This is a genomic window from Micromonospora sp. CPCC 205561, assembly GCF_036906775.1.
Lineage (GTDB): Bacteria > Actinomycetota > Actinomycetes > Mycobacteriales > Micromonosporaceae > Micromonospora.
The window spans coordinates 57,672-115,342 of the sequence record NZ_JBAKHV010000003.1; the positions used below are offsets into that span (position 1 = coordinate 57,672).

The following is a 57,671-nucleotide window of genomic DNA, read 5'->3' on the forward strand; positions in this document are numbered from 1 at the left end:
TCGCCACCGTCGCGATCAGCAGTTCGACCGACCGGTCCAGGACCACGCCCACGACGGTCTCCGGCTGCACCCCGCGCGTGCGCAGGTCCCGGGCGAGGGCGTTGGCCCGCTCGTCCACGTCCCGGTAGGTGTGCGGCACCCCCCGGTCCAGCACCGCCACGGCGTCGGGATCGAGGGTCGCCCGGTACGCGAACACCTCGTGCCAGTGCCGCAGGGGCCCCAGGGGGGCGGCGGTGTCGTTCCAGGCGACGACCTGCTCGTGCCACGGGTCGGCGGCCCCGGGCCCGACCGCGGCTCCGGTGAAGGGGCACCCCGGCGGTGGGGCCGGCTCCGGGTCCGCGGCGACGCGGGCCGGTTCCGGCACCGGATCGGCGCCGCGGCCCGCGGCTGCGACCCCGCCCGCCTCGCCGGTGTGCTCCAGTACCGTCCACGCGTGCGCCGGGCAGCGCGTGTTCACGTGTGGACCCCAGCGCAGCGCGTCCGGCCGGTCGGCCAGCCGGTAGTCGGGGAACCGGTCCAGGAAGGCGAGGATCGCCCAGCCGGCCATCCGCTGGGCGTAGGGCGCGCCGATGCAGTGGTGCCGGCCCATCCCGAACCCGAGGTGCCGGCCCTGCTGCCGGGTGATGTCGAGCCGCCGCGGTTCGGTGAACCTGCGGGCGTCGAGGTTCGCGGCACCGGGCAGCACGACGACGGACTGCCCGGCCCGCAGCGACACCCCGTGGAAGTCGGTGTCCTCGGCGATCTGGCGGGCCAGGTACTGGCTGGAGCCGTCGAGCCGCATGAACTCGTCGACGGCCGAGTCGATCAACTCCGGCCGCTCGCGCAGCAGGGCCTTCTGGTCCGGGTTCGCGGCCAGCAGCAGCAACCCGGTGCAGACCAGGTGGGTGAGGGTCTGGTAGCCGCCGGCGGTGAAGACGACGCAGTTCGCGGCGACGGTCTCCAGCCCGAACTCGGCGTCGCTGTCCGACGTGCGCGGGCGACCGGCGAGAGCCTGCACCAGGGAGCTGATGAGGTCGTCGCCGGGTTCCGCCAGCCGCCGCCGCGCCTCGGCGCGGAAGTAGGCCATGGCCTCGTCGAGGACCGGCAGCACCGCACGGTCGCGCAGGTTCGGCAGGGTGGAGAGGCTGCCGATGAGCCGGCCGTAGGCGTCAGCCCAGGCGACGAGTCGCTGCGGCTGGCCGGTGGACCCGAGAAGGGTCTCCGCCAGCGCGACGTGCAGCCGCTCGGCGAAGTCCCCGACGAGGTCCACCTCACCGCGCTCGGGCAGCGAGCGGACCGTCGCGGTCGCCAGGTCGCGCAGTCGCGGGTCGCGCCGCCGCACCCTCGCGGGGGCGAACTGGTCGCGCACCGCCATTCTGATCTCGACCTGGTCGGGTGGATCCATGAAGATCATCTGTTCGAGCAGCATCGCGCCGACGCCGGCGAACTCGGCCAGCCCGCGCGAGGCCAGGGTCTCGGCGGAGTGGATCCGGGCGGAACGGAAGCGCCGGTGGTCGGAGAGGATCTCGGCGGTCTCGGCGTACCCGGAGCACACCCAGACCCGCGCGACCGTGTCGAAGAAGAGTGGTCCGAGCTCGCCGACGGCGTCGAAGTAGCCGGTGGGATCCGCGATCACCTCGGGCCGGCCCAGCAGGTGGATGCCGTGTCGCCGCGGGTCGAAGGTGGGTGTCATGCCCGCTCGTTCCCCGGTGCCGAGGCCGACGGCTCACGGTCGTCGACGGGCTTGTGCCCGATGATCAGGTGCTTGTCGCCACCGGACCGGCGTACCGTGCAGTCGTCGAAGCCGGCCGCCCTCAGCAGCGCCACGTACTCGGCCACCGTCCGATGCCGTCCCCGCGTCTCCAGTTGCATGAGCAGGTTCATCACCGAGGTCGCCAACGGACCGTTCCGGTCGTCGTCGAACAGTCGCTCCATCACCAGGACCCGGCCGCCCACGGCGCACGCGCGGTACGCGTTGCGCAGGATGTGCAGGCACTGCTCGTCCGGCCAGTTCGACATCACGTAGCCGAGCGCGATGAGATCGCCGGGCGGCAGGTTCTCGGTGAAGAAGTCGCCGGCCACGAAGTCCACCCGGTCGGCCACCCCGGCGGCGAGCGCCGCGCGGGTCAGGTGGGGACGCACCGGCGGCAGGTCGAACACGACGGCCCGCAGCCCGGGAGAGTGCTGCAACGCGGCGGCCGCGAAGGGCCCGTTGGCTCCCCCCGCGTCCACCAGCAGGCCGGCGGCCGGCAGGTCGGCGAGGACAGCCAGTTCCCGCGACACGCCGTGGCTCAGGTGCCACATGGCGTCCATGAACTCCCGGGTGGACTCCTCGTCGCGGTAGAAGATGTCGTACGGGGTCTCGCGGCTGGCGTCCACCGCCTCCTTGCCCCGGCGCAGGTACTCGCCCAGCCGCTCCATCCGCTCGGCCGCCCCGGTGGCGAGGTGCTCGACGAAGCCGCCGATGTACCGGGCGTCGCGGCGGTCGAAGAGGGGAAGGGCCTGCTCGACCAGGCAGTACGCACCGGCGGCGTCGCGCCGGAGGATCCCGAACGCCACGCAGACCAGCAGCAGCCGGTCGACGGTGTCGGCGTCGAGACCGAGCTGGTCGGCGACCGCGCGGGCGGGCAGCGGTCCGTTCCTGATCAGACAGGTGAGCATGTCGTGACGGTCGACGAGGTGCAGCACGGGGGTGGAGACCAGGCCGTAGATCGCCTGCTCGATGCTGTGCGGTGTCAACGTTCCTCCCTAACGGTGTCCGTCGAGGGTTCCGGCGATGCGTCGTCCTCGACGTCGAGCAGTCCGGCCGGCATCTGGAAGGGGGCGCCCACGGGCGGTGGGGCCAGCGGTTCGGCCTCCAGCCGCACCCGGTCGGTCGCCTCCCGCAGCCGGGTCGCGAGGCTGTCCGGATCGGCCGCCGCGCAGACCACGAAGGAGTGGCGGGCGATGTAGCCGCCGGGTGGCAGCCGGAGTTCGGTGCCGGGTCCGACCATGGCGGCGGAGGCGACGATCCCGGCCGAGGGATCGGGCCGGGGCACCGACACCGCGGCCACCCGGCAGTCGTACGGGGGGTAGCCGAACCTGATCCCCGCCACGCTCCGGTGTCCCGCGGCGATCCGGGGCCGGACGCCGAGCGCCACCTCCACCATCACCTCGCCGGGGTCGATCCCCGTCGCGAGCTTGCCGAGGTACGGGATGAGGTCTCCCCCGAGTCGCCCGTTCACCTCGACGATCACCGGGCCGCGGGCGGTGAGCTTCACCTCCGTGTGGGTCATGCCGAAGCCGATGCCGAGCACCCGGTGGCTGACCGCGAGCAGCTCCCGCAGTGCGGGGTCGGCGAGCAGCGGGTCGGCGGCGTCGACGACGTGGCCGACCTCCTCGAAGTACGGCTCCAGCCCGATCTGCTTGCGGGCCAGGTACATCGGCAGGTGGTCGCCGTCCACGACGGCTCCGTCGACACTGATCTCGGGACCGTCCAGGTACTCCTCGATCAGGGCGCCCCCCTGGTAGGGCTGGTCGCCGGCGAGACTGGCGTCCGCCGCGACCCGGTACGCGGCGTCGAGCTGGGCCTGGTCCGTGGCCAGGACGACGCCGATGCTCGCGCCCAGCGCCCGGGGCTTCACCACCACCGGGTAGCCGATCGAGGCGGCCAGCGTGCGGGCCTGCTCCACGCTGGTGGCGTAGCCGTGGGCGGGCTGCGCCAGGCCGGCGGCGCGCAGCAGCCGGCGGGTGCGGTCCTTGTCCCGGCAGCCCAGCACCCCGTCGGTGCCCAGTCCCGGCACCTCCAGCTCGGCGGCGATCATGGCGCTGGGAAGCACCAGGGGCTCGTCCCAGCAGAGCACGCCGACGACCGGGCGGGTGCCGGCCAGCTTCCGGGCCGTGGCGGCCAGGTTGTCATGGTCGTGGACGTTCGTGACCGTCCATCCGGCCAGGTAGGGCCGTTGCCAGGTCGGGGTGGTGCCGTTGATCAGCCAGAGGTCGTGGCCGGCCGCGCGCGCCCGGCGGGCCGCCGAGGACATCAGATACTCCCTGTAGGCGCTCAGGCCGCTGCCGACCACGAGCAATATCCCGTCGTGGTGGTCCATGCCGCTCCCTTCCGGTGGTGTCCGTGCCCCGTTCGGGGAAGATGTCCGTGCCGGACGGCGGGTGGCGTCCGGGTCGTGCCCGTCGGGATCGCTCATGTGGTGCGCCGCCCGGGCGTAGCTGCCGCTCGGCCGGGGGGACGCGCCCGGACCGGGGGGCGGGGTGGGGGCGCCCGCAGCCCGGCCACCTCGCGGGCGATCAGGGGCGCGGTCTTGAACCCGCCGCCGCCGCAGGCCGCGTACGCCCAGGTCGGCGACGAGGAGGAGCCCAGACGGGTGAGGACCGCGCCGCCGGTGGCCCGGTCCGCGAGGTAGTAGCAGTCGTGGGTCTCGGTGGGCGCGGGTGCCGCCGCACCGGGCACGATCGACCGGAGCAGGTGGTCCAGCGCCCGGCGCCGCGACGGCGGGGTCCGGCGGGAGCCGAGCCGCTCGACCGGCCGGCACACCGCGTGGGTGCTCACCTTCAGGTCGGTGCCGGCGCCGGGCGGCAACAGCCAGCCCCCGGCGTGCGGACCGGTTCGCAGCACCACCACCGGGGTCGCGCCCCAGGCGGTCGACTCCGCCGGGTCGGGGCGCCGGTAGAGCACGCTCTGCCGGTACAGCGTCACCGGCGCCGGCAGCAGTCCGGCGAGCAGCGATCGGGACCACGCCCCGGCCGCCACGAAGAGCAGGTCACCGGCGAGGGTCGAACCGCCGGCCAGGGTGACGGCGGCGGCGGCCGGGTCCACCTCGACCACGGCGCGGTACGGCAGCAGCCGTACCGAGCCGTGCTGTCGCAGCCAGCGGGTCGTCGCCGTCAGCACGCGGCGGGCCAGCAGCACTCCGGCCTCGGGCTCCAGGAGGCCGGCGGCCCTCGCCGGCAGGCGCAGGTGCGCCAGACGCTGGCGCAGTTGCTTCGGCCCCAGCATCTCCCCGTCCACCCCGGCGGCGCGCATCAGACGCAGGTCGCCCAGGGCCTCGGCGGCCGGTTGGACGAGCAGGACGCCGAGCCGGCGGAAGAGCGGGGTGGCGAGGTGACGCTCCAGCTCCAGCCAGCGCCCGTGCAGGTCGGCCGCCGCCCGGGTGGCCGTCGGATCCCCGGGGTGCAGCGCGCGGACCACCCGGTTCTGGTCGAAGGAGGCCGCCGCCGGGTTGGGGATCGGCCCCTGGTCCAGCACGGTGACGTCGTCGCCACGACGGACACACTCCATGGCGGTGAGGAGACCGACCACCCCGGCGCCCACGATCAGCACCCGCCGCCCGGTCGGCGTGCCGGCGGGCACGTCACGCCACCAGCCGGGCGGACCGGTGCGTGGCGGCCCCGTCGAGCTCGGCCAGCCGGGGCAGCCGCCGGGGCCGCACCTGCCGGGCCTCGGCGGCCCCGTCGAGCAGGTGGGGCGCCGCCGCGCCCAGCGCCTCGTCCGCGAGGTCGATCAGGACCGGCGCCGCGCCGCGCAGGAAGGTCTCCACCTCGTGGTAGAGGTCGCCGGCGCGAATCCGCCCGGCGTCCCGGTGGTCGCCGGACTCGAACCGCTCCGTCAGCTCGGCCAGGCGGGCCAGCTGGGAGGTGATGGTCTCGGCGACCCGGTTGAGGCTGAAGTGGGACAGTTCGGCGTGTCCGGCGAAGCGGCCGATCATCGTTGCGGCGGCGGTCCGACCCGCCGCGGTGACCGGCAGCGTCCAGTCGGCCGGCGGGCGCTGCGCCTCGTACCACCGGTTCATGGCGTCGGCCACCCGGTTCCAGGGCCCTACCAGTCGGGTTCGGACCAGGGTGGTCAGGGCCGACCGGCTGAAGTTGGTCCGTTGGTGTTCCGGGCTGGTGCTGGCGAGGTAGAAGCGGCCCGCGTCGCGCGGTGTCTCGGCGGCGAGTTCCCGGCCCCAGACCACGTGGCCCCGGCTGGTGGAGAACTTCTCGTGCTCCAACTCGTAGAACTCGTTGGTCAGCATCGTGGGGCGCAGGTAGCGGTCGCCGTACGCCATCAGCAGCGCGACGCCGACCAGGGCGAACGGGTGGGTGTTGTCGAAGCCCATGAAGTAGACGACGTCGGTGTCGGGGTCGGCGAGCCAGAGGTCGTCGACCGCGGCCGGCGGGTGGCCGGTCGCGGCGGCGGCGACCGCGGCGGTGTACATGCCGGCCGGGATCGCCTCGACGGCGGGGTTGATCACCTGATCCGGCACCTCCGGGAACGGCGCGGGGACGCCCCAGCCGGTCGGGAAGGTGACGGGGAAGTCGGGCAGCGGCCGGCTGAGCATCTCCTCGAGCGCCTGCCGCATGTGCGGCCGCATCGTCGCGTCCGGCCCGAGGTGCTGGGCGCGTAACCGGTCCCGGTAGCGCTCCAGCGGCAGCACGAGGATCTCGGCCGACCGGGTGGTCAGCTCCTCGCCGGGGTGTTCGGTGGAGCGCGGCGCGCGCAGCTCGCCGGGATTGCTGTGGTGCCCGCAGCTCTCGCAGACCCCGCCGCAGCTGTCCGCCAGACAGGTCGGACAGGTCCCCTGCACGTACGCCTCCATGAGGTACTCGCCGGTGCGGGGCAGGTAGGGAAACGACACGGTACGCAGCTCGAACACGCCCTCGGCGTGCAGCCGACCCAGGAAGTCGCACAGGAAGTCGCGGAACCCCTCGTCCCCCGGCGCGAACCCGTCGACGGAGATGCCCAGCGCGGCCAGTGAGTCCCGTACCTGCTCCTGGGCACGTCGGGCCAGCAGTTCCGGGTCGATCCCGAGCCGGCGGGCGGTGGAGAGCACGAACGTCTGCGTCTCCTGCACACCGCTGCCGAACAGGGTCCGGTCGCCGGCCGCCCGCCGGTACCGGGCGTAGACGTCGCCGGCCAGGAACGGTCCGCAGAGGTGGCCCACGTGCAGGTCGCCGTTGGCGGTCGGGGCGGGGACGATGACGATGCTCCGCCGTGCCATCTCAGCCCTCCGCCCGGTGTCGGTCGACGAAGCGGGCGGACATCTCGGTGTCCCACCAGATCGCGTAGTAGCTGAACTCCCGATCACCCGGATTGACCACCTGGTGATGCGAACCCGGGGTCAACCGGGCGATGTCACCAGCCGCGAAGTCACGGCGCCGGCCGTCGACGACGAGTTCGCCGCGGCCCACCATCCCGATGAAGATCTCGTACTCGTGGTGTGCGTGCGCGGCAGCGGCGCCGCCCGGGGGCACCACGCACCAGGCGCCCTCGAACGGCGCGTTCAGCGCGGGCCACGGGAGGAGGAGTTCGTAGTCGATCCCGTACCCGTTGGCGAGTCTCTCCTGGTCGAACCTGCGGATCTCCATCAAGCGCTCCGATCGGCCGTCACCGAGGCGGTGACCCGTTTCCCGGACGCGGTACGCCGGGCCAGCATGTCGTCGACGATCTCCGCCGACCGGTGCGCCAGGACACTGATCAGGGAGTCGGCGATGCCGTGTGTCTCCTCGTTCGTCCCCTGCAGGTAGATGGCGCCCCAGGGTGCGTCGTCGATCTCCGCCCGGTAGTGCCTCGACACCCCGATGCGGTCGGTGCCGAGCTGCGGTTCGAGCTGCCGGAACAGCCTGGACGGCTCGTTGCGGTAGCCGGTGCCGAGCAGCACCAGGTCGCAGCGCATCTCGGTGATCTTCTTGGTCCGCCGGTCGCTCAGTTCGAGCACGATCTGGTCGCCGTCCTGCCGGGCGGTCACGATCTCGGTCAGCGCCATCACCTGCGACCGGTCGCCGCCGTTGAGGCGCTGCCGGTACAGCAGCGCGTAGAGCTCGTCGAGGAAGGGCGGGGCCAGGCCGGCGTAGTTGGTGATCCGCATCTCGTCGAGGATCTGCCGCCGCGACTCCTGGTCGCACCCGTAGAACTCGTCGATGAAGGACGGGAAGAACAACTCGTTGACGAACTTGCTGGTCTGGTAGTTCTGGAAGCCCACCGACCTGAGCAGGATGGTCGGCCGGCAGGCGGGCAGGTCCTCGTGCACGGCGTAGAACATCTCGGCGGCGCTCTGCGCGCCGCCGACCACCGCGACCCGGTACGGCCGGTCGCGGGCGAGTCCGGCGACGCCGGCGCGGTAGCGGCTGCTGTGGATGACCCTGTCGGCGGGCAGCTGCCGGAACGCCTCCGGCACGTTCGGCTCCCGGCCCACACCGATGACGAGGTCGCGGCAGGTGATGGTGTCTCCGCCGCTCAGGGTCACCGTCCAGTCGTGCGGTGAACCGTTGGCGTCCCGGTTGACGGCGATGCTCGCGCACCGCGCGTCGTACCGCACCCGGACGTGGCGCAGGGAGTCGGCGACCCAGGCCAGGTAGTCGGAGATCTCACTGCGGTACGGGTAGAACGTGGCGAGGTTGACGAATTCGTCGAGCCGGCGCTGACTGTGCATGAAGTTCAGGAACGAGAAATCACTGCGCGGGTTCCGGAGGGTCACCAGGTCCTTGATGAAGGAAACCTGACTCCGGACGGCGGGCAACAGCAGGCCTCGCTGCCACTTGATGTCCGGGTGCTGCTCGATCAGGAGCGTGTTGGCGGCCAGTTCGGGATGCCCGGATTCCTCGATCGCCACTGCCAGGGCCAGGTTGGCCGGACCAGCACCAACTGCCAGCACATCAACGTCATGGTGCGCCACATCTGCTCCCTCCGGTTGCGGGTTGCCGACGGCTGACTCCCCTGCCCGGGTGTCGACGCCAACAGCGAAGCACATTGGAAGACACCTTTGTTATGTAGAAAGCGGTCAATGGCCTAACCAGGACACCGGCCCTGCGGCAAGGGGGCGGTGCGACACTTCGGATCGCATTTTCGGTGGCCGGAGCCGGTCGATTGCCGCAACCGGCCGGACGGGGGGTACGACTCTGCCCGCAATTTTCCGTACCGTTTCCGGGTGGACGGGGAAAACCACCCGACGCGACAGGACGAGGAGGCGGCATGCCCGCAGGAATCGTAGGGACGACCTGCTGGGAGGCCGATGCGGTCCCGGCCGCGGCGGGCGGCGTGGCGGTCACCGCCGCGGACGCGTCACGACCGTACGAGTGGCAGCGGACGGACCCGCGCCGCCGGCCGGGACCGGGCCGACGCCGGTGAAGATCCGTGAGGTGACCGGCGACGAGCGGCTGACGACCTCGTTCCCGCTGCAGTCGTACGCCTTCGGCCCGTCGTCGGCGCCCCCCACGGACGAGGAGCTGCGCCCGGCACTGCCATACCACGAGGGCAACCGCACCATGGTCGTGCAGGACGCCGGCGTCACGGTGGCCGCGGCCTCGGCCATCCCGATGTGGCAGAACCTGCGCGGACGCGTGCTGGACGTGGCCGGTGTCGCCTGGGTCGTCACCCACCCGTTGGCCCGGCGTCGGGGTCACAGCCGCGACCTGCTGCACCACCTGCTCGGCGAGATGCGCCAGCAGGGCCACGTGGCCAGCGCCCTCTACCCGTTCCGGTCCTCGTTCTACGCCCGGTTCGGCTACCTGAACCTGCCGAAGCCCCGCACCGTCACCTTCCGCCCGGAGGACTGCGCGCCGCTGTTGAAGGCGGACCTGCCCGGCGACATCACGTGGCGGCCGTTCGCCGACGGCTACGACGACTACCGCCTCTTCCAGCGCCGGCTGCTCGACCGGCGGCACGGCTTCGCCATGCCGCCGGAGCACCAGAGCGCGGCCGCCCGTGACGCCGGCGACCGCTGGCTGGCGACCGCCCGGATCGACGGTGAGGTCGTCGGCATGGTGACCTACCGGATCGACGGGCAGGGTGGGCGGTTGCGCGCGGACGACCTGCTGACCGTCGACGCCTTCGGGCGGGCCCTGCTGTTGAGGTTCTTCGCCCTGCACGTCGACCAGGTCTCCGAGGTGGTGCTTACCGTCGCCGCCGACGAGGCGCCCGAGCTGTGGCTGAGCGACCTCACCGCCCGGGTCGAGACGGTGATCTCCTTCCCGTCGGCACCGCCGCCGATGGCCCGGCTGCTCAGCGTCGAGGGCCTGCGGGGCGTGGAGGCCGGGCCGGGCCGGGTGGGTGTCGAGGTGGTCGACGATCCGTTCATGGCCGGCCGGTACCGGCTCGACGGTGCCGGTGGGCGGCTGGTGGTCGAGCCCGGCGCGAAGCGGGTGTCGGCGGTCCTCACCGCGGCCGGCCTCTCCGGGCTCGTCTACGGTGTGCTCGATCCGGTCGACGTGCTCGCGCGAGGGCTCGGCACGTTCGCCGATGACGCGGTGGCTCAGCTGCGGTCCCTCTTCCCCCGCGCGGTGCCCTGCGTGTTCCCGCCCCGGTAGCCGGTCGCCCGGCCGGCCATGTCCACGACGACCGCGGCGGGCGGCGCGGGTGGCGGGCTCAGTCCGCCCACCCCTCACGGACGGCGGCGGCGGCGAGGGTCACCCGGTTGTTCGCGCCGAGGCGCTGCATGAGCGCGCCGACGTGGCGGCGCACGGTCCGCTCGCTGATGCCGAGGTGGCGTGCGATCGCCTTGTCGATCATGCCGGTGAGCAGCAGCCGCAGCACCTGGCCCTGCTCGGTGCTGAGTCGCTCACCGGTGCCGTTGACGGGCACCGCACGGTGCCACAGCAGGTCGAAGAAGGTCCGCAGGGCCGCCGCGACGACCGGGATACGCACCAGCACCGCGCCCTCCATTCCGGTCGGACCCAGCGGAAGCAGCGCCGACTCGCTGTCGACCAGCACCATCTTCATCGGCAGTTCGGGATAGATCCGGCACTGCCAACCGGCCTCGACCGACGCGTGCAGCATCTGCGACGAGCCGGGCAGATCAAGGACGGCTCTCGTGTAGATGTTGCGGAACGTCACGCCACGGGCGACGGCGGCCGCCGGCGGTCTGCGGACCGACCGCGGGTCGGGGGGCCGGGTGAAGTGCTCGGTCTCGATGCTCATGACGTCTCGGCGGGCGGAGAGGCACAACTCGACCGAGAGCGCGCCGATCTCCGCTCCGTCCGTCAACACCCGGATCCCGTCCTCGGGCTGCCGGCGCCAGTCCTTGCCGCCGAGATACCGCTGTTGCAGGGCCTCCACGTCATCGCGCAGGCGCAGCAGGCTCTCGTACCGGTCGGTGATCTGCCGCTGGATGAGGAGGATCGCGTTGTCCAGGGCCCGCACCGGTTCGACGGGCACCAACTCGGCCGTCCCCACGTGCCGCTCGCGGGCGAAGCCCCGCTCGATCAGTTCCCGGGTGGACCGCGCGTCGCACAGCACGGGATCCTCGTGCAGGTACAACCCCCCGGCGGCGAGCAGCCGCTCGTACAGGGCGGCCGCCTCCTCGGAGAGGATCCCCGCGAGACCTGTCTTCATCCGTACTCCTTCCCGCACCTGCGCCCGCCGGCAGGTTGCCGACGCGGACGCGACCGGCGTCGCGGTCCCGGTGGTGGCCCCTGGACGCTCCGTCTGCCGGTAGGGTAAAAGTGGCCACTGGAGTGACCTCTGGAGTCCGTCGGGGCGGACGAGGGTCACGGAGCGGGATGCTCACGGAGGCGGTGACGGGCGATCGCGGATCAGGGCGTGCGCTTCGAGGTGCTGGGGCCGTTGCGCGCCTGGTGCGGCACGCGGAGCGTCGAGCTGGGGCCGCTGCAACGGCAGGTGGTGCTGGCGGTCCTGCTGCTGCACGCCAACCGGGTGGTCGAGCGGGACCGGATCATCACCGGAATCTGGGGTTCGGCGGCGCCGACGTACGCGGTGAACCTGCTGCAGAAGCACGTCTCCGCGCTGCGGCGGGCGCTCGACCCCACCCGCCCGGAGCGCGGCCCGTCCGGGGTCCTGGCCTGGACCGGTGGCGGATACCGACTCACCGTCCTGACCGGCGGTCTGGACCTGCTGGACTTCGAGCGTGAGCTGGCCGCGGCGCGGGCCGCCCGCGCCGTCGGCGACACCCCGGCCGTGGCCGCCGCCCTGCACGCGGCCCTACGCCACTGGCAGGGTCCGTACTGCGCCGGGCTGACCAGCCCGGCGCTCGACGCCGAACGGGAGGCGCTGCACGAACGCAGGTTGGCGGCGTTGGAGGAGCGCGTCGAGGTCGACCTGGGCCTCGGGCGGCACCTGGCCGTGGTCGGCGAGCTCCGGCAGCTCGTCGCCGACCACCCGTTCCGGGAGCGGCTCTGGGGCATGTTGATGCTCGCGCTGTACCGTTCCGGCCGCCAGGCCGAGGCGATCCTCGCCTTTCACGACGCCCGGCGACACACGCTGGACGGTCTCGACGTGGAACCCGGCGCCGACCTGCAACGACTGCACCGACAGATCCTGGCCGCCGACCCGGAACTGCTACGCGGCGTGTGCGAGCCGTCCAGGGCGGCCACGACCGTGGCGCCGGCGGTCGGCCTCCGCCTGCCCGTACCGGCGCAGCTTCCGCATCCCGTGCCGGGATTCGTCGGCCGGCAGGCGGAGCTGGGCCGACTCGACGCGCTGCTCGCCGAGGTCTCCGGCGCCACCACCGGCGCCAGCCCCGTCGCGGTGATCGCCGGGATGGCGGGCGTCGGCAAGACGGCGCTGGCGGTGCACTGGGCGCACCGCGTGCGCGGCCGGTTCCCCGACGGCCAGCTCTACGCCAACCTGCGGGGCTACGACCAGTTCGGGGCGGTGAAGGATCCCGCCGCGGTCCTGCAGACACTGCTGCACGGGCTGGCGGTTCCGCCGGAGCTGGTGCCGGCCGGCCTCGACGCCCGCTCCGCGATGTTCCGCACCCTGCTGTCCACCCGACGTCTGCTGATCCTGCTGGACAACGCCCGCGACGCCGAGCAGGTCCGGCCGTTGCTGCCCGGCCCCTCCGGTTGCCTGGTGCTGGTGACCAGCCGGAACCGGTTGACCGGGCTGGTGGCGACCGACGCCGTCACGCCGGTCAACCTGGACCTGATGACCGCTGTCGAGTCCCGGCAGCTACTCGTCCGGCGGCTGGGCGCCGGCCGTCTGGACACCGAGCCCTCGGCGACCGACGAGCTGATCCGGCAGTGCGCCGGCCTGCCGCTGGCGTTGTCGATCGTCGCCGCCCGAGCCGCGAACCAGACCCGGTTCCCGCTGTCCGCCCTGGTGGACCGGTTGGGAACCGTCCGCGACGGCCTGGACGCCTTCCACGTCCAGGAGCGGGAGGTCGACGTGCGGGCGGTCTTCTCCCACTCCTACCAGGTGCTGGATCCGGCCACGGCCGGGATGTTCCGGCTCGTCGGACTGCACCCCGGGCCGGAGCTGACGGTCCCCGTGGCGGCCAGCATGGTGGGCGTCCCCCAGGCCCACGCCGACCGGCTCGTCTCGGCACTTGCCAACAGCAGCCTGATCAGCGAGCAGGCACCCGGTCGGTACGTGTTGCACGACCTGCTCCGGGCCTACGCCGTGGAGTTGGCCGGGATCGAGGAGAGCGGATCGACCCGCCGGGCCGCGGTGCGCCGCCTGCTCGATCACCTGGTGCTCAGCGCGTACGGCGCCGACCGGCTGCTCAGCCCGTCCCGGGAGCCGATCTCACCCGTACCGGCCGCGGCCGGGGTCCGGCCGGAGCGGATGGCCGACCGGCAGGCGGCCCTGACCTGGTTCGCCGAGGAGCAGGCGGTGCTGTTCGCGAGCGTGGAACTCGCGGCCAACCACAGGTTCGACACCCACGTCTGGCAGCTCGCGTGGTCGATGACCACCTATCTCGATCGCCGCGGGCGCTGGCACGACTCGGCGGCGGTCCAGACCCTGGCACTGGCGGCGGCCCACCGGCTGGGCGACGAGCGGACGCTGGCGCTCGCCTACCGGGGACTCGGCCGGGCCGACATCCGGCTGCAACGGCCGGACGCGCAGGAGCACCTGGCAGCGGCGCTGGGCCTGTTCACCAGCATCGGGGACCGGCGCGGCCAGGCGCGCACCCAGCTCAACTTCGCGTGGCTGTGCGAGCGGCAGGGGCGGCACCAGGACGCGCTGCCCCACGTACTGCAGGCCGTGGACCTGTTCTGGCGGTGCGACGACCGGATCGGCGTGGCGGACGCCCTGAACGCGCTCGGCTGGTTCCACGCCAAGCTCGGCGGGGACCGGGCGGCCCTGGCCTGCTGCGCCGAGGCACTGGCGCTGGCGCAGGGTACGGGCGACGAGGACGGCGAAGCACACGTCTGGGACAGCCTCGGCTACATCCGCGACCTCTGCGGGCAGCCGCGCGAAGCCATCGACTGCTACCAGAACGCTGTCCGGCTGTGGCGCGAACTCGGAGACCGACACTTCGAGGCCGATGCCCTGCACCGGCTCGGGGACGTCCATCATGCCGTCGCCGAGCCCGGGGCAGCCCGCTCCGCCTGGACGCGGGCGTTGGCGATCCTCGACGATTTCCGCCATCCGGACGCCGGGCAGGTGAGAAGGAAGTTGGGCGAGATCCGCGAGGCGGCCTGACCACTCACGGGTCAAGGGCGCGGTCCTCGACGGCGCTGGACCCGCGGCGACGCCGTGCGGACCGGCACCGCGGAGGCCGGCCGGGCCGGGTTGACGTGACCTGACCGCGCCGGCATGCTGGCTCGCGATCGGTGCCGGAAGGCGGCCGGGCGTCGACGACGCCCCCGCCACGACGGGTTGTGAGAGGTTCCATGTCTGGTCCGGACGGTTCGACGGGCGTCCCTGCTCCGCACGGCCACCCCGAGGATGTCCGCTGCGCTCGGCGGGATCGGACGCTGTCAGCGGGCCTGGTGGCCGCCGCCGCGGTCTCCGGCGTCGTCCTGGTCGCCGGCGCCGCCGCGAACGCCGGTGCGGGTGAGCCGTCGGCGGCCTTACACCCTCCCTCGGCGGGAGCAGGCGTCGACACCTCCGCCGTCGGCTCGGCGGCGGTGGATCCGGCCGGAACCGGGCCCGCCGGATCCGTTGAGGAGCAGTTCTCCCGGGCCTTCACCGAGGGCGCGGCGTGGGACCCTCCGGTCGTGATGAGCATCAAGCCCCCGTCCGCCTGACCCGCGGGAGCGTCATCTGCCGGCGACCGCCGGCAGGGCCAGTGCCAGGACGCGCGGTCCGTCGAGGAACATCAACCCCCGCCGGGCGAACTCGGTCACCGCTTGGTCGAGTTGCCCGGCCGGCAGGCGTTCGCCGAGCCGCAGGCGCAGTCCCGACCTCGTGACCGGGCGGTCCACACAGGCCAGGTAGACCTCGGCGAGAGGTCCCTCGAACGTGTAGGTGCCCTCCCGACCGGCGTACCGGCCGTCATGGATCTGCAGGTAGCCGGGGGTCGACCGGTAGGTGAGCACCGGGCGCGGGTCTGCGGCGGCCGCCTCGGTCCAGGCGGCGACCTGCCGGGCCAGCGGCACGTACGTCTCGTCCGGCAGGCCGCTCTCCGGTCGGTGCTCGAAGAAGTAGGCGATCCGGTCCAGGTCGGCCTCGGGCGGGTAGACGTATCCGTAGCTGCGTTCCGGCCGCACGGCGTCCGTTCCGGCACGCGCCGCCGCGTACAGCGGGCTGAACCGTTCGATCCAGATCCGGGCCGCGCCGCCCGGCGGCTGCAGGTGCCACAGGTGAGGCAGGACGGCGGCCTGGTCGGTGTAGTCGCGAACCGTCTCGTCCGGGAAGCCCCAGAGGAGGTTCCACGCCACGTCGATGCCGTAGTACCGGCACCACCGCAGCAGGTTGACGTTCTGGGCGGCGGTGACACCCTTGCGCATCAGCCGCAGCACGTGCGAGCTGAGCGACTCGATGCCCGGCTGGATGCGGGTCACCCCGGCCTGCGCCAGCAGCCTCGTCTGGGCACGGGTGAGGTTCGCCTTGACCTCGTAGAACAGCTCGTAGCCGGTGCCCGCCTCGATCAGGTCCGGCATGAGTTCCCGCAGGTGGGCCGGGTCGAGGATGTTGTCCACGGCCTCGAAGCGGAAGCTGCCGTAGCGGCGGGCCTGGGTGTCGAGTTCCGCACGTACCCGCTGGGCGGTCCTGGTCCGGAACCGCATCGTGCCACCGTTGAGCCCGCAGAAGACGCAGTGGTGCCTGGCGCCCCACCAGCAGCCGCGGGACGACTCGAACGGGATCCACACCCGGTGGCGGCCGGCGGCGGGCAGCAGGGCCAGGCTCGCCGCCCGCTGGAAGTACTCGGTGTAGTCGGGCACCGCGGCGTCATCCAGTTCCAGCGGCGGGGCCGGCGGGAGCCCGCCGACCACACCGTCGACGCGGCCCAGCACCCCCGGCACCCGCAGCGGATCGGTGCCGGCGGCGAGCGCCCGCAGCAGCCCGGGCAGCGCCCGCTCGCCCTCCCCGGTGACCGCCAGGTCGATGCAGTCGACCGTCCGGACCAGCTCCGGTCCCATCTCGCCGTCGAAGTTGGCACCGCCGAAGACGGTGATCAGCCAGGGCCACCGCTGCTTGAGCCGCCGGGCCAGGGCGAACGAGGCCGCGTTCTGCTGGTAGGTCGAGCTGAAGCCGACCACCCGGAACCGGTCCCACGGATAGGACAGCACGAGCGAGTCGAGGTAGGCCGGGACCAGCGACTCGCGCAGGTGCACCAGCCGGTCGCGCAGTTCCGTCGGTGGCCGACCCAGGTGCGCCAGGTCGGCGGCGAACTCGACGGGCATCGCCGCCCCGGCGTCGGGTGCGGCGTCGCCGAACGCGGCGACGGAGAACAGCCAGTCACCGACGAGCCGGCCGCGGTGCTCCGCCAGGAGGGAGTACTCGTCCGCCCCGATCAGCGCCGCGAAATCGAGATTAGCGTGCAGCGTACGCACCGGAAAGCCGGCTCGGGCCAGCGTGGCGCCGAGCAGGCCGAGCTGGATCGACGGCCGGTAGATGCCCATGAACGGCATGGACACGAGGGCCACGGGCCAGTCCGCGTACGGTGCTGCCGGATGCTCGGGAACGGGGTCGGACCCACCGGGCTGGTCGACGCCGGACGTGTTGGCCTCCGCGACGCGGCAGCCGCCGCTCGGGCGACCGACGAGGTGATGTGCGTACGGTTTGCCAGGATGCGCCGCCGGGGCCGGGCGGTCAAGGGGCGCAGGTGGTTACGACGGCCCGACGGTCGGCGCCCCCTCTACGGCTTGGTGGCCGACCATCCGGGCGGGTGGTCCGCCGAGGCGGACGCGAGTCGCCGCCCCAGGATCAGCCGCGCTGCGTCTGGCCCTGGCTCGCCGCCGGCCGGGCCTGCTCCACCGCGAACGGGTGGCGCAGTCGCCGCATGGCCTCCTCGCTGCCGTCGAAGGTCACGCCCGGACCGTCGAGTCCGTCGGCGCTGGCGGTGGCGAGGAACAACGCCGGTTTGTCATTACCGTTCGATGCCATGCAAAAAGTCCTGTCTTCGACCGAGGAGCACGTCAAGCCGTCGGCGTCTGGTGCCGGCAACCTCGTGAAAGATCCGACGCTCAGATAGGCGCCCGATCACGGCGGCTCGTGCACGGGCGAGCGCCCGGCGACACCGACCCCTCCACCATACCCCGGCTGCGCCGCTTACAACCCCGGCCGGCCGTGGCCCGCACGAGCGCGCCGCCGTCGCCGGACCCACGGCGCGGCGCACACGCCTACCGGGCCGCGCCCGCGGACCGCCCCGATCTCGACGCGGGCCGTCGCACGCAGCAGGGCGCCGGCCTCGACCCTGCCTCGTCAGCGGGCCTTCTTCGTCGCCCGCTTCCGAGGCGGCGTCAGCAGGTCAGCGATCGCGGCGATCGCGGACGGCACCAGGCGGTAGTACGCCCACACGCCGCGCTTCTCGCGCTCGAGCAGTCCGGCATCGGTGAGGATGCGCAGGTGGTGACTCACCGTGGGCTGGGAGAGACCGAGCGGCGCGGTAAGGTCCGTCACGGACGCCTCGCCGTCCGGGGCCGACTGGATCAGGCTGAGCAGTCGCAGCCGGGCCGGATCGGCGAATGCCTTCAGCACCCCCGCGAGCCGCTCGGCGTCGGCGCGCTTGATCGGCTCGCCGGCAAGGGGCGAGATGACAGGCTTGGTAGTTTCCGCGGTTCCCACGTCTTGCATCGTCGCAGCAACACCCCCGGTAGGTCGGTGGAACGAGGGGCGGATCACGGCGAGTTCGTACGGCGGGGGCCTTGCGCGCCCGTTCCGTCCGGGTCGGCACGACGGTCCGCACCGGGTCGCGGCCTGCCGGCAACCGTGGCGACACCCCCGTCCGAGCGGAGTCCGCGTTGCCCGCTTCGTCAGGACGTAAACCCTCACACGTTCCGTTAGCGATAGATGAACGCCTATAGTCAGGGGGTTCGTCGACGCGGCCGAAGGAGCACACATGGGCCACCCCCGTCGGGTCATGGCGGCGCTCATCGGCCTGGCGCTGGCCGTCCCGCCCGGCGCCGAAGCCGTCGCCGTCGCGGCGCCGTCGACCCCCATCAACGACCTGGCCACCCGCAGCTACCTCGGCTTCCAGGGCGGTCTGTACCCCGACGGCAGCAACGCCCTTCCGGCGACCCACCACGCCGTCGGGGTCGGCCGAGCCAGACGGGTCCGACCGGTGGACGTCGACGGCGTCCCGAAGGCCACCGGCAAGATCGTGTTGCTCTCCATCGGCATGTCCAACACCACCCAGGAGTTCTGCGCCCGCCGATCCGACGGAAGATGCGCGCCCTGGTCCTTCAGCGGGCAGGCGGCGGTCGACCCGCAGGTCGACCACGCGAACCTGGTCATCGTCGACGGAGCAGCCGGTGGGCAGACGGCCGGCACCTGGACCTCGCCGAATGCCGAGAACTACGACCGCGTCCGCACGAGCGGTCTCGCTCCGCTCGGGCTCACCGAGAACCAGGTCCAGGTGGTCTGGGTCAAGGTGGCGAACGCGACGCCCACCGTCTCCCTCCCCGCCTCCAACGCCGACGCCTACCAGCTCGTCACCCAACAGGGCGCGATCGCCAGGGCGCTCCGGGCGCGGTACCCCAATCTGCAACTGGTGTTCTTCTCGAGCCGCATATACGCGGGATACGCCACCACCAGGCTGAACCCGGAGCCCTACGCGTACGAGAGCGGGTTCGGCGTCAAGTGGGTGATCCAGGCGCAGATCAACCAGATGGCCGGCTCCCCCGTCGACCCCCGGGCCGGCAACCTCAGCTACCACAGCGTCGCGCCCTGGCTGGCGTGGGGCCCCTACCTCTGGGCCGACGGAACGACCCCCAGATCGGACGGGCTCACCTGGGCACGCTCCGAGCTGGCCAACGACGGCACCCACCCCGCGCAGCCCGGCGAAGAGAAGGTGGGCACCCTGCTGCTCGACTTCTTCAAGTCCTCACCGCAGACCGTGTGCTGGTTCCTGGTCGGCCGCACCTGCGCCTAGGGCGCGCCCTGCCGATCTCGTCGGGGTCGGAGTGCCTCGGCGGTCGGTCGTGGGGAACTGACGGACAGAGCGTGGACGATGGCCGAGCCGGTGCCGTCCGCGCCGGGTCGGCGTCTCGGACCGGTGGCGGGACCACCGGCAGGTGATCAACGGGATATCGTGGAAGCCGTCGACCGGGGCGCCGTGACGGGCCCTGCCCGACCGCTGCGGGCCGTGGCGGGAGCCGCCATGAGCGGTTGCGGCGGCGGGCGGCGGACGGGACGTGGGAACGGCCCCTGGCCGACGCGCACCAGCTGGGTGCCTTCTCGTCGCAACCACGCCGCCCCGGCAGGAGCGCGTCCCAGCCTCTCATCGGAATGGGGTCACGGTGCCAACAGGTGACTACGACAGGTTTGCGAACGCCTATTCGGCGGAGAACGAGTCCAACCTCTTCAACGCGTACTACGAGCGACCTGAGATGCTCCGTCTCGCCGGTGACGTACGAGGTCGCCGGGTCCTCGACGCCGGGTGCGGTTCCGGCCCGTTGTCGGCTGCGCTGCGCGCCAGGGGAGCCGTGGTCACCGGCTTCGACGTGAGCGCGGCCATGGTCGACCTGGCCCGCCAGAGGCTGGGCGCAGACGCCGACCTGCACGTGGCGGACCTGAGCGCGCCGCTGCCGTTCGCAGACGCCGAGTTCGATGACGTCGTCGCGTCCCTGGTCCTGCACTACCTGGAGGACTGGTCCGGTCCCCTCGCCGAGCTGCGTCGCGTGCTGAAGCCGGGTGGCCGCCTGATCCTCTCGGTCATCCACCCCGCCGTCTATGCGATCGCGTACCCCAAGGCCGACTACTTCGCGCTCACGCAGTACTCCGAGGACTACGTCATGGACGGCCAGACCGTGTGGCTGACCTACTGGCACCGGCCGCTGCACGCCATCGCAGACGCCTTTGCCGCTGCCGGCTTCCGCATCGCGACGATCAGCGAGCCGCCCCCCCTTCCGGACACTCCTGCGGAGCTGCTCCCACCCGACATGAACTCCGGGTCCTTCATCTGCTTCCTCTTCTTCGTCCTCGAGTCCGCCTAGCAGAACACCCGGACAGCCCGGTGATGCGTTCCACCGCCGTCCGGACGCGCTGCCGGCACGGGCGAACCGGCCTGGTTCACATGATCGGCGGGGCAGGCGGTAGCCGCCGCCCGGTCGCACCCTGGCGGGTTCGGGCGCTTCGCCGGCAGCGGGCCGCCCCGGCGCGGCGGTGTAGCCGGCGTCGCCGTCACCCCCCGCCTGGCGCCGGGCCGCCATCCGCCGGCACTGCCTGCGCGTGCGGGGCCGCCGACCCGGAACGCGTGAGTGCCACTGGCTGCGCGGCCCTCGGGCCACTGGCAAGGCTGACCGTTTACGCCTTCTTTGTGCCTTGTTGTGCCATTATGATCCGCTGAAGGGTCACCAACGTCGAGATCCCGAGGAACCCATGGCGATTTTTGACCGCACGGACGCGTCCCGCCGGAGTACCGGGATGACCCGGGTGGCCACCGCCCTGACCTTGGTGTTCGCGACGACCTTCCTGGTCGGCGTCGCGGGGCAGCGCAGCGCGAGCGCCGCCGAGCCGCCAGTGCCGCTGGGCGAAGCCGCCGACTTCGCGGTCCTCGCCGGCACGACGGTCACCAGCACGGGGCTCAGCGTGATCAACGGTGACATCGGCGTCAGCCCAGGCACCGCCGTGACCGGATTTCCCCCCGGTCAGCTGAACGGATCCATCCACGCCAATGACGGCCCCGCGGTGCGGGGTAAGAGTGACCTGGCCATCGCCTACAACGACGCGGCCGGGCGGACGACCACGGACGTCGTCTCGGAACAGCTCGGGGGCACCACCAGGACCACCGGCGTCTACAGCTCCGTCGCGGGCACGTTCAACATCACCGGAAACCTGACCCTCGACGCGCAGGGTGACCCGAACGCCGTCTTCATCTTCAAGACCACCACCACGCTCATCACGGGCGCCTCCAGCGTGGTGAACCTGGTCAACGGCGCGCAGTCGTGCAACGTCTTCTGGCAGGTCGGCAGCTCCGCGACGCTTGGCGCCAACTCCACGTTTCGCGGCAATCTCCTCGCCTTCACCTCGATCACCGTGGGTGCGGCACTGGAGGTCGACGGCCGCATGCTGGCGATCAACGGAGCGGTCACGATGGACACCGACACGATCACCCCTTCCACCTGCGCCGAACCGGGAGAGCTGTCGATCAGCGCGCCGGAGACGGCAGACCTCGGCAGCGCCAGTCCTGGCGGCGTCGCCTCGGCGAACCTGGGGCCGGTGACCGTGACGGACGAGCGGCTGCTGTCCGAACCGAGCTGGACCGCGACCGTCGTCGCGACGGATCTCGTCACCGACGGAAGCCCGGTCCGGACCATCGCCAACACCAACGTCTCCTACTGGTCCGGCCCGGCCACCTCCACCACCGGCATCGGCACCTTCACCTCGGGCCAGCCGACCGCCGCGGACGCCGAGGTCATCGACGTCCAACGAACCGCGTACACCCTCACCGAGGGCACCGGCAACAACGCGGCGACCTGGGAGCCAGTCGTGTCGGTCCAGATTCCCGCATCGACCGTCGTGGGCGAGTACACGGCAACGGTCACGTTCTCCGTCGCCTGAACCCGAAGAAGCGCCCGGACGGCGGCCGCCGCCCCGCGCCAGCGCGGCCGTCGGAGCCCGCCGCGCTCTCCCCTCGCCGGGGCGGTCGTCAGGCCGGTCGCGCGAGCCAGCGAGGGGCCGCCCACCGACGCGCCCCCGCCGGAGCGTACGAGTTTGGACGAAACGGTAAAAGGGGCGCAGACGCCATCACTCACTATAAAGTCGGGCAGTAGCTGAACGGCGGCAGCCATCACCGGTGCCGCTCATGACCGAGAGGGAGAACAACATGCGTTTCACCCGTATCGCGGTAGGGGTGGTGGCCGCGTGCGCGAGCCTGCCCCTCGTCGCGTCGCCGGCCGTGGCGGCACCGACCGACACCACCGTGGTCACCCTGAACGTGGTCGGCGCGGGGCTCGACATCGAGGCGCCGGAGACCGCCAACCTCGGCAGCGCGCTGCCCGGTACGGCACTCAGCGGGTCGATCGGCACGGTGCGCGTCATCGACCAGCGCGGCTCGGCCGACGCCTCCTGGACCGCGACGGTGAGTACCACCGACTTCGAGACCGGCGGCGGTGGTGCCTCGGAGCGGATCCTGGCCAGCGAGATCGACTACTGGTCGGGTCCGGCCACGGAGCAGGCCGGCAACGGCACCTTCGTCCCCGGTCAGCTGACCGCGGCCGACGCCGAGCCCCTCGACACGGTGAACCCGCTGATCGCCTTCCAGCACACCGGAGGCACCGGCGTCAACAGCGCCGCCTGGGCACCCACCCTCATCGTCAACATCCCCGCGTCGGCGGTGGTCGGCACCTACACCGGGACGGTGACTCATTCGGTGGCCTAGCCGGTTCGGGGCGCTGGCACTGATCGTCATCGGTGCCGGCGCCCTGGCCGGGCCTGTCGCGGCGGCCGAGCCGGGGGACGCCCCCAACACCATCGGCATCAAGCTGATGGAACTGCCGGTGGACCGCCAGGAGGACCCGCGGGCCCGCCGCTACATCATCGACCACCTCGCCCCGGGCGCCGTCATCGAGCGAAAGATCGAGATCACCAACCGGACCGCGAAACGCAAGCAGGTCGACCTCTACGCCGCCGCGGCGAGCATCGAGGGTGGCCAGTTCCGCTTCGCCGACGGGCGAAGCGCCAACGAGTTGTCGTCCTGGACGACGCTCAGCAGACCCGTCCTCGACCTCCGAGCCGGCGAGAAGAAGCAGGCGACGGCCAGGATACGGGTGCCGGAGAAGGCCCCGGCCGGCGAGCGGTACGCCGTCATCTGGGCCTCCACCGCCTCCGAGCCGAAGCCGAACGCCGTGGCGAAGATCAACCGCGTCGGCATCCGGGTCTACCTGGACGTCGGCCCCGGCGGTGAGCCTCCCACGGATTTCAAGATCAAGGACTTCGTGGCCGCCCGGGCGCCCGACGGACAGCCCTCCCTCACCGTCACCGTCACCAACACCGGCGGGCGGGCCGTGGACCTCAGCGGCACCCTCTGGCTCAACGACGAGGCGGGCGAGATCAGGGCCGGCCCGTTCGCCGTGATCGACGGCACGACACTCGCCGCCGGGCACACCGGAACGGTCGCCCTCGCCATCAACCGCCGCCTCGACAACGGGCCGTGGAAAGCCGAGCTCACCCTGACGAGTGGCCTGGTGCACCGGACCGCCACCACCACCATCACGTTCCCCGACCCCGGACAACCACCGTCGACCTTCGAACTCGGCGACATGTCGATGCTGCTCGCCGGCTCGGCTGCCGTCGGCCTGGGCATCCTGGGTGTGCTCTTCGTCCTGGTCAGAAGGTCACGCCAGCGAACGCCGGTCGCCACAGGCGGGCACGCCTGACCGGCGGCACCCCACGGGCACTCCCCCGCGGTCGGGCCACCTCCTCATCCCCACGCCCACGACGAGCCCGAGCGCTCCGCCGCCCGTGCGTACGATGCGCTCGGCGGTCGCGCGCGCCGCGGTGGGGTCGTCGCCGAGGATCTCCGCGCCGACGGCGGCGAACTCCGCCACGGCGGGCGCGGTCGGACCAGTCGGGCGGGAGCGCGAACCGCCGTTCCCTCGTCGCGGCGTCGTGGTCGGGCAGGTCGTCGTCGACCGGGCCCGGCGCGACGGGCCGCGTCCCGGCGAGGGTGAGCGCCGAGAACGCCTCCGCGTGGTCGAGCGCGGCGACCTGGGCGACCATCCCGCCGACGCCGACGCCCGCAGGATGCGCCGGACGGCGCCCACCCCCGCAGGGACGGGCCGCTCCCGGCGACGTGAGGTGACACAGCCCCACCCCGGATACGGGCACGGACCGGAGCAGGTCGTCTCTCGGGCAGCTCCCGGCCGGTCCGGGCGGGCTGGATTCGGAGAACGGCACCTGCCATGATGCGCCGCATGTCACTGCAGCGTCGCGCCGTGCTCGGCGCCGGCCTCGCGGCCGCGGCCCTCGCCGGCTGCCGCGAGGCGGTACGGTCGGCCACCGCCGGAGCGACCGCCGGGCCCGCCGCGAAGCCGAGCGTGAGCGCCCCGGCGGCGCCCGCCCGGTCCGCGGCAGTGCGCGCCGCCGCCCCGGCCGCCGCCGGGCCCACCGCCGAGACGCTCCGCGGCGGGGTGCAGGCGACGGGCCGGCTGCGGGTGGTCCTGAACCGCCACCTCGCGCCGACCAGCGCCAACCCGGACCATCCGGCGTACGCGGGCGCGGTCGCGCTCTGCCGGGTGGGAGGCGTGACCGTGGCGAAGACCGTCGTGGGCAAGGCGCTGCGCTACGCCGCCGGCCCGGTGCTGCTGCCCGAGTCCAGGCAGGTCGAGATGCGGCACGACGCGATCTTCGACCTCGCCTCGCTCACCAAGGTCTACACCGCGATCCTGGTCCTCCAGCAGGTCGACAAGGGACGACTCGACCTGTCGACGCGGGTGGTGGACCACCTGCCCGGCTTCACCGGCGCCGGCAAGGACAAGGTCACCGTCGCCATGCTGCTGGCGCACACCAGCGGCCTGCCGGTCGGGGCCAAGGTCGTCGGTCTGCCCGACGACGCGGCCCGCCGCAGGGCGGTCCTGGCGACCGGACTGGTAAGCGGCGCGGTGCCGGGCAAGGTGTACCGCTATTCCAGCGTCGGGCTGATGGTGCTCGCGTTCCTGGTCGAGAAGGTCACCGGCCAGCGGTTCGATCAGGCGCTCAAGACCGGGTTGACCGGGCCGCTCGGCCTCAGAGACACCGGCTTCAACCCGAAGACCTGGCTCAACGCCGCCAACCAGGCCGCCCGGCTGGTCGCCACCGACGCACGCTCGTCGCGCGGGCTGCTGCGTGGCGTCGTGCACGACGACGTCGCCAACCACATGGGGGAATCGCCGGGCACGCCGGCATCTTCAGCACCGCCGCCGAGGTGGCCGTCATCGGAGAGCTGCTGCTGGGCGGCGGCGTCCACGACGGCACCCGGATCCTCTCCGAGGAGATCACCCGCCAGATGCTCACCAACGTGAACGTCGGTCTGCCCGCCGTGGACCCGGAACGGCCCAACCGCACCTCCGCGCACGGCCTGGGCGTCGTGCTGGACCAGCCGTGGTTCATGGGCAGGCTCAGCAGCCCTCGGACCTTCGGGCACACCGGCTTCACCGGCACCTCCCTGGTGGTCCACCCGGACCGCCAGATGGTCCTGGTCCTGCTGACCAACCGCGCCCACCCGAACTGGAGCTGGGCGAACCCGGACCCCGTCCGCACCGACGTCGCCGACGCCGTTGCCGTGATCCCGCCCAGGGGGCGGGACAACCCCCACGCCAGATAGCTGCCGCCGACCAGCGCACCGCCTGGCGCCCGACCCGCTCGCGAGCGTCGCCGGTCAGCGATGCGCCGAAAGCTCCGCCGCCAGTGGCGGGCAGGCAAGGTAGTTCGCCACCAGATGGAAGTCGAACGCGTGGATCGCCGCGGTATGGTCGGCCGCCACGTCAACGAACCGCGTCGGGACGCCGCCTGCGGGGATCGCGACCAGGTCCCCCACGTCGGCGATGTTCACCCAGCGCCTCACGTTCGGCGGGCGACACCCGAGTCCGGCCACCGGGGCGGGGTCGAGCCGCGGGAACACCGCGTGCGGCATGGCCAACGGCGAGCCGAGCGTGACGAGCAGGTCCACCTCCAGGTCCGGGTGGTGCCACAGGGTCTCGTAGGTGACGACGCTGCCCAGGGAGTGCGCCAGCACCACCGACGGCTGGTGTGTGCGGATCGTCGCGGCCACCGCGTCGCGGCTCGCCTGCCGGACGCCGTCGCCGCCCAGGTAGCGGGCGACCTCGCGGAAGAACGTCGTCACGAACAGCTCCACGAGACGAGGCGCGAGCTGGCGGCGTTCGGCGATCCACCCGATGATCTGGCGGAACGGCCGGGTGGCGTTGCCCTGGGTGACGCCAGGAGGCAGGTCGAGCTGCGCCAACCAGGCTTCGAGCAGCTCACGTGCCTCTGGCGGCAGGTCGTCGTCCGCGCCCTGGCGACCCCCCGGCTGTAGGTGGTCGGCGTAGTAGGCGACGCAGAGGTCCACCGGCCCTGGGAACCCACGCGCCAGCGCGCGGCCCCAGATCGCCGACAGCTGCTCGCCCGCCTGCGTCGACGTGGCGGACGGACGATGGTTGCCGACACCGTGCACCCCCACGACTCGCATGATGCGGGTCACTCCCCACGGTCCAGCACGACGATCTCCCGTTCGTAGCACACCACGACCGCACCGTCCGGAGCGAGCACCACGGCATCGACATGGTCAGGCACCGCGTGAGTGTCGAGGCACTCGCCGGTCAGCAGGTCCCACACCCGCACGACCTTGTCGAAGCCGCCCGTCACCGCCACCGCGCGTCCCCCGCGTACGCCGCACGAGAGGGCGCGCGCCTGCTGACGCGGCGGCTGCGCCATGACGCGCAGGCACGCGCCGGTCCGCGCGTCGAAGACACCGACGCCCTGGCCGGCCGCGACGACCACCGGTCTACCGCTGACGGTCGCGCAGGCCACCAGTCCCGCCGGGAACCCCGGCCCGATCCGGCAACGCACGGCGCGGGCGAGGACGTCCCACACCACGAACTCGCCGCCCTGCTCCGACCAGGTCACGGCGTAGGGGGCGCCGCCGTCGTGGCCGATGGCCACCCTGTCGACGGCGACATCGACGCCGACGGCCGGCAGCGTGACGCAGCTGCCGTCTGTCAGGTCCCACACCCGGGGCACGCCGTCCGACCCTCCGGAGACGACCAGTGGCCGGCCGCCGACGTCGGCGGCGGCAACGTCGTGCACGAAGCCCTCGTGCCCTTCCAGTGGGTTCCCGAACGTCCGTCCGGTCGCGATGTCCCACAGTTGCAGCGAGCTCGTTTCTCCTCCCGCCAGCACGGCGACGGTCGTGTCGCCGGTGCGCACCGTCGCCAGCGCCGACACCCAGCCGATGTGGCGGCCGAACGGCTCACCGATCGGCGTTCCGTCCGCGAGGTCCCACACGGCCACGCCGTCCTGCCGGCTGTCCACCTCGCCGCCGCCGGCGAGGATCACGGTCCGGTCGCCGACGACGGCGCAGGCCGCCGCGTTGAACGGTTCGGTGTGGCCCGGCAGGAGAGCCGAACCGTCCGTCATCGCCACGTCCAGGTTCCACACCCGCACGGACCCGTCGGCTGCCGCACTCACCGCGACGGGCGCGCCATCGAGGTCGACGCATCGGATCGCCCGGACGCCGTCGGTGTGGTTCAGCGGGGCACCGACGCGCCTTCGGGTGCTCAGGTCCCACAACTCGATGTCGTCGGCGCGCCCGACCAGCGCGATCGGCCGGTCGTCGACGACCGTGCAGGCGACTGGTCCGCGGAGCACGTCGTCGCTGGTCAGGATCTCGCTGCGCGGGCTGTCGGAGGTGAGCCTCCACAGCCGGACGGTCCCGTCCTCGCCCGTGCTCACCACGTACGGGTCGGCGCCGTGCAGGACGCCGCCGGCACCGCGGACCTCGCCGTCGTGTCCGGTGAGGGTGGCACCGATCGGGCGGCCGGAGAGGGCACGTACGTTGATCTGCCCGCTGTCGTCGCCGGTGACGACGACCGTGGCCCCGTCCGCGGTGAACGAGTTCGCGTAGCGGACGGTGTCGTTGTGAAAGCCGATCTCGTACGGCTCGGCGCCCACCTCGTCGTACGACGACACTGGCCAGCCGTCCACCGTCCCCTCGAAGCCGCTGGCGACGACGACCGCGCGGCCGTCCACCGTGCCCGCCGTGACGGCATGGTACGAAAGGCCACTCGGTGCCCATGTCCGGCCGCCCGGCTCGCCGGTGATCAGGTCGAGGATCTGGATCCCGGACTCGACGTCCAGCGCGGCCGCCACCGGCCGGCCGTCCGCAACGAACGCGGCGACCGCGTGGTACCGGTGGTCGAGGCTGATCCGCGCCGGCTGCCACGCGCGGCCGTGGCGGAGGCTCCACAGCCGGATCGTGCGGCCGCTCCAGGTGACCGCGATGATCTCGTCTCCGACACGCAGGCAGTCGACCGACGACACCGGCAGGATGTGCCCGGGCAGGTCGTCCCGGAGCGCGGGATTGACCAGGGCGCCGGTCGCCCAGCGGGTCCGGAGACCGGTGCCCGCGAACGCCCGCGCGAGCGCGTGGCTGCCGACGCGACACGCGTCGATCGCCAGGACGTCGCGGCGTTCGTCGGGCGTCGCCCCGCGATGGCGCTTCGCCGACGTCCGGTAGACCACCGCTGCCTCCCGTGCCGCCGGAGACCGGGCGTCCCCCAGATACCGGACGACAGCGTCCGGGTCCGCCATGAGCAGGAACTCGGGATCCACGAGCAGGTCGTCGACCCGATCCGCGTCGGCGGCGTGTTCGATCGCGTGCCGCAGCAGGTAGGGCGGTGCGGTACCCCAGCCGCGTACGCCCGCGACGATGCGATCGTAGAGACGCGTGGCGTCGTGCCGTGACCGCAGATACTCGCCGAGGCTGTGGTGGAACAGCCGGTACAGCGTCGTTCCGTCGGAGTCGGCGCTGGTGCGCAGGTACGGTCCACCCTGTCGGAGTGGTTCGGTGACGTCGACGCCGACCAGGGTCGCGATCAGTTCGGCGGGCATGCCGTCGCCCTTGCCGAACGCGATCGCGCCCAGCGCCCAGCGCAGAGTTCGATCGGGGCCGAGCGCGTCGAGGTGGAGTTCGAACACCTCGGGCAGCCGGGTGGGCATGGCCGACCCGAGCCGGACGGCGCGTGCGGTGTCAGCCGGAACGGGCACCGCTTCGAGGTACCGCAGGAACACCTCCGCGAGCAGGAACGCACCCCAGTTGCGGGATGCGCCGGCAAGGCGGCCCGCGACCACCTGGGCGAGGCGTTCCCGTACCAGCCGCGCCGATCGCGGGCGGTAGCCGGGCGCGTCGGCGAGCCGGTTCAGCAGATGGCTCTCCAGATCCGCGCTCAGCTCGTCCGCCTCGACGCTGTCAAGATCGAGCACATCCGTCCGGGCGATCAGCCGGGCGAACCTCGCGTCCGGGCGGGTGGCGACCAGCAGCCGACACGCCGGCTCGCCCGTCGGCCGGTGGGCGTGCACCAGCGGCAGCAGCAGCTCGTTGACCACGCCGATCGGGTCGAGTGCCTCGTCGAGCGCGTCGAGCACGATCGTCGGCGGCTCGGACAGCCCGGAGATGACCTCGACAAGTGCGGCGGCGGTCCAGCCCGGCGAGGACGGCCGCATGGCGGCGGCGATGTCCTCCAGCTGCCACGGTCCGTTGTCCAACTCGTCGAGCCAGTCGCCCAGCTCGCCTACGGAGCCGCCGGGTCGCGGCGCGGTCAGGTCCAGTTGGTCGGCGATGGAGTCAGCCAGGTGGTAAGTGTCGCGGCCGCGGGCGTGCACCGTCGCGAGATTGGGGTTGAGCGACGGGCGCGATCGGGTGTCCAGCCGTTCGCGGACGGCGGGCACCTCCTTGGCAAGGGTGGGGTGCGCCGCGCAGACGAGCACGCCCAGCAGCGCCGACTTGCCGGCGCCGGGACTGCCCGTGACGACGATGGGCCGGTCGCTCGCCGCACCGTCCAGCCAGAGCGACAGCAGGCGCAGCTCGCGGTGCCGTCCGGTGAAGTGCGTGCCCGCCCGCTCCATGAAGTAGGCGTGGTCGAGGGACTCCCGCAGCGACGGATCGGACACCCTGCTGGCGACGTGGTCGGGCTCATAGCGGGGGTTGAGGAAGAAGAGCGGCTCGTCCGGCGGCTGCGCCGGGTCGACCGGAGTGGCGTACACCCGCTGCGGCAGGCCGCCCTGGGCCGCGACCCGCTTCGCGATCCTCCGGGCGACCAGTTCCAGCGGCACGTGCCGCATGCTCGGGTCGGCACCCAGACCGTCGACGGCGAGCTGGTCGAGCACGTCGGCCACCGCCCGGCTGAACCGTCCGTCGAAGGCGTCCTCGTCCGGGCCGGCCGCCGCGATCACCCAGATCCTGGTGTCCGCTCCGGTGCGCTGGAGCAGCCACGGCAGCCGCGCGATCCGGCCCGACCGACACAGGTCGAGCAGCAGCAGGACAGGGTGGTCGCGAACGTGTCCGGACGACACCCACTCGGCGACGTTCGTGCCCATTCCCGTACGCCCGCACGCGGGCACGACGTCAAGTCGGGTGTCGTCGGCGCCGACCTCGCCGTGGGACAGGACGTGCAGCACCAGGTTCGCGCTGTCGTCCTCCAACGCGTCCCGGACCGAGCCGGCCATCTGGTCCCGGTCCGGGTCGAGCCGCGCGTCGACGTGGAAGCCCAGCACGTCCAGTGCTCCACGCACCCTTGCCTGCACCTCGTCGACGAACCCGAGAGGCGCCCGGTTTCCCCGCGTCAGTGGCGATTCCGATTCGGCACCCACCCGGTCCGCGAACCGTCGCACACCGATGAGTAACGCCCTGCCGCCCATGACGCGCGACTGTAGCAATCGGACACTTTCCGTCGGGGCCTGTCCTGGCGGCGGCCGCTCCGCGCGGTCGGACCGGGCGGAGTCCCACCCGGTCCGGTCGGGCACATCGGCGGATGTCGCGTGGAGCGTGGTGTCGACCAGGCGACCGGTGGTTCGTGGACGAGGCGTACGTCGGGGTGCGCGGGTGTACCGGCACGCGCGACGGCGGTGTCAGGACTGGGTGCGTGTCCATTGCTGGTTGGCGCCGCCTCCGCAGGTGTACTGCGTGATGTCGGTGCCGTCGGCGGTGCCACCGCTCACCACGTCCAGACACTTGCCGCTGTGCCGGGCGCGCAGTTGGTGGTGGCTGCCGCTGGCGACCCACTGCCACTGCTGGTTGGTGCCGCCGCCACAGCTGTACTGGATGACGTTGGCGTTGTTCGCGGTGGAGGCGTCGGCGACGTCGAGGCACCTGCCGCTGTGCTGGTTGACGATCCGGAAGTAGCCGCCGCCGGCGTCGCGGAACTCCCACTTCTGGTTCGCACCGCCGTTCCAGGACCACTGCCTGATCTCGGCGTTGTCGGTGACGGCCATGTCCAGCACGTCGACCACCTTGCCGCTGTTGCGGTTGGTGATGCGGTAGTAGGGCGGCGCCTCGCCGGTGATGGTGCCGTTGGCCGCGTCGAGGGTGATGGTGGGGTACCAGCTGAGGCTCATGGTCGTGGCGGACGGGAAGGTGATCGGCAGCCACACGTACTGGGAGTCGTTGACCGGCCCGCCCCAGGCGCCGGCCCAGCGGTCGCCCATGTAGAGGTAGCTCGTCGTCGAGCTGCCCTGGACGGGGAGCACGAAGGTCGATTGGGAGCGGAAGGTGGTCGAGTCCCCGACGTTGGTCATGGCGCTCCACGGACCGGAGATGCTGGAAGCCGTGGCGTACCTGGCCTGGTTCGGGCTCCAGCCGGTCAGGCCCGAGGTGAGCAGGAAGTACGTGCTGCCGCGCTTGAACAGGGCCGGTGCCTCGCGGCCGGCGTCGTTCCAGAAGTTGCCGACCAGCGTGGCCACGTTCAGGTAGTCGGCGGTGAGGCGGTAGATGTGCAGGTCACGGTTCTCGTCGGCGGCGGAGAGCAGGTAGGCGGTGCCGCCGTCGTTGTAGAGCGTGAGGTCCCGGGACATGTGGCCCAGCGGCCGGAAGCTGCCGTGGTAGGTGTAGGCGCCGTCCACGGTGGCCGACGAGGCGACAGCGGCCCTGGCCTCGCCGTAGTCGGTGCCGTTCTCCTTGTGCATCCACATCACGTACCGGCCGGTGCTGGCGTTGTAGATGACCTTCGGTCGCTCGATGTTGGCCACCCCCAGCTCCGCCGCCGACGACTGGGTCAGCACGTTGTTGCGGAACTCCCAGTCGCGCAGGTTGGTGGAGCGGTAGACGGACACGGCCCGGAACGTGTTGTCGGCGTTGCGGTTCTCACCGAACCAGTAGTAGTAGCCGCCGACCTTGAGCACGCCACCGCCGTGCGCGTGCAGCACGTTGCCGCCTGTGTCGGTGAACTGCGTACCGTTCGCGATCGTGACCGGCGCGGCCTGTGCCGGACCGGCGGCCACGGTGGTGACCGCCGCGACCGCCGATCCGGTCAGGGTGAGCGCTGCCACGAGCGACAGGAGCCGGCTGCTGCGTTTCACGACGTTCGTCCTTTCGTGGGCGGACGGCGGCCGCTGGCGACCGCTTCCGGTTGGCCGGTGCCGTGGTGTGCGAGACGGTGCGCAACCGTGGACGACGAGTCGGAAGCTAGCGGTGCCCCGCGCCGTCGGTTGCGTCGGGCCGACCGTCAGACCACCGTGCGCGACCACTGCTGATTGGTGCCGGTGTGGCACGGGTACTGCTTGAGGACCACGCCGTCCGCGGTCGATGCCGACGGCACGTCCACGCATTTGCCGCTGTGTCGCGCCCGGAGCTGGAAGTAGCCGCCGTTGGCGATGATCTGGAACTGCTGGTTCGTGCCGGTGCCACAGGTGTACTGGACGAGCTCGGCGCCGTCGGCGGTGGAAGCGCTCACCACGTCCAGGCACCTTCCGCTGTGCCGGCTGACGACGCGCCAGTAGCCGCTGCCGGCGTCCTGGAACTGCCACTGCTGCCACGCACTGCCGCCGTAGGTGTACTGGCCGACGCGCGCGCCGTTGTCGGTGTTCGGTGACTGGACGTCCATGGCCTTGCCGCTGTGCCGCGCGTTGATCCGGTGGAACGTGCCCGTCGCTGGCGGAGGCGTCGTGGGGCCGCCGCCGACGGTGTCGCCCCACGCATGGCGGATCCGGTCGGCGCCGGAGGGGTTGCGGACGGTCAGGTCGAGGTTGGTGCCGCTGCCGCTGAGCGAGAACATCGAGTACCAGTCGTAACCGGAGCTGCCGGTGGGCTTGCCGCCGATGGCCGGCCAGTAGGTGCCGCCCATCCGGTTGTCGCGCATGACCTGGGCCATGGCGCGGATGTGGCGCACGAAGTTGTCGGTGCTGCTCGCGTCGGCGTAGTCGAGGCCGTTGTCCATGGGCGCGCCGAACTCGGTCGCGACCGCGCGGGAGGCGCAGCTGCCGAGGCGGGTCTGGATGTGGCTTCGGAAGGCGTCGTAGGTCATCGCGCTGTAGAAGAAGGCGTAGTGGTGGAAGGAGAGCAGCGTCGAGTTGAAGCGGGCGTCGGCGCAGACGTCCCGCAGGTCCTGGCTGTAGCCGGTGCCGCCGATGAGGACCCGGCCGGGCACCGCCGAGTAGTGGTGGCTGAGCCAGTCGGCCGCGACGTCGCGCCACTCCGCCGAGCTGTAACCGTGCGGCTCGTTCATCGGCTCGAAGTAGACGTTGGTGTTCGAGCCGTACGTGTCGGTCACCGTGGACCACATCGTGTTCCACGCGGCCAGGTTCGTGATCCTGCCGCCGGAGGCGGCACCGTCCTCCCAGTAGGCCAGGATGACCTTGAACCCGCGGGCGGTGGCGGCGTCGATGGCGCCTCGGTAGGCGTTCCACCACGTCGTCCCCACCGTGTGGGTGTTGATGGGCAGCCGGACGGTGTTGACCCCCATGGTGGAGGCCATGTCGTCGTAGAGGGCACTGGCCTTGGCCCGTACCGTCGCGTTGCTGTCGGACGGGCTCAGGCCCTGCACGACGAGCGGACCGGTGCTGAAGTTGTCACCCAGCACGGCCCAGTTCATGCCGCGGAACTGGTTGGTGGCGGCGGTGGCCGGCGACGCCGTGACGACGACGCCGACCGTCGCTGTCACCGCTGTCACCGCTGCCACCGCTGTCACCGCTGTCACCAGCGCGATCAGCGACCGACGCGACGATCGGGTGCTCCGCGACGGCCCCGATGAGTGACCGTCGGACGACGTGGTCCGTGTCAAGAAGCGTCCCATCACTGGATCTGCCCTCTCTGGGTTCGTCAACTGGCGAGGATCGACCGGTGGCCGTCGCCCGCCGCACCACGGCGGGCGACAGCGCACGGTGCTGCCGGAGTGTCAGGAGGTTCGGCGGAACGTGGCGTCGGCACGGTCCGTGTCGGTGCCGGGCACGTCGATCCGTAGCACGTAGTCGCTGTGCCTGACGTACCGGTCGGGGAAGTTGTAGGACTGGAACGACGACCACGACGAGTTCGCCAACCCGGCCACCTGCCGGAAGGTGGCGTCCCCCCGGAACGTCGTCGAGCCGTCGTTCGCCGCCAGGCCCAACACGTAGTTGTCGTGCCGCAGGTAGTGGCCGGGGAAGTTGACCGACTCGAACGACACGTACCCGGATCCGCCGTTCGCCAGTCCGGGGACGACGCGGAACTGCCCGTCCAGCGCCGGGTCGACGTTCGGGTCGATCCGGACGGCGTAGTTCTGGTGCCGCACGTAGCGGTCCTGGAAGTTGTACGACTGCAACCGCTGGACCGGCACCGCGCCGGCGTTGTTGAGCTCGCCGGACGGGCCGGCCAGGACGGTCGAGGTGGAGACGGGCACGCCGAGGTTCGGCGTGCCGTCCGGGTTCCAGGAGATCCGCTGCGCGCGGCTGGTGCGGGTGGTTCCGCATCCCTGCGAGGGCGAGGCGTTGGCGTGGTAGACGATCCAGTCCTCGGTGCCGTCGGGCGAGGTGAAGAAGGAGTGGTGGGCGGGACCGTACACCCCGTTGGCGTCGCTGCGCTGGAAGAGCGGATTGACGAGCTTGGTCCACGAGGTGCGACTCAGCGGGTTGGAGCCGGTCAGCTCCAGCGCTCCGATCTTGTAGTCGGGTGTGGCGCAGAAGCTGGCCGAGTAGGTGAGGAACGTGCGGCCGGCGCGTTGCAGCACGAAGGGGCCTTCGTTGACGGGGTTGCCCTGGCGCTCCCACGGGAAGGTGGGCTCAGAGATCAGCGTCCCCAACGACGCGGGTGTCCACGGGTTGGTCAGTCGGGTGATGTAGAGGCTCTGCAGGCCACCGTTCTCGAACCCGGAGTTGTTGTTGAACGCGGAGAACACGAAGTAGTTCACCCCGCTCACCGTCATGACGCTGCCGTCGATCGACCAGCCGTTGTTCGGCATCAGGTTGAGCTGGCCCCGGTAGGTGTAGGGACCCATCGGATCGGTGCCCGCGCTCTCCAGCACGTGCTGGCGCTGCCCGCCGCAGCACGCGCTCGGGCCGGCCGAGTAGTACAGGTACCAGCGCTGCCCGTTGGGGCCGTTGAGCAGGTGCATGCTGGGCGCCCACATGTTCGATGTCGCGTTCGGCTGCGACATCGTGAACACTCGGGTCTCCGGCGCGGTACGCAGGCCGCCGAGCGTCGGCGCCCTGCGGATGTAGATGTTCCCCGTCCAGGTGGTGGCCGTGTAGTAGTAGTTGCCGTTGTGATAGCCGATCCACGGGTCGGCGCTGTTGGGCGTACCGACGACGGGATTCTGGAACGACGCGCCAGGAGCGGCGCCGCTCGGGGTGGAGACGGCGACCATGCCGACGCTGAGCAGGACGGCGGTGACCACCGCGGTGACCAGGGATCGTGGACGTGTGCGCATCCGCGGGTCCTTTCGACGGGCGTTTTCGGGCGTGGCGAGGCGACGACGCACCGAGCCAACTGGCGTACCGGCGTTCGCGAGCCGCTGGCGAGGACCGCGAACGTCAGGTCACTTAGGGATTGCCGTGCCGTGGCGGCAGCCGGAGCAGCCGACCAGGCTCAGGCCGGTCCACGAGGTGAGGTTCGAACTCGTCGCCGTCCAGACACCACCGTTGGTGTACCTGTCGACGTAGATCCGGTACCGCCCGTCGTCGAGCCGCACCAGGGACGGGCCCTCGTAGCCGGAGCTCCACAGGGTGCCCGCGCGGGTCCAGCCGCTGGTCAGGCTGTTGCTCGTCCAGCGCTCGATGTACTTCGTGCTCTCGTTCTTCGTGAAGGCGTGGTAGGTGCTGCCGGACCTCACGACGTAGGTGTCGATGTAGTTGTGGCCCAGGCCACCCATCTGCTGCGGGCCGCTCCACGACGTGAGGCCCGGGTTCTGGGCGGTGTAGACGTACGGGCGGAAACCGCTCGGGTTCGTGGTCTGCCGGACGCTCACGACGACCCGGACCGCGCTGCCCTCGACGTAGAACTCCGGCGCCCACACGTTTCGGGTGCCGGGTATGCCCGACGGGACGGTGGCGATGTTCGTCCAGTTCCGCAGGTCGGTGCTTCGCGCGACGGCGAAGTAGGTCGAGTTCGTGGTCCAGGACTGCCAGGTGTACGCGACGTAGTAGGTGCCCTCGCGCTTGATGATGCTCGGATCGCGGAGCACGCCTGTCGGGCCGCGGAAGTTCGTGTCGTGCAGGACGCTGTAGCTCGTCCCCCCGTCGGTCGACTGGTAGACCCACAACTCCTGGTCCGCCGCGCCGTCACCCTTGAACGTCGTATAGATCAGCGTGGTGGCCGCCGAGGCGGGCTGCGGCACCGTCAGAGCGCCGAGGAGGAACGCGAGGACGCCGACGACCGCAGCGAGCGGGCGGGGGCGTGTCACCTTCCGGTCCTTCCGAAACCTCATGTCGTCTCCCTGGGCCGGGGCTGCTCGATCAGCGGTCGGGTTCAGCTGGTGACGCGGAAGGTGGCGTCGGCACGGCTCTGCGCGTCGGCGACCGGATCGAGCCGGAGGAGGTAGTTGGAGTGCCGGACGTAGCGGTCCGGGTGGCTGTAGGACCGCAACGACGTCCACGAGGGGTCGGCGAGGCCGGCGACCTGCCGGAAGGTGGCGTCGGCGGCGAAGGTCGCGGTGCCGTCGTTGGCCTCCAGCCGGAAGTCGAACCCGTAGTGGCGCAGGTAGTGGCCCGGGAAGTTGACCGACTGGATGGAGACGGTGCCGGCGCCGACCAGGCCGGGCACCAGCCGCCACTGGCCGTCCTGGGCGGGGCTGACGTTCGGGTCGATGCGGACGTCGTAGTCCGCGTGCCGCACGTACCGCTCCGGGAAGTTGTACGACTGGAGCCGGTTGGTCGCGCTCGTGCGCCAGCGGGCGAGCACCCGGTTCTGTTCGGCGGCGGTCAGGTTGAGGATCGAGCCGTGCCGTTTTTTGGTGCCGCCCATCGCGTACGAGCCGGACGCCGGGAGCCGGAACTCGTCCGGGCTCGACGGGTCGGTGGTCAGGACGGGCAGGTATCCGCGCCCGGTGGCGTACTGGTCGAGGTAGAGCACCCACTCGTTGCGGGCGTTGAACCTCATCCACATCGGCCCCTCGACCTGTGAGCCGGTCAGCCCGATGCCGGACAGGTTCCCGAGGTTCGTCCAGGTGCCGAGGATGGAGTTGCTGCCTTCGATGGTGATCTGGTCGTCCCGGGAGGCCCGGACGTAGCGGTACGCGCCGACACCGGCCGGCACCTCGACGATCTGGGTGTCGATGATCTCCTGGCTGCCGGGCCGGCTGACGAAGACCTGCGGGGTGGTGATGCTGCGGAAGTCCGCCGTGCGCGCGTGGTAGACGCGGTGCTTGGCCACGCCGTTGAGCGGGACGTTCGTCGCCCAGTAGAGGACGTAGTCGCCGGTGGCCGGGTTCCAGATCGCCTCCGGGGCCCAGGCGTTACGGCCGTCCGGGATGGCGCCGGCGACGTTCAGCAGCCACGGCGCCGACCAGTTGACCAGGTCGGCGGAACTCCACACGACGAGGCTGCGGCTGCCGTTGTTGATCGCGGCAGGCCAGTCCTGGCCACAGCCGATGCAGAGGTCGGTGGCGATCATCCAGTACCGGTCGCCGGCGGGCGAGCGGACCAGGGCCGGGTCGCGGACGCCGCGGGTACCGACGGTGGAACGCAGCACTGGCCCGCCGTTGTTGAGGTCCGTCCAGCGCAGGCCGTCGGTGCTGTGGGCGAGGTGGATCTGCTGGCCGGTCGACGACTCGCCGGTGAAGTGCGCCATCAGGTAGCCGACGGTCGGGTCGAGCGCGGCCGCCTCCTTCGGCGTCGCCGCCGACCAGGTGGTGAAGAGCAGGCACGCGGCGACCGACACCGCGCAGAGCCGGGCGAGGACTCTCGACATGGGTCGTTCTCCTTCACGGAGGGCGGTCGGCTGGAGGGTCGCGACCTTGTGCGTCGCGGTTGGTGTTAGCGCTAACATCATTAGCCGTGGGCTGGGGCGAGGATCGGCAGTCTCGGGCGCGGCCGCCGCACCGCCTCGCCAGCCCGGGCGGGTGGAGCTGATGCACGTACCTGCGCGCCGTTTGTTACGTTCGCGTGAAGACAAGTGTTAGCGATCCCATCGGGAGTGTCAAGAAATCGACCCCGGTCGTTCGATTTCAGGCCCCGCGGCGCCGGGCGAGCAGGGCTGGCGGAGAAGTCCCCGGTGAGCACGCCGGGGCGGTCGGTGGGCAAGCGGCCACCCCCGACCCGCCCCGACCGCCGCCGGCGAGTGAGTTCGTCCCTCGCGTCAACGTCGACGGGCCCGGTCGCGGGGTGTCAGGGTCAGGCGTCCCCGCACCTCCGGCAGCCGGTCGAGGCGCACCTCGTACAGTCGCCCCTCGGCGTGCGCCGGCGTCTGATCCCGGTAGTGGGGCGAGAGGGGATGGCCCGAGCTGCCGTGGCGGAGCACGTCGCGGATGCGGGTGCCGCCGGCGGGGCCGAACTCCACGACGAAGCGCCACGGCGCACCCTCGACCACCTGGCCGTCGCGGTCGGGATACATCAGACAGACGCTCTGCCCGCCACCGCCCACCGGGGTCGGGGGCGATCCGTACAGCGAGCGCAGCGTGTCCGACACCGCGGCCAGGGGGTGCTGGTCCGCGATCCGGTTCAACCTGCCGTAGCGCCAGCCGGCGGGGTCGTCGCCGAGTCTGTCGGCGAGTCGACGCGCCGCCTCGGTGAGGGCGTCGGCGACGATGACCGGCAGTTCCTCCGTCTCGCCGAGCCGCCGGCGGGCGTCCACGTCCATCACCAGGTGATCCACCTGAAGGGTGACGTCGGTCATGGCGTCGGCGACGGCCGCACCGAGCCGGCTGGTGATCCAGCGCTCGGTCAACACCCGGGCCAGCGCCCCGAAGACCAGCGGTGCGGTCTGGTCGACGTCGTCCCTGCCGTCCCAGGTGGCCAACGCCCGGTGGCTGAACGCGGCCAGGGGCGACTCCGGCGGATTCTCGTCGAGCGCCTCCAGCAGGGTGGGCAGGATGCGCCGTGCCCGGCCGTTGCGCAGGTCCGTCTGCCACGCGCCGAAGTCGTCCGGGCGGGCCGTCGGCGTCGCCGTCAGCAGCTCCTCGATCCGGTCGGCCCGGTACGGTCCGCCCCAGTCGCTGCCCAGGTGCGGGGCGACCCCGTCGGGCAGGATCCGGTGGTTGGCGCTGACCACGAAGCCCGTCGGCGGATCGACGACCTCCGGCAACTCGTCGAACGCGAGCGTGGTGGCCCAGCGGGCGGCCACCTCGGCCGCGCCGGCCGGGGCGAGGCCCTCCTGACGGTCACGGCGCGGCACGATTCCGGCCGTTCGCAGGGCGACCACACCGTCCCGGGTGGCGACGACGAGGTTGAGCACGGGCACGCCGAACCCCCGCAGGGTCTCGCGGAACGCCGGGTAGTCGCGCGTCCGCCACATGCGCTGGCAGCTCTCGGCCTCGGTGGACGGGTGAAGACCACTCCAGTAGAGCGCCACCGGGTCCACCTCCGTACCGCGTGGGCCCGGCAGGTCGACGTATCCCGTCCCGCCCGCGGCGGTCACGGTGATCTCGTTCCCGCCCCGCACCCGGACGACGCCGGTCTGCGACCACCGTGGCTCTGCCGTCGGGTCCGGCCGCTCCCCCACGGCCAGGTCCTGCGTGTCGATGGTGGAGTTCGTCACGCCCCACGCGAGATCCGGGTTGGCGCCGATCACCAGTCCGGGAACGCCCGGCACCGTCACCCCGTACGCGCGTTCGCCGTCGAGGTCCAGACCCAGCTGATACCAGAGGCTCGGCTGGGTGAACAGGATGTGCGGGTCGTTGGCCAGCGCGGCGAAGCCGGTGGCGGACCTGGTCGGAGAGACCGCCCACGCGTTCGAGCCGCTCCCCTGCCGGCCCGCGAAGAGGTCACCGAGATGGGCGGCGCCGGCCGCGGAGAGCAGCGCGGTGTCGCCGCGCCGTGCCGCCGGCCCCGCCGGGGCGTCGGCCCCGATGGTGACGCTGCCACCGGGCGGGTACTTCGGCGCCAGGAAGCTGCGGGCGAGGTCCGGTCGCTCCGCCAGCAGCCGGCTACGGAAGATCTCCTGCTGAAGGTTGCGGCCCAGTTGGAAACCGAGCTGCTTGACGATGGCCAGCGAGTCGCCGACCGACCACGGACCCGGCCGGTACCTCACCAGGTGGAAGTCGGGCGGAAGCTGCCCGCGCCGCCGCATCCGGCGCACCGCGGTGTCGACCCCGTGGGCGAAGGCCGCGAGGTTGGCTCGGGCAGGCGGCGAGAGCAGGGCCTCGCTCTGCCGGGCGGCCCGCTCGAAGGCGAGGGTACGGGCGAGGACGTCCGAACCGGCGGCGCGAGCGCCGAACACCTCCGCCAGCCGTCCGGTCGCCCGCCGGCGCAGGACGTCCATCTGCCAGAGCCGGTCGTACGCCATCGCGACCCCGACGCCCACGTAGAGGTCACGCTCGTCGCCCGCACGGATCCACGGGATGCCGCGTTCGTCGCGGTCGATGTCGACGGTCCCGTGCAGGGCCGCCACGGAGAGCACGCGGGTCCGCCGGAGCGCGCGGCTGCTCGGCCAGGCGACCAGGCGCAGGATGCCCGCCGCGGCGCTCATGACGCCTTGTCGGTCTCCGGGAGCTTGTCGTGACGACTCAGGTCGGGGATGCGCCGGCCGACCAGCAGGTAGATCGCGACGCTCACCAACGCCAGGGCGCCGATGGCGAGGAACATGACCGGCCCGCCGAAGGACGCGAGGACGAGACTGCCGAGGAACGGTCCGGTGAACCCGCCGACCTGAGCGAAGGTCTGTGCGCCGAAGTAGGCTCCGCGCCGGTCCTCGGGCGCGATCCGGTCGACGAGCGCGAACTCCGACGGCACGATCAGGGTCTCGGCGACGGTGAACACCAGCATCGCCACGATGTAGTGCCACATCTGCTCGGAGATCGCGAAACCGGCCATCCCGACGAAGGTGAGGATCCCACCGAGGGTGATGGCGTTCAGCGGGTTGTAGCGCTGCACGTAGCCGGCGGCGAAGAGCTGGAGGATGATCACCGCCACCGCGTTGGTGGTCATGACCGCGGCGAGCACCCGGGCGCTGTCGGCGAAGTCGATGACGAAGTTCTGGGCGAGCAGCACCGAGATCCTGCTGTGCACCGTCTCCAACAGGATCGCGCCGATGAGCAGAAGAAGCAGGCGGCGGTCCGACATCACCGCCCGGGCCGATTCGCCCAGTCCGCGGACGATGGTGCCCGTGCTGCGGCCGAGCGTCGTCAGCTCGGTGTCCCTGATGGAGGGTCGCGGCAGTTGCCGCGTGGCCGTCCAGAGGACGGCGAAGTAGACCAGGTACACGACGGCGGCGGCGGGGAAGGAGATCCGGGCGCCGGTGAGCCCGAGGGCCAGGCCGATCAGCGGACCGACGGCGTAGCCGGCGTTGATCGCGAGGTACTGGTAGGAGAACCACTTCACCCGCAGCGCAACGGGGAGCAGGTCGCTGATGAGCACCTTCGCGACCGGGCTGAAGGCACTGGTGGCGAACGCCATGGACGCGTTGAAGACGAACGCCGTCACGGCGTCGCGCGCGAAGAAGAACCCGACGAAGCTGCCGATCACCAACAGCAGGCAGGAGAGCAGGACCCGGCGGCGTCCCACGATGTCGGAGAGCGCGCCGCCGAGGAACCCACCGGAGATTCCGAAGAGCACGGAGGAGCCGATGACCAGGCCGACCGTCGAGACGGACAGGCCGAGTTCGTTGCGGAGGTAGATGGCCAGGAAGGGAATCGTCACGCCGTTGGCCAGGCTCATCACGCCGGAACCGCCGACGAGGATCCTGGCCAGTCGCGGTGGGCGGAACGCTGCGCTCGCAGCCGGTTCCCGGGTCAACTCGGGTTTCCTTCCGTCTTGTCCTGCTGGCGCTGGAACGCGATCATTGCCTCGGCGACGGTAGCCGCTTCGGGCTCACGCAGCATGCCCTCGTGGCTGGCGGCCACCACCGTCTCGGTCAGGTTCGGCAGCACCAGGTGCCAGCCCTCGGTGTGCCCGTCATCGTCGTCGGACCTCTCCAGGCCCGCTACCAGCAGCAGTGCGGGCACGGTCAGGGGAGGCGCGGGCTCCGCCATGATCCGCCCCATCGTCTGGTAATCCCCGAAGGCGTGGGTGAGCTCGCCGATCGTGGCGGCCAGCGCGGGCGTCGCCGTGGAGGCGGCCCACCGCAGGAGTTCCGCGTCGGCCAACCCGGCTGCGGACCGCGGCGAGAGCTCGCGCCACCGGCGGGTGTGCTCGGGAAACGCGAGGGCGACGTCGGAGAGGAAGTCGACCAGGCGGGTCCGGTCGTCCTCCCGGAGGCGCTTGTGCAGCGATCGTGGGCTCGGTGCGTCGAGCAGGGTGATGCTGTGCACCTGGCAACCGGCCGCCCGCATCGCATGGGCGAGGTGCAGCGCCATCGGCCCGCCCAGGGAGTGTCCGACGAGGTGGATCCCGGGATCGACGACGGGCAGCAGCTCGGTCAGGCAGGCCCGCGCGGCGACGTCGGCGGACGGCGTGCCGTCCTGCGCCCGGAGGAGGTCACGGGTGTGCAGGGCGTAGAACGGGCGGCCGCGCACGTGCGTCGACAGCCGCGCCATCGAGGCTCCGATCCCGAAGACGCCGGGCAGCGCCACCACGGGTGCCCGGCCGGCCATGGGGTCCCCCAGCGGCAACAGGTCGACCGGGCGGCGGGACGCCCCAGGCTGTCCGGCCTGCCGGGCCCGACGGACCGCGTCCGCCACCGCTCGTGTGGTCGGCGCCCGCAGGAAGTCGCGCAGCGGGACGACGACCCCGAACTGTCGGCGTACGGCGGCCAGCAGGCGGGTCGCCAACAGGGAGTTCCCGCCCTGCCGGAAGAAGTCGGTGTCCGGTTCGACCTCGGTGCCGGGCAGCAGCTCGGCCAGGATCGCCAGCAGGGACCGGGTGACGTCGTCGACGTCGGCGGGCACGTGTGGCGTCAGGACCGGGCCCGGGTCGGGCAGGGCCGCCCGGTCGAGTTTGCCGTTGGCGGTTCGCGGCAGCGCGTCGACGAGGACGAACGCGGACGGCACGGCATACGCCGGAAGGCGACCCTCCAGCCAGGAGCGCAGCTCCCCCGGACCGGCGCCACCGTCACCGACGACGTACGCCACCAGCCGTGTTCCCGTGCCGGGTGAGGTGAGCGGCACCACCGCGGCCTGCCGCACCCCGGGCAGGGCGACCAGGGCGGCGTGCACCTCCCCCAACTCCAGACGGTAGCCGCGGATCTTGACCTGGTCGTCGTCGCGCCCGTGGTACTCGTACTCGCCGCCGGGCGCCCGCCGGGCGAGGTCCCCGGAGCGGTATCCGCGTACCGGCCGGCCCTGCGCGTCGGTGACGGTGACGAACCGCTGCGCGGTGAGTTCCGGTTGCCCCAGGTATCCGAGGGCCACGCCCGCGCCCGTGACGACGATCTGCCCGATCTCGCCGTCGGCGACCGGCTGGTCGTCCTCGTCCCACAGCAGGAAGTCGAGGTCGGGAAGTGGCACGCCGATCGGGCTGGTCGTGCGGGCGACGTCGGAGGCGAGGATCCGGCGGTACGACGCGTGGACGGTGGTCTCGGTGATCCCGTACATGTTGACCAGTTCGGGCGCGACGTCGCCGTACTTGGCGACCCACGGCCGCAGGTCCCCGAACCGGAGCGCCTCGCCACCGAAGACCACCCACCTCAGCGGCAGCCGGTCGGCGTACTCGTCCTCCTGGGCCGCCAGCGAACTGAAGGCGGTGGGCGTCTGGCTGAGCATCGTGACCCGCTCCGCGCGCAGCAGCCGCCGCAGGGCGACCGGGTCCCGCATGACCTCGCCGGCGACGACGACCACGCACCCGCCGGTGAGCAGCGCCCCCCACATCTCCCACACGGAGAAGTCGAAGGCGAACGAGTGCGCCATGGTCCACACGTCTTCCGGCCCGAACCCGAACAGTGGCTGCGTGGTGCCGATCAGGCGCAGGACGTTGGCGTGCGAAACCTCGATTCCCTTGGGACGGCCGGTCGTGCCCGAGGTGTGGATGACGTACGCCCGGTCGGTGGGCGCGATCGGGCGGACCGGTGCGGCGGGCGGGCCCGGCTGTTCCTCGCCGCTGTCCGACGCGTCGAGCAGGACAGCCGCCACCGTCGTGGGCAGGGAGCCGGCCAGCGTACCCGTGGTGATCACCAGGGACGGCGCCGCGTCACCGACGATCATGCCGGTACGGACGGCGGGCGCCTCCGGGTCGAGCGGCAGGTACGCCGCACCCGTCCGGAGCACCGCCAGCGCCGCCACGATCATCCGCGCGGAGCGCGGCAGCAGCACGCCCACCAGCGGGCCGGGCGGCGCGGCCACCGCGATCCGGCTGGCCAGGGCCCGGGAGGCGGTAGCCAGCTCCCGGTACGTCAGGGCCTGCCGGTCGCAGCGGACGGCGACCCGGTCGGGGTGCCGACCGGCGACCTCGTCGAAGGCGGCGACCAGGTTGTCGGCGGTGACCGTCGCGGTGGCGGGCCGGCCGGCCGCCGGCACGGACCCGTCGCGGCGTCCGGCGAGCCGCCGACGCAGCCGTAGCGCGCGATCGGTCGACGTCATGAGCGGTTCTCCCCAGGTGTCGTTGCGCCGGTTCTCACAGGGCGAGCACCAGCGGGACGACCAGCCCTGCCGCTTCCACCCGCGACACGTACGCGCCCCAGTGCGGCGAGTCGATGAGCGTCGCCGTCGCGTGGTGGTCGATCTCCAGGGACCGGCCGCTCACCTCCCGCCAGATCGCCCCGAGCGTCCCGCGGTCCTCGTCGTCGACGAGGGTCGCCTCCTCCACCGCCCGGTCCGGGCTGCCCAGGAAGAACCTCAGCAGCCGGTCGGCCGCCCCGGCCAGCCGGTCGACGGACTCCGGGGTGAACAGCGACCGGTCGTACTCGATGGTCAGCCCGATCCGGTCCTCGTCGGTGAAGTGCAGCAACAGGTCGAAGCGACTCGCCTGCGCGCCCAGCTGGGTCACCGTCGTGTCCAGCCCCGGCAGCGCGGCGGCGCTCCGCATCGACCGGGCGACGGAGACCACGACCTGGACCAGGGGGCTGACTCCGGGGCGACGGGGTGCCCCCACCAGTTCCACGATCCTCTGCAACGGCAGGCTCTGGTGATCCAGGGCGTTCAGGGCGCTGTCCCGCACCGACGCGACGACGGCCCGCGCGCTGTGCTCCGGGTCGACCTGGTAGCGGAACGGCACGGTGTTGGCGAAGAACCCGACGAGGTCCCTCGTCTGCGCCGGGTGCCGACCGGCGACGGCCGCACCGATCACCACGTCCGACTGCTGGGCGAGCTTGGCCATCAGCACCGCGCTGACGGCGTGCACGACCATGAAGAGGGTCACGTTGTGCTGCTGCGCGAACGCCCGCACCTCGGCGGAGAAGCTCTCGTCCCACTCCCGGCGGTGCCGGCCCGCGGCCCGCGTACGGTCCTCGGTCCGCTCCAGGTCGGTCGCGAGGGCGAGTTCCCCGTCGTAACCCTTCAGGTAGGACCGCCAAAAGTCGCCGTCGCGGCGGGCCGGCGCCGATTCGAGGTAGTCCCGCTGCCAGCGGGAGTAGTCGCCGTACTGGATCGGGAGCGGGGCCAGGTCCGCCTCGCGTCCCGCCCGGTGGGCCGCGTACGCCTCGGCGATCTCCCGCAGGATCACCTCGTTGGACCAGCCGTCGGTGACCACGTGGTGGCTCGTCCATTCGAGCACGTGGTCCCGGTCGGAGAAGCGGTACAGGGTGGCCTCGGTCAGCACGCCACCGAGGTCGATGCGCCGCGTCGCCCGCTGCTCGACGTACCTCAGCATCGCCTCGGTGTCCCCCTGTGCGACCGACGCGTCAGTGGCCTCCCGGACCCGCAGGCGGGGCTTCGCGTCGGGGGCCACCACCAGCAACGGCACGCCGTCGCGTTCGACGATCCGGCTGGACAACACCTCGTGCCGCGTGACGAGCCGGTCGACGGCCGCCCGCAGCGCCGGCACGTCGAGGTCACCGCGCAGGTGCAGGAGGTAGCCGTCGGTGTAGGCACCGTCGGAGTCGAGCTGGTCGAGGTACCAGAGGCTCGACTGCGCCATGGACAGCGGGAACTCCCGCAGGCCGGCGGGCCTCGCCGGGACCGGCACGTCCGACTCCCGGTCGTTCGTCAGCGCCGCCTCGACCCGGGCGGCGAAGCCCCGGAGCGTCGGGTTCTCGAACAGCTCCCGGATCGGCAGGCGCACCCCGAGCCGGTCCCCCAGCCGCGCGAGGACCTGCGTGGCGTGCAGGGAGTGGCCGCCCAGATCGAAGAAGCTGACCTGGGGCCCGGGCCGGCGACCGGGCAGCACGGAGGCCCAGATCTCGGCGACGGCCTCCTCCGTCGGGGTCATCGGGATGGTGCTCTCCCCGGTCGGCTCGTCGACCGGGGACAGGTCGGTCGCCGCCAGCGACCGGGTGTCGACCTTGCCGTGGCTCGTACGCGGCAGCTGGTCGAGACGGACGAGGAAGTCCGGGATGGCGTTGCGTGGCAGGACCTGGCTGAGCCCGGCGCGCACCTCCTCGGGCCGCAGGTCCCGGCGGACCAGGGAGCCCCCGGTCGAACCGCCGGCGCCGCCCTCGACGACCTCCGGCACGAAGAATCCGGCGAGCTGCTTGCCGCCGTCGGCGGACTGCCGGACGATCACCACGCTCTCCTGGACGCCCTCGACACCGGCGAGGGCGCGGCTGACCTCGTCCAGCTCGACCCGGTTCCCTCTGATCTTGAGCTGGTTGTCGATCCGGCCGAGGAACTCCAGCGAGCCGTCCGCCAGCCGGCGGCCGCGGTCACCGGTGCGGTACATGATGCCGTCCCCGTCGACGGCGAAGGGATCGCTGACGAAGGCCGCGGCGGTCCGGTCGGGGTCGTTGACGTAGCCGCCGCCGACGCAGATGCCGCCGGCGTACAGCTCTCCGGGCGTGCCGGTGGGCACCGGCTCCCGGGCGCCGTCCAACACGTACAGTGCGGTGTTGCGCGCGGGCCGTCCGAGGGGGACGGAGGCGTCCCGCTCGTCGACGTCCGCCGCGACGAGGTGGTGCAGGACGTCGTCGGACGTCTCGGTCGTCCCCCACATGTTCAGCAGCCCCACCCCGGGGAGCAGCCGGCGGAACGTGTTGGCGGTCTGCGGGGTCAGCGTCTCCGCCTGCGAGGCGACCCAGCGCAGGCGGAACGGGGCGAACGCGTCGACGCCGTAGAACGCGAGTTCGGCGCACATGATGTTGAGCACGGAGGGCGTCACCTCCAGCACGGTGACCCCGTCCTCGGCCACGGCCCGCAGCAGCGACGCCGCGTCCTGACCGATCTCGTCCGGGTAGATCACGGTCGTGGCACCGACGGCGAGTGGCGCGAGGAACTGCCAGACGGAGATGTCGAAGGTGGCGGCGGCGTCCTGGGCCAGCCGGTCGCCGGGCCGCAGGTCCAGTTGCTGGATCTTGGCGTCGAGGTGGTTGAGCATGCCGTCGTGTCGGATCAGGGCGCCCTTGGGGTCGCCCGTGGATCCCGAGGTGAAGAGGATGTACGCACTGTCCCGACCGCCCGGTGCCGGGCCGAGCGCGACCGGGGTGCCGGCGGCGGCGAGGACCTCCGCCAGATCGGCCAGCTCGAGGTCAGGGATCTCGGCCAACGCGGCGCGGTGCGTCTCGTCGCACACCACCAGCCTCGCCCGTGCCCGTTCGACCATGCGGGCGACGCGCGCGGCCGGCCCCTGCGGCAGCGGCAGGTACACCGCGCCGAGGCGGAGGATGGCGAGGGTGACGACGAGGTAGTCGATGTTCCGGCCGCTGGCCAGGCCGACCACGGTGCCGTGACCCACCTGCCGCGCACGCAGCCACCCGGCCACCCGCTCGACGTGTGCGGCGAGCTCCCGGTAGGTGATCTCGCGGCCGCGGCAGACGGCGGCCACCTCGTCGGGGAAGGTCCGCACCGAGAGGGCCATCCGTTCGAGGAAGCCCGTCGCCGTCGCCGGTTCGACCGGTCCGCGTGAGATCTCCAGCAACGCCTGGTACCGCTGCTCACCGAGCAGCGCGAGCTGCGTCGGCTCGTCGTCCGGCTGGTCGACGACGCTCGTCAGCGCCCGCAGGAAGATGTCCGCCACGTCGTGGAGCTGGTCCTCCGAGATCCGCTCCATGTTCGCCTCGAGGTCGAGCGTGAGCAGACGACTGAACGGATCCTTGTTGAACTCGGCCCGCAGGGTGAAGTTCGTCTGGATGTAGCCGAAGCCGTCCACCACCTCGATGCCCGTGGCGTGGGCGAGCCGTTCGTAGCCGTGGAAGTGGGTGTAGTTGAACATGATGTCGGTCAGCTCGGGTACGCCGGCGAGACGGAGCATCTCGGCGTGCGGGAAGCGCCGCACCGGCAGCAGCTCCCGCTCCTTGTCGCTGGTCGCCGCGATCAGGTCGCGCCAGGTGCGACCGCGCGGCCGGAACCGGAAGGGTACGAGGTTGAGGTGCAGGCCGATGACCTCGGTGCCGCCCTCCTCCTCGACCCGCCCGTTGGCGGCGACGCCGAGCACGACGTCGTCGCGTCCCGTGAGCACCGACACCACCCGTGCCTGGACGGCCATCACCACGTGTTTGACCGACACCCCGCAGGCGGCGGCGAGCTGGTGCAGGCGGTCGGAGAGTTCCGCCGGGAGGTCCACACTGAGGAAGCCCATTCGCCCCTCGTGGACGTCGCCGGAGCCCCGGGCCAGGCGGGGCAGCAGGCTCGGCTCGACCTCGGCCAGTTCCTGTCGCCAGAAGTCCCGGACCGCCTCGTCGCGGAGCACGGCCTGTTCCCTGGCGATGAAGTCGGCGTACCGGCGCACGGGCAGGGCACGGTCGTGCGAGGCGATGCCCTGCAGGTCCTGCCAGTAGTCGACGAGAATCTCCGCGAGCAGCGACGTCTCGCTCCACCCGTCGAACATCGTGTCGTGGAAGCTCATGGAGAACATGAACTCGTCGGGGCCGAGCAGATGCGCCGTGAAGCGCACCAGAGGCGGCTGCGCCCAGTCGTACGGGTTGCTCATCTCCCGACGTCGCCAGGCCTCGAACTCGGCCAGCTGCCGGTCCTCGTCGAACCGGCTCAGGTCCGTCACGCTCAGCGGGGTCCGGGCCTTCGCGTGGACGAGCTGGAGCGGCTGCGAGAAGCCGGACAGGTGGAACGACGTCCGCAGGATCTCGTGGCGCTCGGTCACCCGCGCGAGCGCGCGGCTCATGGCGTCGCGGTCGAACCTGGCGCGCAGCCGGAACATGAAGATGTCGCAGTACATGTTGACGCCCTCGGCGTACGCGCTGTGGAACAGCACGCCGGCCTGGAGGGTGGCCAACGGGTAGGCGTCCACCGTGCCGGCCGGCAGGCGCTCCCGGTCCGCCGGGTCGATGAGGCTGAACGGCTCGACCGGCGGGTCGATCGACTCGTCCGTGGCGACCGCGTTCGCGGCCAGCGCACGCGGCGTCTTCAGCTCGTAGATGTCGGCCAGGTCCAGCACCATGCCGCGGTTCGCCGCGGCCGCGCGCAGCTGCACCGCGATGATGGAGTCCCCGCCGATGCCGAAGAAGGAGTCGTCGGGTCCCACCCCCTCGACGCCGAGCACCTCCTCGAAGAGCGCGCGGATCGCCCGCTCCACGGTCGCCGACGAGGCGTCGGCGACCGTCTCCGTGGCCATCGGCGCCCGGAGCTGGTTGGCCGCGGTGGGTGCGGGCAGGAGGGTGAAGTCGACCTTCCCGTTGGCGTTGACGGGGATCTCCGGCACCGGGACGACGAACGCCGGGAGCATGTACGACGGCAGGCTCGCCCGCAGCAGCTCCGGAATCTCCCCCAGCTCGCAGCCGGGGCCGTGGGTCACGTACGCGACGATCTGCGTCCGGTTGCTGCCGGTGCCCGACGCCGCCGGCTGCCCGGCCCGGACGAGACTGCGCACCGGGGAGATCCGCCCGGACACCGCCTCCTGTTTCACCACCGGATTGCGCTGCGGCCGCGCCCGACGGACGGTCACCGCGACCTGCTCGACGCCGGGTACCGCGGTCAGCGCCGCGTGGATCTCCCCGAGCTCCACCCGGTGCCCACGGATCTTGACCTGGTCGTCGGCCCGCCCCAGGTACTCGTACTCCCCGGCGGGGGTCAGACGCGCGAGGTCACCGGAGCGGTATCCCCGCACGGGCCTGCCGTCGACGGTCAGGTCGAGGAACCGCTCGCCGGTCAGCCCGGGCTGGCCCAGGTATCCGGTGGCCACCCCTGGTCCGGTCACGATGATCTCACCGGTCCGGCCCGGGGCCACCGGCCGGCCCTGCTCGTCCCAGAGCAGGAAGTCGAGGTCCGACAGCGGACGACCGATGAGGCTGGCCGTGCTCGCCAGGTCGGCCGCCAGCACCCTGCGGTACGAGGAGTGGACCGTCGTCTCCGTGATGCCGTACATGTTGACCAGCTGCGGCTGCTGGTCGCCGTACCTGCCCACCCAGGGCCGGAGGTCACCGAAGCGCAGCGCCTCACCGCCGAAGACCACCCACTTCAGCGGCAGCCTGTCGGGCCGGGAGAGCTCGTGCGCGACCAGGCTGTTGAAGGCGGTGGGCGTCTGGCTGAGCATCGTCACCTGTTCCTCGGCGAGCAACGCCCGGAAGGCCACCGGGTCCCGCGCGACGTCCTGTCCCACGACGACCAGCCGGCCACCGGAGAGCAGCGCCCCCCACATCTCCCAGACGGAGAAGTCGAAGGCGAACGAGTGGAACATCGTCCAGACGTCGCCGGCGCCGAAGCCGAACTGCGGCCGGGTGGACCGGATCAGGCGCAGCACGTTGCCGTGGCTGACCTCCACGCCCTTCGGCCGCCCGGTGGTGCCCGAGGTGTAGATCACGTAGGCGCGGGTGTCCCACCCGGCGGGGCACCGCCCGTCGGTGTCGTCGCTGCGGTCCTCCGCGACGTCCTGCGGGCCCAGCACCGGGGTCTCCGGCGGCAGCAGCTCCGCCAGCTCGGGAGTCGCCAACACCACCGAGGGCCTCGCGTCCGCCACGATCAGCCTCAGCCGGGCGGCGGGAGTGGACGGATCGACCGGCACGTACGCCGCGCCCACCCGCAGCACGGCGAGGCTCGCCACCACCATGTCCACCGAACGCGGCAGGAGCAGCAGCACCGGACGCGACGGGTCGTCGACCCGCGCCCTGATCGCCGCGGCGAGAGCCGTCGACCGGGCGGCCACCTCGGCGTACGACATCCGCCGGTCTCCGCAGCACACCGCGATGCTGTCCGGGTGACATCGGGCGACCTCGTCGAACGACTCCACCAGATTACCGACGGCAACATCGGAAGCAGTCATCATCTCCGCCTTAGCTGGGTCGAACCGGGTCGTGGGCGAGTGGTGTGGACGGTTGCCGGAGCAACCGGGCGAGATTCTCGGAGAACCGCCGACACACCTCGGCTGCCACCTCCGCGGACACGAGGTTGCGTCGATGCACGAGGCGGAACGCGAGTCCGTCCGCGTCGAGGGCGCCGTAGAGGCTCGTCGCGAAGGCGACGTCCACGGGCGGCACGTCGAACGTCTCGACGTCGTGGGACCCGATCCGCCGCCGCCTGCGGCTCCAGGGCACGGACAGTCCCACGTCGCTGCCGTCCACCGGCTGCTGAAGCGTCAACGTCGCCTGGAAGAGCGGATTCTGGCCGTGCCGGTCCGCGGCGAGTGCCCGGACCAGGTCGCTGAAGGGAACGTCCGCGCTCGACAGTGCCGCCCGCAGTTCCCGCCACAGGCGTTCCTCGAGTGCCGACGGCTCGGGCCGGTCGGTCAGGTCACCGAGGACGGGCACCATGTTGACCAGGTAGCCGACGGTGCCGGCGAAGCGCTGGTCGGTGCGCCCGTGGTGCGGCGCGCCGATCACGATCCGCGGCTCGCCGGTGACCTGGTGCAGGGCCCCGGCGTAGGCGGCCAGCAGGGAGACGAAGGGGGTGAAGCCGCGCCGCGCCGCGTGCCGGTGGAGGTTCCGTACGACCTCCGGGTCGATCTCGAAGTCGATCCAGCCGGCCCGGTGCCGCTCCGGGTCCGGGCGTCGTCGTGGAGCCTGGGCGCCAGCGGGTCGTTCCGGGAAGAGCACGAGGTCACGCAGTGGCCGCCACTTCTCCGCCAGGGCCGTGACCCGATCGGGCCAGTCGGAAGCGAGTCGTGCCTGCTGCTGCAACCGCGCCCAGTCGGTGGCGTCCGCCGCGTCCGGTTCCGCCGTGGCCGGCGGGGCGTCGCCGCCCGTGATCCGGGGCAGGATCTCGGCGAGCAGAAGCTGAAGCGACCAGTGGTCGACGACCGCGTGGTGACACGCCACGAGAAGCACCGTGCCCTCCGGCGGGTACGCCACCCCGGCCCGCACCAACGGGCCCCGCACCAGGTCGAAGGGGCGGTAGGCCCGATCGTGCAGGTAGGCCCGTACCGCCTCGTCGGGGCCGTCCGGGAAGGCCCGGCACTCCCAGTCGACGGTGCCCTGGCCGTGGACGGTCTGCACGCCGGATCCGAGCGGTCCGAGCGTCGTACGCAGCGCGGGGTGCCGAGCGACGACCACGTCGATCGCGGCACGCAGTCGTTCCTCCTCGACGCGGCCGGAGACGCGCAGCGCGACCGCCAGGTTGTTCGCCCGGCTGCCGCGGGACACCTCGTCGTAGAAGTGCAGCTCGACCTGGCCGGCCGAGGCGGGGCACACCGCGCCGGTCTGCGCCGGCAGCGGTGCGGCGGCCGGGCCGGGAGCCGCGGCGGCGGCGATCAACTCGGCCACCGACCGGTCGCCGAAGAACAGCTCGGCGTCCAGGGTGCCGTCGACCAACCGCTCGACCGCCGCCTTGAGTTCGATCAGTCGCAGCGAACCGAGTCCCAGCGCCGCCAGCGGCAGCGACCGGTCCAGTGCGGACCCTTCGAGGTTCGCGTACCGCCGGACGAGCTGTTCCACCGCGGTGGACCGGTCGCCGGGGTGGGTGTCGGCGGCGGCCCGCCCGGGCGCCACGGCCGGGGCCGCCGGCACGACGAGCTTGAGCCGTCCGCCGACGAACTGCTCCCTGGTGGCACGCCGGCGGATCTTCCCGCTGGAGGTCTTCGGTATCGCGCCGGGCATGACGACGACCACGTCGTCGAGGTCCAGCCCGCACTCGGTGGCCACCCGACGCCGCAGCCCGGCGGTCAACGACGTGAGCAGCGCGGGGTCCGCGAGCAGACGCGCCAGCCCGGCGCGGGAAGCCTCGACCACGAGCGCGACCCGCTGGTCACCGGTCTCCGGCTGGAACGCCGCGGCACCGCCCCGGCGCAGGTGCTCGTCGCCCGCGGTGGCGGCGGCCTCGATGTCGTGCGGGTGGTAGTTGCGGCCCGCCCGGATGATCAGGTCCTTCTGACGCCCCGCGACGTAGAGTTCGCCGTCGTACATCGCGCCGAGGTCCCCGGTACGCAGGAACGTCCCCTGCCGGCCGCCGACGGTGGCGGCGAACGTCGCGGCGGAGTCGGACCTGCCCCAGTACCCGGCGGCCACCCCGCCGGAACTCACGCAGATCTCGCCGACCTCGCCCGCGGCGCAGGGCTCGCCGTCCGCGCGACGCACGGCGACCGTCGTACCCGGTGGCGGGGTGCCGCAGGAGACCAGCGTGACCGGCTCCGTCCCGGCTGCTCCGGTCGCCTCGGTCAGCCGGCCCGTTTCGAGAGCGTGCCGATCGAAGGCACTGGCGCGGTAACCGGTCGACGCCTCCGGGCCGCTGACGAAGAGCGTCGCCTCCGCCAGGCCGTAACACGGGTAGAACGCCCGGCGGTCGAACCCGAGTGGCGCGTACGCGGCGGAGAACGCGTCCATCGTCCGCCGGTCCACCGGCTCAGCGCCGTTGAAGGCGATCCGCCACGAGCTGAGGTCGACCCCGTCGAGCAGCCCGGCGTCGAAGCGGTCCGCCAGGAGCTGGTAGGCGAAGTTGGGTCCACCGGAACAGGTCGCCTTGAACCGGGACACCTCCGCCGGCCACCGCAGCGGGTCCCGGACGAAGGCGAACGTGTCGAGCAGGATCGCCGGTACGCCCACGAACAGCGGCAGCAGCGTGGTGCCGATGAGACCCATGTCGTGGTACATCGGCAGCCAGCTGAGCACCACGTCGTCGGTGTTGATCCCGAAGCCGGCGGCGATGGCCCGGTGGTTGTCGGTGAGGTTGCCGTGGCCGACCATGACCCCCTTGGGATCGCCCGTCGATCCGGAGGTGTACTGGAGGAAGGCGAGGTCGCCCGGCCCCGGCCGGTGGGGCGCCACCGGAGCGGCGTGCGCCCGCACCGCCTCGATCGGGTGCACTGCCGGTCCGCCCGGCCCGGCCGCCAGCCCAGACAGCGGTTCGACCAGCTTCGCGGTGGTCAGCGCGTGGGTGGCTCCGCAGTCGCGCACGACGGTGGTGACGCGGTCGAGGCGCGCGTTGGGGCCCGGCGGGTAGAGCGGCACCGCGACCACGTTGGCGTAGAGGCAGCCGAGGAAGGCCGTGACGTAGTCGAGACCGGGTGGGAAGAGCAGCAGCGCCCGGTCGCCCGGTTCGGCGACCGACCGCAGGTGGCCGGCGACGGTACGAGCGCCCTCGTCGAGCTGCCCGTACGTGGTGCTGGTCGCCGCCCCGGCACCGTCGACGAAGGTCAGAGCGGGTTCGTCCGCTCGGGTGTCCGCCCAGGCTGACAGGGCCGCTGTGAGCGAGGTGTGCGTCATGGTCGTCTCTCAGTGGGCCGGGGCCGGGGCCAGGGACGTCGCGTCGCTGAAGGCGTCCGGGCGGTCCTCGTCGACCAGCAGCTGGACCTGGTCCACGGCGGCATGGATCCGGCGGACGACCTCCGCTCTGCTGGAGCCCGTGGCGATGACGTATCCCAGGCGGTCGTAGCCGTTTCGTGGCGGTCGCACGGAGGTGCCGGGGGACGCCGTCACGGTGACCTGTTCGACGCCGTCGAGACGCTCGATCTCCGCCCCGCCCGCGGTACCCCGCAGCGTTCCGGGTCGGGGCGCCACCAGGAACTCGATCCCGGCGTACCCGGCCGTGGTCGAGGAGAGCCGGGTCGGTTCTCCGACGGCCGCGGCCAGCTGCGCGGCGAGCAGGTTCGAGCCGGTGGCGAGGCGGTAGAGCTCGGGGATCATCCCGCCGGCCGGGCGGGGATTGATCTCGATGATGGCCGGGCCGGACGGCGTGAGGCGTACCTCGGTGTGGGTCGCCCCGTGTGCCATCCCGACCGCGGCGAGCGCCCGCAGGACGGCGTCCACCATCTCGGTCGCCTGATCCGCCGGCAGGTCCGCGGGAAAGACGTGACCGAGCTCCACGAAGTACGGCCCGGCGGTCACCCGCTTCTCGGTGATCCCGAGACAGCGGTTCCCGGTGCTCTCGCCGAACACCTCGACGCTGAACTCGGCACCCCGCAGGTACTCCTCGACCAGTGCGCAGCGGGCGGTCGGCATTCCCCGGACGTTGAGGCGCATCCCCAGGACCGTCTCCACGTGCGCCTTCGCCTCCTCGACGGTGGCGCAGAGCAGCACGGCGTTCGAGCCGGAGTCGTCCGCGGGCTTCACCACGCACGGCAGCCCGACCTCGCCCACCGCGGCAGCGGTCCGTGCCGGGTCCGTCACCGCGACGAAGCGGGGTTGCCGGATCCCGCTGTCGCGCAGCGCCTCCCGCAGCAGGGCCTTGTTCCGACAGGCGGCCACGGCCGCCGGCGGGTTGCCCGGCAGTCCCAGCCAGTCGGCCAGCTCGGCGGCGAGCACGGTGTAGAAGTCGCTCGTCGTCGTCACCCCGGCGAGCTGTTCGCGACGGAACCTGCCCTGGACGAGCGAGCGCAGGGCCGGCAGGTCGTGAGTCTCGCAGACGAGTACCTCGCAGTCGGTGTCGGCGAGCCCCCGGTAGCGGTCGGGACGGTCGGTGAGCAGTACCGGCCGCAGCCCCATCCGCCGCGCGACGCCCAGGGCGAGCACGCCGGTCCCGCTCGTGTTCGCCTCCAGGAACAACAGGTACCGCTCGTCGTTCGTGCCCGGGACGTCGTCCGTCCGCGACCAGCTCACGGCGACCTCCCCGGGGTCGATCGAACGCGGTCGCTCCGCCGCGTCCAGCTCGTGCAGGCGGTCGGCGGCCCACTCGTCGTCGTAGACGGTCTGCGCGTACCGGTCGCCGCGATCGGGGAAGATGCCGACGATCCGGGTCCCCGGCTCGGCGCGGCGAGCCACGTCCTTCAACACCTGGTAGACCGAGCCCGACGTGTTGCCGCCGAAGATCTGCTGTTCGCGGGCCAGGTCACGGGTGGCGCCGAACGCCTCCCGGTCGTTGAGCCAGTGCACCTCGTCGATCTGGCGGCGGTCCAGGTTGGCGGGCTGGAGGCTGTTGCCGAGGCCGCCCTGCAACCTGGTGGGCACGTCCGGCTGACCGAACAGCACGCTGCCCACGCAGTCCACCCCCACCACCCGCAGCTCGGGCAGCGCGCGTCGCAGCGCTCGGGCCGAACCGCACAGCGATCCACCGGTGCCGACCGCCCCGACCAGGACGTCGAAGGAGGTGAGGTCCCCCAACAGCTCGCCGGCCAGGGACCGGTACGCACCCGGGTTGTCCGGGTTCCGGTACTGCTCGGGAAAGAACGCACCCGGCAGGCCGTCGAGGAGCTCGTGCAGCCGTTCGAGGCGGGCACCCTGCCAGCCCTGGCTGGACATCCGGTCGACGACGTGCACCTGGCAGCCCAGGGCGCGCAGCTTGGCGAGCGTCACGGGGTCGATCCGGGGGTCGGTGACCACGTGCACCGGATGCCCCAGGGCGGTTCCGACGAGGGCGACTCCCAGCGCCATCGTGCCGGAGGAACTCTCGACGATCGGCGCGCCCGGTCGAAGTACGCCCAGCCGTCTGGCCTCGAGGATCACGTGGCGGGCGACCCGGTCCTTCATCGCGAAGAGGTTCTGGAGTTCGAGTTTGGCGTACACCTGGACGCTCGGGTCGACATCCATTCTCAGCCTGACCAACGGCGTGTGCCCGATGGCGTCGACGACGTTCTGGAAGATCACGCGTCGGCCCCCGATCGTCCGCGGGTGCCGAGGTCGTCGGCGCCCACCCGGGCTGTTCGGCTCAAGATCGTCATTTTTCCCCGATTCGACGCTTATCGGCGCCCGAGCAGTGCCCGAGCGGAACCTCGCCGTTCACGACGGTCGTCCCACTGCTGCCGGAGGAGTCGGAAGTCCTCCGCCTGGCTGGCGAGCAGGTCGGCCAGCGCCTGGGGATTGACCGAGCCCGTCGACCGCTTTCCACTGATCGCGTTCTCGATGTCGAAGGCGTTGGCGAGCACCCGTGCGGCGTCGGAGACCCGGTATCCGTGCCGGCCGGCGACCTCGGCCAACAGCCCGGGATCTCCGGGGTGGGGCGGGACGGCGGAGGAGATGGCGGCGGCGATGTACTGCCCGACGACGATCTGGGCGTCGCGCCAGGGGATCCCGTCGTTGAGGGTCAGGTCGTTCGCCAGGGTGAACGCGCCCAGATACTCCCGCCGGCAG

At 72.1% G+C, this 57,671-nt stretch carries 34 protein-coding genes and 2 pseudogenes (2 of these 36 cut by a window edge); 11 read left to right on the plus strand and 25 right to left on the minus strand.

Annotation, left to right across the window (positions count from 1 at the left end; all coding sequences use genetic code 11):
• From V6V16_RS03800 to V6V16_RS03830, 7 genes are all read right to left on the minus strand, one after another.
• A protein-coding gene (locus V6V16_RS03800; RefSeq protein ID WP_334559489.1) for an amino acid adenylation domain-containing protein crosses the window boundary here: on the minus strand, positions 1 to 1,672 show its start. 1,682 nt of this gene lie to the left of the window's left edge; the window shows 1,672 of its 3,354 coding nt (coding positions 1-1,672); it begins with the start codon at positions 1,670 to 1,672; its stop codon lies off the left edge, out of view.
• Positions 1,669 to 2,718, minus strand: coding sequence for a methyltransferase (locus tag V6V16_RS03805; RefSeq protein ID WP_334559491.1), 1,050 nt, complete (start codon positions 2,716 to 2,718; stop codon positions 1,669 to 1,671). The genes V6V16_RS03800 and V6V16_RS03805 overlap by 4 nt, the downstream gene beginning before the upstream one ends.
• Positions 2,715 to 4,064 carry an ATP-grasp domain-containing protein gene (locus V6V16_RS03810; protein WP_334559492.1) on the minus strand — a complete coding sequence of 450 codons (1,350 nt, stop codon included), beginning with the start codon at positions 4,062 to 4,064 and terminating at the stop codon, positions 2,715 to 2,717. The genes V6V16_RS03805 and V6V16_RS03810 overlap by 4 nt, the downstream gene beginning before the upstream one ends.
• A 92-nt stretch (positions 4,065 to 4,156) precedes the next feature.
• Positions 4,157 to 5,323: an FAD-dependent oxidoreductase gene (locus V6V16_RS03815; protein ID WP_334559493.1), complete on the minus strand. Its 1,167-nt coding sequence runs from the start codon at positions 5,321 to 5,323 to the stop codon at positions 4,157 to 4,159.
• A gap of 1 nt (position 5,324) precedes the next feature.
• The gene (locus V6V16_RS03820; protein ID WP_334559494.1) at positions 5,325 to 6,953 is read right to left on the minus strand and encodes a class I tRNA ligase family protein; all 1,629 of its coding nucleotides are present in this window, start codon (positions 6,951 to 6,953) and stop codon (positions 5,325 to 5,327) included.
• A gap of 1 nt (position 6,954) precedes the next feature.
• Positions 6,955 to 7,320, minus strand: a complete 366-nt coding sequence (locus tag V6V16_RS03825; RefSeq protein ID WP_334559495.1) for a cupin domain-containing protein — start codon at positions 7,318 to 7,320, stop codon at positions 6,955 to 6,957.
• A complete protein-coding gene (locus V6V16_RS03830; RefSeq protein WP_334559496.1) occupies positions 7,320 to 8,606 on the minus strand; it encodes a SidA/IucD/PvdA family monooxygenase in 1,287 nt (428 codons plus the stop codon). Before V6V16_RS03830 ends, V6V16_RS03825 begins: the two co-directional genes overlap by 1 nt.
• 421 nt (positions 8,607 to 9,027) lie before the next feature.
• On the opposite strand from V6V16_RS03830, the gene V6V16_RS03835 reads away from it, so the two are divergent.
• Positions 9,028 to 10,257, plus strand: a complete 1,230-nt coding sequence (locus tag V6V16_RS03835) for a GNAT family N-acetyltransferase (protein ID WP_334559498.1) — start codon at positions 9,028 to 9,030, stop codon at positions 10,255 to 10,257.
• A gap of 58 nt (positions 10,258 to 10,315) precedes the next feature.
• Here V6V16_RS03835 and V6V16_RS03840 read toward each other — a convergent pair whose 3' ends face one another.
• Positions 10,316 to 11,281, minus strand: a complete 966-nt coding sequence (locus V6V16_RS03840) for a LuxR C-terminal-related transcriptional regulator (RefSeq protein ID WP_334559500.1) — start codon at positions 11,279 to 11,281, stop codon at positions 10,316 to 10,318.
• A 207-nt stretch (positions 11,282 to 11,488) separates the two neighbouring features.
• Between V6V16_RS03840 and V6V16_RS03845 the strand changes: the two genes are divergently transcribed.
• Positions 11,489 to 14,332 carry an AfsR/SARP family transcriptional regulator gene (locus V6V16_RS03845; RefSeq protein ID WP_334559502.1) on the plus strand — a complete coding sequence of 948 codons (2,844 nt, stop codon included), beginning with the start codon at positions 11,489 to 11,491 and terminating at the stop codon, positions 14,330 to 14,332.
• A 290-nt stretch (positions 14,333 to 14,622) separates the two neighbouring features.
• Positions 14,623 to 14,880, plus strand: coding sequence for a hypothetical protein (locus tag V6V16_RS03850; protein ID WP_334559504.1), 258 nt, complete (start codon positions 14,623 to 14,625; stop codon positions 14,878 to 14,880).
• A 12-nt stretch (positions 14,881 to 14,892) separates the two neighbouring features.
• On the opposite strand, the gene V6V16_RS03855 is transcribed toward V6V16_RS03850, so the two are convergent.
• The 3 genes from V6V16_RS03855 to V6V16_RS03865 all read right to left on the minus strand — a co-directional run bounded on the left by V6V16_RS03855 (position 14,893) and on the right by V6V16_RS03865 (position 17,872).
• Complete coding sequence (locus V6V16_RS03855; RefSeq protein ID WP_334559506.1) at positions 14,893 to 16,722, minus strand: RiPP maturation radical SAM C-methyltransferase; 1,830 nt, start codon at positions 16,720 to 16,722, stop codon at positions 14,893 to 14,895.
• A gap of 280 nt (positions 16,723 to 17,002) precedes the next feature.
• Positions 17,003 to 17,182 carry a hypothetical protein gene (locus tag V6V16_RS03860; protein ID WP_334559508.1) on the minus strand — a complete coding sequence of 60 codons (180 nt, stop codon included), beginning with the start codon at positions 17,180 to 17,182 and terminating at the stop codon, positions 17,003 to 17,005.
• Between the two features lie 318 nt (positions 17,183 to 17,500).
• Complete coding sequence (locus V6V16_RS03865; protein ID WP_334559648.1) at positions 17,501 to 17,872, minus strand: ArsR/SmtB family transcription factor; 372 nt, start codon at positions 17,870 to 17,872, stop codon at positions 17,501 to 17,503.
• Positions 17,873 to 18,137: 265 nt separating this feature from the next.
• Between V6V16_RS03865 and V6V16_RS03870 the strand changes: the two genes are divergently transcribed.
• The 8 genes and pseudogenes from V6V16_RS03870 to V6V16_RS03905 all read left to right on the plus strand — a co-directional run bounded on the left by V6V16_RS03870 (position 18,138) and on the right by V6V16_RS03905 (position 25,541).
• The gene (locus tag V6V16_RS03870) at positions 18,138 to 19,169 is read left to right on the plus strand and encodes a hypothetical protein (RefSeq protein ID WP_334559509.1); all 1,032 of its coding nucleotides are present in this window, start codon (positions 18,138 to 18,140) and stop codon (positions 19,167 to 19,169) included.
• Positions 19,170 to 19,247: 78 nt separating this feature from the next.
• Positions 19,248 to 19,456, plus strand: a pseudogene (locus V6V16_RS03875) (transposase); the annotation flags it as partial.
• A gap of 80 nt (positions 19,457 to 19,536) precedes the next feature.
• Positions 19,537 to 20,232: a class I SAM-dependent methyltransferase gene (locus tag V6V16_RS03880; protein ID WP_334559511.1), complete on the plus strand. Its 696-nt coding sequence runs from the start codon at positions 19,537 to 19,539 to the stop codon at positions 20,230 to 20,232.
• 235 nt (positions 20,233 to 20,467) lie between these two features.
• A complete protein-coding gene (locus V6V16_RS03885) occupies positions 20,468 to 21,799 on the plus strand; it encodes an ice-binding family protein (RefSeq protein ID WP_334559513.1) in 1,332 nt (443 codons plus the stop codon).
• A 265-nt stretch (positions 21,800 to 22,064) separates the two neighbouring features.
• A complete protein-coding gene (locus V6V16_RS03890; protein WP_334559514.1) occupies positions 22,065 to 22,619 on the plus strand; it encodes a hypothetical protein in 555 nt (184 codons plus the stop codon).
• Positions 22,620 to 22,725: 106 nt separating this feature from the next.
• On the plus strand, positions 22,726 to 23,616 hold the full coding sequence (locus tag V6V16_RS03895) for a hypothetical protein (protein WP_334559515.1): 891 nt from the start codon (positions 22,726 to 22,728) through the stop codon (positions 23,614 to 23,616).
• A 537-nt stretch (positions 23,617 to 24,153) separates the two neighbouring features.
• Positions 24,154 to 24,930, plus strand: a pseudogene (locus V6V16_RS03900) (serine hydrolase domain-containing protein); the annotation flags it as partial.
• Positions 24,931 to 24,992: 62 nt separating this feature from the next.
• Positions 24,993 to 25,541 (plus strand): serine hydrolase domain-containing protein, encoded by a 549-nt coding sequence (locus V6V16_RS03905; RefSeq protein WP_334559649.1) that lies wholly within the window; start codon positions 24,993 to 24,995, stop codon positions 25,539 to 25,541.
• Positions 25,542 to 25,595: 54 nt separating this feature from the next.
• Here V6V16_RS03905 and V6V16_RS03910 read toward each other — a convergent pair whose 3' ends face one another.
• The 14 genes from V6V16_RS03910 to V6V16_RS03975 form a co-directional block, all read right to left on the minus strand.
• Positions 25,596 to 26,417 carry a hypothetical protein gene (locus V6V16_RS03910; protein ID WP_334559516.1) on the minus strand — a complete coding sequence of 274 codons (822 nt, stop codon included), beginning with the start codon at positions 26,415 to 26,417 and terminating at the stop codon, positions 25,596 to 25,598.
• Positions 26,414 to 30,505: a hypothetical protein gene (locus V6V16_RS03915; protein WP_334559518.1), complete on the minus strand. Its 4,092-nt coding sequence runs from the start codon at positions 30,503 to 30,505 to the stop codon at positions 26,414 to 26,416. The genes V6V16_RS03910 and V6V16_RS03915 overlap by 4 nt, the downstream gene beginning before the upstream one ends.
• A 336-nt stretch (positions 30,506 to 30,841) precedes the next feature.
• Complete coding sequence (locus tag V6V16_RS03920; protein WP_334559519.1) at positions 30,842 to 32,287, minus strand: RICIN domain-containing protein; 1,446 nt, start codon at positions 32,285 to 32,287, stop codon at positions 30,842 to 30,844.
• 146 nt (positions 32,288 to 32,433) lie between these two features.
• On the minus strand, positions 32,434 to 33,867 hold the full coding sequence (locus V6V16_RS03925; RefSeq protein WP_334559521.1) for an RICIN domain-containing protein: 1,434 nt from the start codon (positions 33,865 to 33,867) through the stop codon (positions 32,434 to 32,436).
• Positions 33,868 to 34,101: 234 nt separating this feature from the next.
• Positions 34,102 to 35,607 carry a family 43 glycosylhydrolase gene (locus tag V6V16_RS03930; RefSeq protein WP_334559522.1) on the minus strand — a complete coding sequence of 502 codons (1,506 nt, stop codon included), beginning with the start codon at positions 35,605 to 35,607 and terminating at the stop codon, positions 34,102 to 34,104.
• A gap of 108 nt (positions 35,608 to 35,715) precedes the next feature.
• Positions 35,716 to 36,579, minus strand: coding sequence for a family 43 glycosylhydrolase (locus tag V6V16_RS03935; RefSeq protein ID WP_334559523.1), 864 nt, complete (start codon positions 36,577 to 36,579; stop codon positions 35,716 to 35,718).
• Positions 36,580 to 36,644: 65 nt separating this feature from the next.
• Entirely contained in the window at positions 36,645 to 38,084 is a 1,440-nt protein-coding gene (locus tag V6V16_RS03940) for a glycoside hydrolase family 43 protein (protein ID WP_334559524.1), read from the minus strand.
• 387 nt (positions 38,085 to 38,471) lie between these two features.
• Positions 38,472 to 40,799 carry a penicillin acylase family protein gene (locus tag V6V16_RS03945; protein ID WP_334559526.1) on the minus strand — a complete coding sequence of 776 codons (2,328 nt, stop codon included), beginning with the start codon at positions 40,797 to 40,799 and terminating at the stop codon, positions 38,472 to 38,474.
• Entirely contained in the window at positions 40,796 to 42,064 is a 1,269-nt protein-coding gene (locus tag V6V16_RS03950; RefSeq protein WP_334559528.1) for an MFS transporter, read from the minus strand. The genes V6V16_RS03945 and V6V16_RS03950 overlap by 4 nt, the downstream gene beginning before the upstream one ends.
• A complete protein-coding gene (locus V6V16_RS03955; protein WP_334559529.1) occupies positions 42,061 to 44,781 on the minus strand; it encodes an amino acid adenylation domain-containing protein in 2,721 nt (906 codons plus the stop codon). The genes V6V16_RS03950 and V6V16_RS03955 overlap by 4 nt, the downstream gene beginning before the upstream one ends.
• Positions 44,782 to 44,815: 34 nt before the next feature.
• Positions 44,816 to 51,502 (minus strand): amino acid adenylation domain-containing protein, encoded by a 6,687-nt coding sequence (locus V6V16_RS03960; RefSeq protein WP_334559530.1) that lies wholly within the window; start codon positions 51,500 to 51,502, stop codon positions 44,816 to 44,818.
• A 10-nt stretch (positions 51,503 to 51,512) separates the two neighbouring features.
• A complete protein-coding gene (locus V6V16_RS03965; RefSeq protein ID WP_334559532.1) occupies positions 51,513 to 54,872 on the minus strand; it encodes a fatty acyl-AMP ligase in 3,360 nt (1,119 codons plus the stop codon).
• A gap of 9 nt (positions 54,873 to 54,881) precedes the next feature.
• The gene (locus tag V6V16_RS03970; RefSeq protein ID WP_334559534.1) at positions 54,882 to 57,188 is read right to left on the minus strand and encodes a pyridoxal-phosphate dependent enzyme; all 2,307 of its coding nucleotides are present in this window, start codon (positions 57,186 to 57,188) and stop codon (positions 54,882 to 54,884) included.
• A 92-nt stretch (positions 57,189 to 57,280) separates the two neighbouring features.
• Positions 57,281 to 57,671 carry the final stretch of an argininosuccinate lyase gene (locus V6V16_RS03975; RefSeq protein WP_334559535.1) on the minus strand. Its footprint extends 1,100 nt past the window's final position, so only the last 391 of its 1,491 coding nucleotides appear in the window; its start codon lies off the right edge, out of view — the gene reads right to left on this strand; the stop codon is at positions 57,281 to 57,283.

Coding starts and splice junctions, on each gene's coding strand:
- V6V16_RS03810 (WP_334559492.1), bottom strand. CDS start 4,064: ATGGACCACCACGACGGGATATTGCTCGTGGTCGGCAGCGGCCTGAGC.
- V6V16_RS03820 (WP_334559494.1), bottom strand. CDS start 6,953: ATGGCACGGCGGAGCATCGTCATCGTCCCCGCCCCGACCGCCAACGGC.
- V6V16_RS03825 (WP_334559495.1), bottom strand. CDS start 7,320: ATGGAGATCCGCAGGTTCGACCAGGAGAGACTCGCCAACGGGTACGGG.
- V6V16_RS03840 (WP_334559500.1), bottom strand. CDS start 11,281: ATGAAGACAGGTCTCGCGGGGATCCTCTCCGAGGAGGCGGCCGCCCTG.
- V6V16_RS03860 (WP_334559508.1), bottom strand. CDS start 17,182: ATGGCATCGAACGGTAATGACAAACCGGCGTTGTTCCTCGCCACCGCC.
- V6V16_RS03865 (WP_334559648.1), bottom strand. CDS start 17,872: ATGCAAGACGTGGGAACCGCGGAAACTACCAAGCCTGTCATCTCGCCC.
- V6V16_RS03870 (WP_334559509.1), top strand. CDS start 18,138: ATGGGCCACCCCCGTCGGGTCATGGCGGCGCTCATCGGCCTGGCGCTG.
- V6V16_RS03890 (WP_334559514.1), top strand. CDS start 22,065: ATGCGTTTCACCCGTATCGCGGTAGGGGTGGTGGCCGCGTGCGCGAGC.
- V6V16_RS03895 (WP_334559515.1), top strand. CDS start 22,726: ATGGAACTGCCGGTGGACCGCCAGGAGGACCCGCGGGCCCGCCGCTAC.
- V6V16_RS03930 (WP_334559522.1), bottom strand. CDS start 35,607: ATGCGCACACGTCCACGATCCCTGGTCACCGCGGTGGTCACCGCCGTC.
- V6V16_RS03940 (WP_334559524.1), bottom strand. CDS start 38,084: ATGTCGAGAGTCCTCGCCCGGCTCTGCGCGGTGTCGGTCGCCGCGTGC.
- V6V16_RS03945 (WP_334559526.1), bottom strand. CDS start 40,799: ATGAGCGCCGCGGCGGGCATCCTGCGCCTGGTCGCCTGGCCGAGCAGC.
- V6V16_RS03955 (WP_334559529.1), bottom strand. CDS start 44,781: ATGACGTCGACCGATCGCGCGCTACGGCTGCGTCGGCGGCTCGCCGGA.
- V6V16_RS03960 (WP_334559530.1), bottom strand. CDS start 51,502: ATGACTGCTTCCGATGTTGCCGTCGGTAATCTGGTGGAGTCGTTCGAC.
- V6V16_RS03965 (WP_334559532.1), bottom strand. CDS start 54,872: ATGACGCACACCTCGCTCACAGCGGCCCTGTCAGCCTGGGCGGACACC.